We start from the raw sequence: 48,909 nt of genomic DNA on the forward strand, positions 1-48,909 counted from the left end.
ATAATTTTAGTAAAAAAAGCATGAAAACGGTTGAAATTAAATTTGGTTCAAAAGAATAAAGCTATACCTTTCGCACCGATTCCCAAATCGTATTCTAACCCAAATAATTACAACCTACACATGAAGAAAATTACTTTAGGATTTTTATTTATTTGTCTGTCTATGCTTGTTATAAGCTGCTCAAATGAAGAAAAACCATCGACTACTCCACAAGCTACAGATCCGAGACTGCCAAATCAGGAAAATTTTAAACCGGCAATACAATTGGTTCCCAAAGCCGTTACGGCAAAAAGTACCGGAAAATCAACTGAAACAAAACAGCAGCGCCTTGTTAAAGAATTGGTATTTGATGTGGTAACAGATGATAACGGAGCAGAAATACACGAAAATTTTACCGACAGACGTTATACCTATGACGCTAAAGGAAGGTTACATTCTGTAGACAAATATATTGACGGTCAATTGTTTAAAAACATAACAAAATTTGATTTTGACGACGCTCACAAAGTAACCAATACCTATTATGCTGACATTGTTGCCGAAATCAACAGTGGCGGTTATATCTCGAAAGTGACAGCACCGAGCGGAACTGTAACGGACATTTTTTATGACGAAATCGGGCGTGATGTAAAAGAAACTGAAAAAGGGACTTATACTCAAATTATTCAGGAACTTCAGCCGGATGGCAGTTATGAAGCCGTTTCGGTTACTAAGCCAAAAACCGCTACTTATTTATACAGTTATGTTGACAACAAAGTTTTTGTAAACATCGTAACGACACAGCAAAACTACGCCAAACGTGTTACAACCAATGGTGTTATTAGTTATACTTTTGCTGACAGGGTGGTCGAAACAACGTATGAACTTACGGTTGACTATACAAAAGCGGGAGTTTACTCGAGCGAGCCAATCTTTAGATGTTATATTTATAACTGGATGCACATTCTGGACTGGAAAATCAAAGCGGTTTCTGAAGGTACTACCATGTACGAACTTCATTATGAGTATGATTATAAATATGACACAAACGGTTATCTGACAGAATCTAATCTTAAAATAACCGATTTGAGTGCTCCTTCTGAACAAACACTGACAAGAACTTTATATACTTACGAATAAAGAAACTATATTTTTAATATAAAAAAGCGCGAACACTTTCTGTTTTTGCGCTTTTTTTATTGCAATTATTTTTAAAGTATTTTCATTTTGAAGCCTTTTCCTACCTTTGATAAAAAAATACAATTTACACGATCAATGATTACAAAAGCAACACTGGCAGATATTCCTGCTTTAAACCAATTAATAAATTCTGCTTACAGAGGAGAATCTTCTAAAAAAGGCTGGACTACAGAAGCCAATTTATTGGAAGGAAAAAGAACGAATGAAGAAGAATTGGCCGAAATTATAAATAATCCAAAAAATACAATTCTGAAATATACCGAAAATGACAACATAATCGGATCTGTTTTGCTGGTTGAAAAAGAAAATCAGTTGTACTTAGGCATGCTGACTGTTTCTCCCGAATTACAAAATAGCGGAATCGGTAAAAAAATGCTCGCCGAAGCAGAAAACCACGCCAGAGCTTTAGGATTGTCTTCGATTATAATGACGGTAATTTCTGTGCGTGAGGAACTGATCGCATGGTACAAACGTCACGGTTATGTCGATACGGGCGAAAGAGAGGCTTTTCCCGAGAGCGGAATTCATGTTACGATTTCCCCAAATCCGCTGGAGTTTATCTTTTTGGAAAAGAAGATTTAAGGTTTTTTTGTTTCAGGTTTAAAAGTTTCAAGTTTCAGGTTTCAGGTTTCAGGTTTTGCCGCAGAGATGAGATTTGCAGAGTTTTTACATGAATGAGTATGGTTTGTCATTCTGAGGAACGAAGAATCACACCAGTAACTCTACAAAGGTTATAATCTTTATGGAAATTCTTGTGTGATTCTTCGTTCCTCAGAATGACAACACAAAACCTTTGAACCTCTGCCCCTCTGAACCTTTGAACCTATAAACTAAAGAACCAACTCTTCAAACAATCTCTGAATTGTTTTTTCCAAATCCTCACATACGCCCGGGTGCGGCCTTGACGTTTGTATGGCAGAACTTCTGATTGCCGTTAACCAGCGAAAACGCTCCGGAATCTCAAATTCGGCAATTGGACCGCCGTCTTTGGTTCCTTTTGTGATTTTCTCCAGTGAGGTTAAATTGCACTCTAATTGTTCGATGTCAAAATCGGCAGAAAGAGCTTGTATTTTTTCTTTATTTAAATGAAAAAGAACCTTTATAAATTTTGCTTTTTTACAAAACAAAATCACTCCGATATTCAGGAATTCTTCGCGCTCTACTCTTGGTACCACACGAATCACGGCATACTCATATAAGTGATTATCTTGCATTTTGCGCCTGATTTACAAAGATTTCTGAATTATTTAATCTCGTCTGCAAAAACTGTAGGTATACATTTCGCAATGCTTCGGGTGTTTCTTCCGTGTCTTCCCACTGCAGCCACTCAAACGGAATCGTATTGACAATATCTTCAAGAATTTCCGGAGTCAAAATAGCTTTATATTCTGCATCAACTTCTTTTAAAAGTGAAGCCTGAGGCAACAAAACGTGATCTTTTATTAGTGCAAACGGGCTTTTGGCATGCTGCTCCCAATTGTTCCAGGAATGATGAAAATACAGACATGCACCATGATCAATAAGCCATAATTCCTTATGCCAAATCAACATATTGGTGTTTTTAAAAGTTCTGTCAACATTTGTAATATAAGCATCCAGCCAGACGATTTGTGAAGCTAATTTTGCATCAACTGTCGTTACCACAGGATCAAAAGTAATCGCGCCAGACAAAAAATGAAGTGCCAAATTTAGTCCCTGGCTTCCTTGCAGGAGATCCTGGATTTCTTCGTCGGCTTCGGTTCTTCCGAAAGCTTCGTCAAGATTGGCAAAAACTAATTCGGGCAACTGTAGTTTTAAAGCTTTTGCAATTTGTCCGCCTACCAATTCGGCAATCAAGGCTTTTACACCGTGTCCGGCACCTTTAAATTTTAATACATATTTAAAATCGTCATTGGCTTCTGCTAAAGCCGGCAGAGATCCGCCTTCACGCAAGGGCGTGATATATCGTGTAACGTTAACCGTTCTGAGATCGAAGTTGTTTTCCATATTACAAACTTACGAATATTTAGAAATTTTTGATTGCAGAGTTTAGATTGTAGATTTTAGATTGTAGATTTTAGATTGTAGATTTTAGATTGTAGATTTTAGATTGTAGATTGTAGATTGTAGATTTTAGATTTTAGATTGTAGATTGTAGATTTTAGATTGTAGATTGTAGATTTTTTAACTGCATGAAAAAACTTTGTGCCCTCTGCTGCTATTTTTCAAGGCTCAAAAACGCTTTTCCTAGATTCTTAATAATATCAGAAGCGATAAAGGATTGATATCCGGTTTTTGGAAGTGCAATATCTGCTGTCAAACCGTGAAGGTAAACCCCAAGTCTCACAGCCTGATCGGGCACATAGCCCTGTGCCAATAAACTCGTAATCATTCCGGTCAGTACGTCTCCGCTTCCGGCAGTCGCCAATGCCGCATTTCCGGTGGTATTCTGATAAATTTTACTTTGATTTACAATAAATGTCGGTGCGCCTTTCATCACAATAATAACTTTGTAATGTTCAGAAAAAGCAATTGTATTTTCAAACTTTTCAGTATCAGATTCCCAACTCCCGATTAATCTTTCGAGTTCTTTCGGATGTGGCGTCAGGATTGTATTTTCGGGCAGCAAGTCCAGCCATGATTTATTAAGGGATAATATATTCAGTGCATCAGCATCAAGAACTAACGGTTTATTTGCTGTTTTCAAAAAATTAAAAAGTGCTTTTTGACTTTCTTTGTCCTGCCCCATTCCCGGCCCAATTCCGATTGCCTCAGGCTCAACGGGCAAAACTATATTGGTAAGACAATTTTCATTTTCATCGGTAGCAGCCATAACTTCAGGAATACTGGTTTGTACAATTTGATAGCCACATTTGGGAACAAAAGCCGTTACAAGCCCGCACCCCGTTTTTAAACATGCTTTTGAAGCTAAAACCACAGCTCCAATTTTCCCATAACTTCCGCCAATAATAAGAGCATGCCCCTGAATTCCTTTATGTGCCAGAGGATTTACAGGTTTATAAAAAGTGAGGATTTCTTGTTTTGTTATTTGTAACGGAACTTTCATTGTAAGTATTTTGCGGTTTTAAAATTACAAAATTATCAAATGTCAGGAATTTTCTTATAAGTTAAATATTCGTTATTATTCATTTTATATGTTTTGCAATCAGGATTAAAAGAATCCCTTCTCTTTTTATTTTCTTTTAAAATCAAAAGATATAGCGAATAGCACGAAATAGCTGCCAATCATTACGAATTTTATAATTTATAGTAGTAATTTTCGATATTTTTTAAATAAATTTGCGACTCAATTTTTTAATTCAACACAATGAAAAATACTGCGCTTACGCACATACACGAAGGTTTAGGAGCAAAAATGCTTCCTTTTGCCGGCTACAATATGCCAATTACTTATGAAGGTGTTAATGCTGAACATGAAACGGTTCGTAACAGTGTTGGCGTTTTTGACGTTTCGCATATGGGCGAATTTTTACTTTCAGGACCAAATGCCCTGGCACTGATCCAAAAAGTTACTTCAAACGATGCTTCGACACTAACGATCGGAAGAGCGCAATATTCTTGTCTTCCAAACAATGAAGGCGGAATTGTAGATGATTTAATTGTGTACAAAATGAAAGAAGAGCAGTATTTACTTGTTGTAAATGCTTCTAATATTGAAAAAGACTGGAACTGGATTTCATCACACAATGATCTGGGTGTTGAAATGAAAAATATATCTGATGATTATTCTTTATTGGCCATTCAGGGACCAAAAGCTGTTGAAGCTATGCAGTCTTTGTCTTCTATTGATTTAGCTGCAATCGCTTATTATCATTTTGAAGTAGCCGATTTTGCCGGAATTGAGCACGTAATCATTTCTGCAACCGGTTATACTGGTTCTGGCGGATTTGAAATTTACTGTAAAAACAGCGAAGTAGAACAAATCTGGAATAAAGTTTTTGAGGCTGGTGCCGCTTTCGGAATCAAGCCTATTGGTCTTGCAGCTCGTGATACTTTACGCCTTGAAATGGGTTTCTGCCTATACGGAAACGATATTAATGATACAACTTCACCGCTTGAAGCAGGTTTAGGATGGATTACTAAATTCACAAAAGAATTCACTAATTCGGATAGTCTTAAAAAACAAAAAGAAGAAGGTGTTACAAAAAAATTAGTGGCGTTTGAAATGCAGGAACGCGCAGTTCCAAGACACGATTACGAAATTGTGGATGCAACTGGTGCTGTTATTGGAATTGTAACTTCCGGAACTATGTCGCCTTCTATGAACAAAGGAATCGGATTAGGTTATGTTACGGTAAACAATAGTGCTGTTGACAGCGATATCTATATTAGAATCAGAAAGAATGATGTTCCTGCAAAAGTGGTAAAACTGCCTTTTTACAAGAAATAATTATTTTTTAAAACCATATTTTAAATGCATTGCAATGAAAATTGTAATGCATTTTTTTTGCCCTGAACTCACATTTTAAATCTGAAATGAATTACAATTGGTGAATTTGTCAAAATTATGCTCAGATTGATAACAAATACACTTTGTGCGAATGGTCGATAAAATTATTTCTTCAACGATTTTTTAGCGAAAATACTGTCTTTTATCGAAAAATTACCGTAATTTTAGGGTAAACGATGATTTCAAATCTATGAAAAATATATTTTTAGTATTCATTTTAAGCACGAGTGTCCTTTTTGGTCAGGACAGTGACAAAACATGCGAAATACTAAACAAAATAAATGTGGTGATACAAACAGAACATGTTCGCCCAAAACCAATTGATGACAGTCTTTCTGTTTTTGTTTTTGATAATCTTATTAACGAGTTAGATCCTTCCAGAAATATATTTTTTTTAAGCGAATACAATGAAATGTATCAAAATTACCGCTTAAATTTAGACAACTTAATTCTTGAAAATGATTGTCGCTTTTTGGGAGATATTACCAATAAATACAGAAACGGTCTTTTGAGAACCAAAGCTGTTTTGGAGAAAATCCAAAATGAGCCTATGGATTATACGAAAAAAGATACCATACGATTTTACAAAAAATCGTTCCCTTTTTACCTCGTAAAAGAAAACCTGGAAAAGGTCTGGGCAAAAAAACTTCGTTATCAGATTTTAGATGATATTGCAGAAACCAGCGATAACCTGGATTCTATAAAAGCGAACTTCAAATCGATTGAAGCAGTGTCAAAAAATATGATTTTATCTAATGAAATCTGCAGAATAAACACATTACTCGAATCAAAAAGCACACAGGAAGAAAAACTATATAACTTCTTCTGCACTTATTTTGATCCGCATACGGCCTATTTTAGTAATGATTCCAAATCGAGTTTTGTTGCTTCCCTGTCCAAAGAGCATTTGTCATTGGGAATGACGGTTAACCTCAACGAAAAGAACGAAATCATAATTGATGAAATCGATCCGAATGGCCCTGCATTTAAAACCGGGCAAATCAAAAAAGGCGATCAGATTGTTTCGGTATCCAATCAAAAAGAAACTTTGCAGGTTTCCTGTGCTTCCTTAGAATCTATTTCGACCATGATTTTATCCGAATCAAATCGAAATATTGTCCTTACGTTAAAACGAAATTCAGGCAAAAATTTTGATGTCTATATTGAAAAACAGGTCATGAAGGATGAAGAAAATTCTGTTTTTAGTTTTATAGTGGGCAAAGATGATAAAATCGGGTATATTAAAATTCCAAGTTTTTATGCCGATTTAGACGGAAACAGCAGAAAAGGCTGTGCCGATGATGTGGCCCGTGAAGTGATAAAACTTGAAAAAGATAATATTAAAGGCCTTGTAATTGACCTGATTGACAATGGCGGCGGTTCTATGGAAGAAGCCATAAAACTGGCGGGAATGTTTGTTGATTATGGTCCGCTTTCTGTAGTGGTAGATAACAAAAAAAATCAATCTGTAATACAAGATCCGTACAGAGGATTAATTTACAAAGGTCCTATTGTAGTTTTGATAAATAGTAACACGGCTTCGGCGAGTGAGTTTTTCTCTTCTATTTTACAGGATTATAACCGCGCTTTGTTGTTGGGCAGTAATACGCTCGGAAAAGCAACAATGCAGACCATTCTTTCGCTTGACGAAGACAAAAACACTGATTTCCTGAAAATTACAATTAATAAATTCTACAGAATTACAGGCAAAAGCCATCAATATATTGGCGTTAAACCAGATGTAATTCTGCCTGAATTTTACGAAGACGTATATCAGAAAGAAAGTGATTTTCCGACAGCAATTAAAAATGACAGCATAGAAACTTTTTTAAAATACAAACCCTATGTAAAGAGAAATCTTATAGACAAAATTGCCACTAACAGTTCTCTGAGATTAGCCGATAATTTTTATTTTAATGATATAAAGAAAATCAACAAAAAAATTGATCTGATCGTGAATGTACCGAAATCAGAAATTCCGATGACTCTGGACGCAATTTTTGAGCAGAAAAACACAATTAACTCACTTTGGAAAGACATTCACACTTTTAACGACGACAACAATCCTCTGGATATTTCCAATTCTACTGTCAATCAATTTCTATTGGGCGCCTACCCTACTGAAAAAACGATAAACCAGTATCAGATCAATAATCTGAAAACAAATCCATACCTCAACGAAGCTGTAAATATCATTACTGAATTTAATAGCTCAAAATAAAATCTTGCTCTTTTTTGCTTCAGGTTGACGGTTCATACTGTACCTAAAAGCAGAAACCTGAAAGTCCGAACTTAAACATTAAAAAAAGAATAGTTTTGATTTTGGAAAAATAAGGAATAACCGTATTTTTGCATCACAAAATAAAAAATTAGTAATGGGAAGAGCGTTCGAATTTAGAAAAGGAAGAAAAATGAAACGTTGGTCTGCAATGGCCAAAACATTTACCCGAATTGGTAAAGATATCGTTATGGCTGTTAAAGAAGGTGGTCCTAACCCAGATGCCAATTCTAGATTAAGAGCTGTAATACAAAATGCAAAAGCGGCCAACATGCCTAAGGACAATGTGGAGCGCGCTATAAAAAATGCAAGTAATAAAGATACTGCCAATTATAAAGAAATTTTGTTTGAAGGATATGCTCCTCACGGAATTGCAATTTTGATTGAAACAGCATCTGACAACAATAACAGAACTGTAGCAAATATTCGTAGCTATTTTAATAAATGTAATGGTACAATGGGAACTCAGGGTTCTGTTGAGTTTATGTTTGACCATACATGTAACTTTAGAATTGCAAAAGGAAATCTTGATCCTGAAGAATTAGAATTAGAGTTAATTGATTTTGGTGCAGAAGAAGTTTTTGAAGATGAAGACGGAATATTAATCTATGCCCCTTTCGGAAGTTTTGGTGCTTTGCAAAAAGAATTAGAAAACAGAGGTCTTGAAATTTTATCTTCTGGTTTTGAGCGTATTCCTCAAATCACAAAAGAACTTACTGAAGCACAAATCGCTGATGTAGAGAAGTTAATAGAAAAAATAGAAGAAGATGATGACGTAATGAACGTTTATCACACAATGAAAGAAGAATAATTTTTTTCTTTATATAAAATCAAAGCCTTGAATATTCAGGGCTTTTTTATTTTTATAACCGGAAAATCATATTAACTACTATATTTGCAAAAAAAGATAAAAAAATGAATGCATCAAAATACACAAAAGTTGCTGTAATTGTACTAGTAGTTTTATTTCTCGTATTGAGCGTAATAAGTTGTACTACCCATACACATTCTCATACAAGAGCAACAACAACCAAAAAAGTTCCGCCAGGACAGGCAAAAAAGATGTCAGGAGACAAAAACGCAAAAGCTTACGCTCCGGGGCAGCAGAAAAGAAAGTAAAAAAGAAAGTCTTCTGGGAATCAGAAGACTTTCTTTTTTTATTTAAGTTAGTAATTAAATTACTTTTTTACAGGCGCTTTGTTTGTCACTTTTACCAAATAAGTTCCTTCGGGTAAATCTGCAATATTAGAAGCATTAATTCCAATTACTTTATTTCCCTGCGAAAAGACCTCAACCGTTTTTGATACCGTATAGGCATTATCTGCAGATTCTGTCGCAGCAGGTGCTGGACTTTTAGATTTTACAGCAGTACCGGCACCAGATCCCGATACAGCCTTTTTTATTGGCGCTGCAGTTTCGGCTACCTGAGATACAGCAGGTTTTGAACTGGTATAAGACTCCATAACCTGTTCGTCAGTCATAGCTACATTGTAAATTTTCAGGTCATCAATATCTGCATTTATGCCAATTGTAGTGTTCAATTCACCCAGTCTGAAAATATAACCTTTTGTAACACGTGAAATTCCATCTGCTGATTTTAATAATTCACCATTACGATAAACTTTTGAAACTTTGCCATCATAGGTAATGCTATATTGATACCATACCTCTTTAGCCAAAGGGGCCGAAGTGACAATATCATTGGCAGCTCCCCATCCGGTAAAATTAACTTCTGAGTTTCCGCCAGCCGCAGCTTGTTGTAACAAACCAAAATATTGACCATTTACAGGGCCGCCATAACCTAAAATATAATTTGGTGCAGTAATGGTATTAAATTTTACCCAAATAGAGACAGATCTCGGTTTATTATCTTGCGGAAGATCTCCAACTACAGCCTGCAAAGCTTTATTGACTAATCTTTGGGCTCCTTTTGCAACTCCCATTCTGTCATTAACAAAATTTGCTGTTCCCAAGAAGGAAACTGTATTATCCTTGCTGTTTAGATTTCCATTAAAATTAAATTCCTGAACAGGATTTTGGGCATTACTATTTAAAAAACTTACAAACATTATAGTGAGTAGTATTTTTTTCATTACGGTAGATTTTTGGACATTAAAACATGCGTCATTTTAACACATCTAATCTATACTATTATACACTTTATCTAAAATTTTACCGATGATTGACACAAATAATCGTTGAAAAAATTAAAAAAGACGATTTTACTTACTTTATTTAAAACATAAAGCTTAGCAATATTCTTAAAATAATGATTTTGCTGCAAAAAAAAATCAGCTTCATCTCATACTGATACATTATTATTATAATTTTAAGAAAATCTCTTTTGACAAGTTATGCTTTTAAAGTTATCTTCTACTTCTGAATAATAGCAATAAAAAAAGTTCCTGATATCGCTATCAGGAACTTTATATTTTAAAAAGTATTTTTACTACTTTACAAATTCAATTTTTTGAACTTCTTCTTCATTGATACTATCAAAGAATCCTTGTTCGTTCATCCAGTCATCACTAAATACCTTACTCATGTATCTTGAACCGTGATCCGGGAAAATGGCAATAATATTACTTTCTTTTGTAAACTCACCTTCTTCTGCGTATTGCTTGATTGCCTGCATTACTGCACCTGATGTATATCCGACAAATAATCCTTCTTTACGGGTGATCTCTCTTGCTGAGTGAGCACTTTCCTCGTCGGTTACTTTCATGAATTTATCAATAATATCAAAATCTGTTGCAGACGGGATAAGATTTTTTCCTAAACCTTCAATACGGTACGGATAAATTTCTTTATTATCGAACTCTCTTGTTTCGTGGTATTTTTTCAATACTGATCCAAAAGCATCAACACCTAGAATTCTAATATTTGGATTTTGTTCTTTTAAGAATTTTGCTGTCCCCGAGATAGTTCCTCCTGTACCGCTGCATGCAATTAAATGCGTGATTTTTCCTTTTGTCTGTTCCCAGATTTCCGGACCTGTAGTGTTGTAGTGGGCATCAATATTCAGCTGATTAAAATATTGATTGATGTAAACTGATCCTTTGGTTTCTTCGTGTAATCGTTTAGCGACATTATAGTAAGATCTTTCATCATCGGCAGAAACGTGAGCGGGGCAAACATATACTTTGGCTCCTAAACTTCTCAACATGTCAATTTTATCTTTCGATGATTTTGAGCTTACTGCCAAAATACAGTTGTAACCTTTTATAATGCTTACCATTGCCAGACTAAATCCTGTATTTCCCGATGTAGTTTCTATAATGGTATCTCCTGGAGAAAGAATTCCTTTTTTCTCGGCTTCTTCAATAATATATAACGCTATTCTATCTTTTGAGGAATGTCCCGGATTAAAAGCTTCTACCTTTGCGTAGAAATTTCCTTCTAACTCTTCGGTGATTTTATTTAGTTTAATAAGCGGGGTATTACCTATTAATTCTAAAACATTATTATAAGCGTTTATTTCTTCTTTCATAAAAAAATAGTTAATCAAAGGCATTTTTAAATAACCCTGATAGGTTGCAAATTTAACAAAAAATTTCTAATTAGCTTTTAATTTTCTCTAAATCTAATAAAAAACTAAATTCTTTTGCTAAGTCTTTTAGGGCTTCAAATCGTCCTGAAGCTCCGCCGTGTCCGGCATCCATGTTGGTATCAAGAAACAAAAATTTATCATTTGTTTTCATGTCCCTCAACTTTGCCACCCATTTGGCCGGCTCCCAATACTGCACTTGTGAATCGTGCAATCCTGTGGAAACGTACATATTAGGGTATTCTTGTGACTTAATGTTATCATACGGCGAATAGGATAACATGTAATCGTAATATTTTTTATTGTTTGGGTTTCCCCATTCATCATATTCACCCGTTGTTAACGGAATACTGTCATCAAGCATTGTTGTGATAACGTCGACAAAAGGAACCTGAGCAATAACTCCGTTATATAATTCAGGGGCCTCATTTATGATCACTCCCATTAATAATCCTCCTGCCGATCCTCCTTCTGCATATAAATGTTCAGAAGAAGTAAATTTTTCGTTAATTACAAATTTAGAGCAATCGATGAAATCTGTAAAGGTATTTTTCTTTTTTAACAGTTTTCCATCTTCATACCATTGTCTTCCTAAGTCCTCACCTCCTCTAATATGGGCAATTGCGTATATAAATCCTCTATCCAGCAAAGAAAGCCTTGTTGACGAAAAATAGGTATCCATTGTGATTCCGTACGAACCATAAGCGTAAAGCAATAGTGGATTTTTACCATTTTTCTTAAGTCCTTTTCTGTAAACCATAGAAATCGGAACCTTTACTCCGTCTCTTGCAGTTGCCCAGACACGTTCTTCTATATAGTTTTCTTTGTCAAATTTCCCTCCTAAAACCTCTTGTTCTTTTAAGATATCTTTGGTTTTAGTTTTCATATTAAAATCAATTACAGACGACGGAGTCGCAAGTGACTGATAGCTGTATCGCAAAATATCGGTATCAAAATCTATATTGGTTGTTGTGTAGGCGTTATAAGTTTCGCTTCCGAAAGGCAAATAATAATCTGCTTCGTCATTCCATGGCATAATACGGATATGATTTAATCCGTTTGAACGCTCTTCAACAACTAAATAGTTTTTAAAAATCTCAATATCTTCTAATAAAACATCTTCACGATGCGGAATAAGATCTACCCAATGCTTTTTTTCTGTCCTGTTTTCAGGTGTTTTCATCAGTTTGAAGTTGGTCGCCTTATCTTTATTTGTTAAAATATAAAATGAATCTTCAAAATGCGAAATACTGTATTCCAGTCCACGTACACGATTTTGGAAAACTTCAAATTCCCCATCCGGATTATCTGAGTTCAGAATCCTGTATTCTGTGGTTAAAGTGCTGCCTGATCCAATTACAATGTACTTTCTTGATTTTTCTTTGCTTACAGAAACACTAAAAGTATCATCCGTTTCATTAAAAACCAGTACATCATTTTTAGAATCAGTGTTTAGTTTATGTCTGAAAACCTTATCTGCTCTCAGTGTAACCTCATCTTGGCGTGTATAAAAAATAGTATTGTTATCATTAGCCCAAACAGATCCGCCTGTGGCATTTTCGATTTTATCGGCCAGAATCTCACCTGTTTCTAAATTTTTGATTTGAATGGTATAAATTCTCCTTCCGACAATATCAACACCGAAACTTGCAAACTTGTTATCCGGGCTTACACTTAAGCCTCCAAGTTTAAAATAAGCATGACCTTTTGCCAATTCATTACAATTGAACAGAATCTCTTCTTCTGCCGAAAGGCTTCCCTTTTTTCTGGAGAAAATTGGATAGTCCTGTCCGGTTTCAAATCGTGTAATATAATAATAACCATTATAGAAGTAAGGAACAGAAGAATCGTCTTCTTTGATTCTTCCTTTCATTTCTTCATACAAAGCATTCTGAAACTCTTTTGTATGTTCAGTCATGCTTTGGTAATATGAATTTTCCTGATTCAGATAATCAATGACTTCCGGATTTTCACGATCATTTAGCCAAAAATAATTATCAATTCGGGTTTCTTTATGTTTTTTTAATGTTTTTGGAATTATTTTGGCCTTTGGAGCCTTTATATTGTCTGGCATGGATTAAGCATTAATTTTATATATGAAGGGCAAAAGTACTATAAACACAATAGAACAGAATTAATATTTTCTTAAAATATTGCATTGATTTAATACAGCAATATACTAATTTTGTATGAAATAATTTAAAAATCAACAAAAATGGATTTAATGGGAATGATGGGTAAACTTAAAGAGACCCAACAAAAAATTGAAGATACAAAAAAGCGTCTTGATACTGTTTTAATTGACGAGCAAAGTGCTGATGGATTATTGAAAATAACATTGACTGCTAATAGAAAAGTACAATCAATCTCTATTGATGATTCTCTACTTGAAGATAAAGAACAATTGGAAGATTATTTAATTGTAACGCTTAATAAAGCTATTGAAAAAGCTACAAACGTAAACGAAAGAGAACTTGACGCCGTTGCCAAAATGGATATGCCAATGATTCCGGGAATGGATAATTTGTTTAAATAAGGGGCTAAGGCTTTAAGGAAATGAGGCTCTGAGGTTCTGAGGCTCTGAGGTTCTAAGGTTCTGAGGTTCTGAGGTTCTGAGGAAATGAATAAAAAAAAAAAGACGCACTTAATTGTGCGTCTTTTTTTTTATTCAAAGCAAAGAAAAAAACCTTTGTCACTTTGTATCTCAGAACCTTAGAACCTTTGTCCCTCTGAACCTTAGAGCCTCAGAACCTTTTTTTTTAAATCTTCGAAAGCATTTCAAGCACATAACTATGCATTACCTCTCTATAATCCAAGTGTGTTACAATTCGGAGCTTATTATGTCCCATTGAACTTATTGAAATGTTTTTTTGTTTTAGTTTTTCTATTAAAAGCTGATCGCTGTATCCTTCTGCCAGCGAAAAAATCAAAATATTGGTTTCTACAGGTTCTACAGCAGCTACCCAGGTTTTTTTACTTAAAACATTTGCAATTTCTTTTGCTCTTCTGTGATCTTCTGCCAGTCTTTCGATATTATGGGCTAATGCGTATAATCCTGCTGCGGCCAAATAGCCTACCTGACGCATTCCTCCTCCAAGTATTTTTCTGATTCTCAACGCTCTATGAATATCTGCTTTGGTTCCAAGTAACACGGAACCAATTGGAGCTCCCAATCCTTTGGACAAACAAACTGATATGGTATCGAAAATAGCTCCAAATTCCTTTGGATTTTGCCTTTTTGCAACCAATGCATTCCATATTCTGGCGCCATCCAAATGAAATTTCAAATTGTTAGCGTCACAGACTTTTTTTATTTCTCTTAAATCCTCTAGTTCATAACAGGCACCGCCGCCTTTGTTGGTTGTATTTTCTACACAAACCAGACTCGTTAAGGGACTATGGTAAAATTCAGGATCATTGATTGCTGCTGCAACCTGAGCAGCGTTTATCATTCCGCGGTGACCGTCTAACAAACAGCATGAAACTCCGCTGTTAAAAGAAACTCCGCCCCCTTCATAATGATAAACATGTGCATATTTGTCGGCAATTAGCTGTTCACCTGGTTGTGTATGTAATTTAATTGCTGTTTGGTTTGCCATAGTTCCGGAAGGAAAAAAAAGTCCGGCTTCCATTCCAAAAAATTCAGCTACTCTTGTTTCAAGCTCAATAACCGTAGGATCTTGTTTATATACGTCGTCACCTACCTGGGCATTAAACATATACTGTAACATTTCGTGTGTAGGTTTGGTAATGGTATCGCTAATTAAATTTATTTCCATATTATAAAAACTATGTCTTATTTTTGTACAACAAAATTACGTATTACTGACAGTTATTCGAGACAAGTTTTAATAAACTTTAACCTTATGAATATCCGGAACCAAAATAACGTAATATTTATAAAAAACATATAAAACTACTATTAATTTATGACAACTACCGAACAAATAAAAGGTATTGTGGAGCGCCTTGGTGCGTTGAGGAGGTATCTTTGACGTTGATGCCAAACTAATCGAAATTGCTAACGAGGAAGAAAAAACTTTTGCACCTGATTTTTGGAACAATGCCAAAGAAGCAGAGATTATTGTAAAAAACCTTCGAAACAAGAAAAAATGGATTGAAGATTACAATAAAGCAATCGAACTCACAGATGAACTCCAACTCGCTTATGATTTCTACAAAGAAGGTGAACTTTCTGCTGAAGAATTAGACGAACATTATAACACTACGCAATCGCATATTGAGAACATAGAGTTCAAAAACATGCTTTCTGATGAAGGAGACAGCCTGAGTGCAGTTGTACAGATTACTGCGGGAGCAGGCGGAACTGAAAGCTGTGACTGGGCCGGAATGTTAATGCGTATGTACATGATGTGGGGAGAAAGCTATGGTTATAAGATCAAAGAACTTAACTTTCAGGAAGGTGATGTAGCGGGAATAAAAACCGTAACTTTAGAATTTGAAGGAGATTATTCTTTTGGATATCTAAAGGGAGAAAACGGTGTTCACCGCCTTGTCAGAATCTCTCCTTTTGACAGTAATGCCAAACGTCATACTTCTTTTGTATCTGTGTATGTTTATCCGCTTGTTGATGATAGTATCGAAATTGACATTAACCCTGCCGATATCGAAATTACTACTTCTCGTTCGAGTGGTGCGGGAGGACAAAATGTGAATAAGGTTGAAACAAAAGTACAATTGGTACATAAACCAACCGGAATCCAGATTCAGTGTTCGGAAACACGTTCGCAACAAGACAACAGACAGCGTGCCATGCAGATGTTACGTTCTCAGTTGTACGAAATCGAATTGAAAAAACAACAGGCACAACGAGCTGATATTGAAGCCGGAAAAATGAAAATTGAATGGGGTTCCCAAATACGTAATTACGTAATGCAGCCTTATAAATTAGTAAAAGATGTTCGTACCGGCTACGAAACCAGCGATGTTGACGGCGTTATGAACGGAAATATTGATCCTTTCCTAAAAGCATTTTTAATGATGATGGGACAAAAAGAGGAAGAATAGTATTTTAGTTTTCAGGCAGCAAAACATAAGCCATGACTAAAAACCTGAAACCTTAAACCTGAACTAAAAAAAACAGTTATGATAAAATGGGCAGATGTAATTCGTTTTACAAATAAAGGAAATCCGACTCCTGACAAAAGAGTAGAGAAATCCGAAGAAGAATGGAAACAGCTTTTAACTCCTGAAGAATTTCAGGTAACGCGTTTAAAAGGAACTGAAAGATCTTTTAGTTCTGAATTATGCAGTTTGTTTGATCCCGGTATTTACGAATGTAAATGCTGCGGTACTATACTTTTTGATGCCAGCGAGAAATTTGAATCCGGAACAGGATGGCCTTCATTTACGCAGCCCTTAAAAGAAAATGCCGTTGGTTATCATGCCGATAAATCATACGGAATGATTCGTGTTGAAGTGGTTTGTAATACCTGCGACGCTCATTTAGGACATGTTTTTCCCGATGGGCCGGAACCAAGTGGATTACGCTATTGCATCAATGCTGTTTCACTTACCAAAATAAAAGAATAATACACTTTAGTAATTATTTTAAAGCGATTCATATTTATTTATGAATCGCTTTTTTTTGCTTTAAACTGATAATAAACACATTACAGACAAGAATAATTTTATTTTCTGAAAAATTATTTTTTAAAGTTTATCTTACTAATCTTTCTTTCAGGAAATGTTAATTGTGTGAAAGATTCAAAAATTTCAATTTTTACTCCTTTTTTTAGTTGTGTTAAAAAACAAATTATACAAAAACTTAAACCGGCTGGTTTGCTTTTTAATTAAAAAATTAGGGACGTTTTATAAAACTACTGGAAATACCGTGCTTATAACGACATATCTAATTTATTTTCAACATATTAAAACCAAAAATACTCAACAAATACTATAGTTTTAGTTTGACAAATAGTGAAATATAAGTTAAAGAGAAAGCTAAGGGATAGTCAGGAATTTAAAAAACAATTACTAATTCAATATTTTTAATGTTAAAAAATAATTGTAAAATCATTATTCTAAAAAAATATTTAAAAAACTTCAAAGCAAGATTAGGTAATTCAAATCTAATTCATTTTATTTGGCGAAAATTAACCCCCATATAAATTTAATTATTAGATGAAATCCTATTCAATTCAAGAAATTAACGAAGTTATAAATGGTGAAATTTACGGCAGTACTTCTCACAGTATAACAGCTACAGAACAATTAGAAAAAGCAACAACTTCTGAAATTTCTTTTATAGGAAATAAAAAATATGAAAAATTATGGGAAGCCTCAAAAGCTGCAGTAGCAGTTGTTAATGAAGACATTTCTATTGAGCCGGGCGACAACCGTGCTTTTATTAAGGTAAAAAATGCTGATTTGGCAATGTCACAGATTTTAGCACTTTTTGCTCCTCCTACTCCTGTATTTCATAATGAAATTCACAGAACAGCCGTTATAGATGATACGGCTATTATTGGAGAAGGAAGCAGGATTGGTGCAGGTTGTTATATTGGTCCAAAAGTAGAAATTGCTGCAAACGTTACTATTTATCCAAATGTTACCATTTTAGACGAATGTACTATCGGAAAAAATACCATAATCTGGTCTGGAGCCGTAGTACGTGAGCGTTGTCATATTGGCAGCGATTGCATCATTCACCCAAATGCAACAATTGGAGCTGATGGTTTTGGTTTCCGTCCTTGTAAAGAAAAAGGTTTGGTGAAAATTCCACAAATTGGGAATGTAGTTATTGGCAACGGAGTTGAAATTGGAGCAAATACTTGTGTAGACCGAGGTAAATTTAGTTCAACTGTTTTAGGAGACGGCTGTAAAATTGATAATCTGGTTCAGATTGGGCATAATAGTAAATTAGGTAAATTTTGTATTATGGCCGGAAACAGCGGTTTAGCTGGTTCTGTGACCTTAGGAAACGGAGTTATTATTGGAGGAAGTGCCTCAATAAAAGACCATACTACAATTGGAGACGGCGCTGTTGTCGGAGCCGGGTCCGGAGTTGTTGGTGACATCCCTGCAGGAAAAACAATGTTGGGTTATCCTGCGGTAGAAGCCCGAGATGCTCTAAAACAATGGGCAATACTAAAAAGATTAGTTTGCGATTCTAAAAAATAAGTTCAATTTTTAAAATATATCCAAAAACAGAAGTTCGCTTCTGTTTTTTTTTGCTTTTTAAACAAATTTTTAATTTCAAACAATTCAGTTTATCGCGTTTATTTCAATTGATTTTGTAAATTAGCACACAGTATTTTGTAAAAACATCAATTTCTTATGGATTTAAACTTCAATAAAAACGAAGATCACAATAAACTATTACTTTCTGAATTAAAACAAAGATTTGCTAAAATCAAATTAGGCGGAGGCGAAAAACGTATCGCCAAACTCCACGCCGAAGGCAAAATGACAGCCCGCGAACGTATTGATTATTTATTGGATGAAAATTCAAAAAGTATAGAAATTGGAGGATTCGTGGGAGATGGAATGTACGCAGAACACGGTGGCTGTCCTTCCGGAGGAGTTGTCGTTAAAATAGGATACATCAGAGGAAAACAATGTATTGTTGTTGCCAATGATGCTACTGTAAAAGCCGGGGCATGGTTTCCTATTACAGGAAAGAAAAACTTACGTGCACAGGAAATTGCTATGGAAAACAGATTGCCTATTATATATCTGGTAGACAGCGCAGGGGTTTATTTACCGCTTCAGGATGAAATTTTTCCGGACAAAGAACATTTTGGACGTATTTTTAGAAATAATGCCCAAATGAGCAGCATGGGGATTACTCAGATCGCTGCCGTAATGGGGAGTTGTGTTGCCGGTGGTGCTTATCTCCCAATTATGAGCGACGAAGCTCTGATTGTAGATAAAACCGGAAGTATATTTCTCGCCGGAAGTTATCTGGTAAAAGCCGCTATAGGTGAAACTATTGACAATGAAACTCTTGGAGGTGCAACAACACATTGCGAAATTTCGGGAGTAACGGATTATAAAGCAAAGAACGATGCAGATGCTTTAGACAAAATAAAAAATATTGTAGATAAAATTGGTGATTTTGATAAAGCCGGATACAGCAGAATCAAAGCTGAAAAACCTGCCCTTGATCCAAAAGATATTTACGGAATACTACCAAAAGCCAGAAATGAACAATATGATATGATGGAAATCATTAATCGTTTGGTCGATAATTCTGAATTTGAGGCTTATAAAGATGGCTACGGACAATCATTAATTACGGGATACGCCAGAATAGATGGCTGGGCAGTTGGTATTATAGCCAACCAAAGAAAAGTGGTAAAGACCAAAAAAGGGGAAATGCAGTTTGGAGGCGTTATATATTCTGACAGTGCTGACAAAGCAACGAGATTTATTGCCAATTGTAATCAAAAGAAAATCCCGTTAGTTTTTTTACAGGACGTTACCGGATTTATGGTCGGTTCAAAATCAGAACATGGCGGAATTATTAAGGACGGTGCCAAAATGGTAAATGCCGTGAGTAATTCGGTTGTACCAAAATTTACTGTAATCGTAGGAAACTCATATGGTGCCGGAAATTATGCAATGTGCGGAAAAGCGTATGATCCAAGGTTAATCTTTGCCTGGCCAAGTGCTGAACTAGCCGTTATGGGTGGTACTCAGGCAGCAAAAGTACTGGCTCAAATTGAGGCTTCTTCGCTTAAAGCGAAAGGAGAAATTGTAGATGAAGCCAAAGAAGCTGAATTGTTCAATAAAATCAAGGCACGTTACGACGAGCAGACTTCTCCCTATTATGCTGCCTCAAGGTTATGGACAGACGCTATTATTGATCCTGTAGAAACCCGTACCTGGATTTCAATGGGAATAGAAGCTGCTAACCATGCTCCAATCCTAAAGCCTTTTAATTTAGGAGTGATTCAGGTTTAGGTAATGAATTCTTAAAAATCAATTAAATAAAAACAAAAAACTTATTTTCAGGCACTTACAAATGATTATCTGATTAAAAATTAGTAACTTAGTATGTAATTTTTAATCACGTAAATATCATGGAAAATGTAAAAAGTTTAAATAAATGGGCAAATGCGCACACTTATTTACCAGTAGACTTGGTACGTATTGTATTAGGCGTTTTTTTATTTATGAAAGGTGTTTATTTTGTAACCAATGCGCAATATCTGCATGATTTAATTTCACCAATTGATCAATTTGGAGGCGGAATGTTTTTATTACATTACATTGCCCCGGCCCATATGATTGGTGGAATTATGATTTTCTTTGGATTACTTACCCGCTGGGCCATCGCAGCACAATTGCCAATATTATTTGGAGCTGTTCTGGTAAACTCAATGGGACATATGCATTCTGAAAGCTTAATCTTAGCAATTGTCGTTTTATTGGTTTGTGTTTTCTTTTTATTTTACGGAGGAGGAAAACATTCAGCTGATTACTATTTCAAAATGCAACAATAATATTGTTTTATCCTCAGGAGTATTAAAAAACTATTGAGGATAAAATAATAACGTCCTTTCAAAGCGTTAATTAATTCTATAAAATTTCTTTAATTGTGTTTTATGAATTAAATTCGCCACCATGAACCGGATTCGTAAAACCGTTATTTTTATTTCATTTTTGGTTATAGCTTTCTTCGCTGCTCAGGCGAACAGCACTTCTATTGAAAAAACCGAAAATACAAAAACGGATACCAATTTATCTGTAGAGATACCGGATTCATTATCTTTTATACAACCTCAGGCCAGCTATCACTTTGTTGGAAATATAAAAACGAACTATCCGGCTTTAGCCAAATGGTTTGATTCTATACTGATGATTATTCCGGCTCATGAAGCTGTAAAATCAGTCTCAAACTTCAACAATCAACATTTAGGTCAGAGCACAAGACTATCGCTCCTCCTGTACCCCTTCCATTATTTTTGGTAATTATTTTTTTGAAATTTAGTTAGAAGAAATTCTTCTTCTCAAGGAATTAAACCGTTTTCATCTGAAAACCGTTTGATATTTCATAAAATTAATTTTAAAATAAAATGGATACAAGTGTAACTATAATTGGTATTGTGATTGCGATCATAGTAGCCATCCCGGTATATTTTTCTGCAAGGACAAATGCAGTCAACAAATCAAGAATTCTGAACATTAAAAAGAGATTCAATCCTTCACATCCCGAAAATTTTGATTTAACCGAATCTCAAAGCAATAAAACACTCACAATTGATCAGAAAAATAAAAAATTTATTCTGATGAATTTTAATCCAAATCAACAGGAATCCATTTTTGTAGATTTAGATACGATACTATCCTGTAAACTAATCCCGACAACAGATTCACATTCTGACACTATTGTAAAGATTGATTTTGAATTTCAGGAAAAAGATACATCAAAAAAAATCATTATTCCTTTTTATGATTTTGATGATGACCGCATCAAACAAATAAGTGTCTATCAGGATCATATGTTTGCAAAAAAATGGCTTAAAATCCTTCAGGATTCTATTTCTCGTTAGTTATTTAATTCACAAAAAAGAGGCTCAGACTGAGCCTCTTTTTTTTATTTCATACATGACATTTGTCATTTTATCCCTGAAGGGCTTATTTTAATTTTGATGAAAACTAAATCCGTCTTTATGAAAATTTCGCTAACTCAGAAATATAATGTTCCTGGCCCAAGATACACCAGTTATCCAACAGTCCCTTATTGGAACGAAGCAGCTTTTACTACAGAAAAATGGGAATCCTCATTTCAAAAAGCATTTTCAGAAAGCAATTCTCAAAACGGTATCAGTTTATACATTCATTTGCCGTTTTGCGAAAGTATGTGCACTTTTTGTGGCTGCAACAAGCGTATTACAAAAAATCATTCCGTAGAAGAAACTTATATAAAAGCACTTCTGAAAGAATGGAGTTTGTATTGTAGATTACTCCCTGAAAAACCAAGTATAAAAGAAATACATCTGGGCGGCGGAACACCCACTTTTTTTTCTGTAAAGAATTTGGAACATCTAATAAATGGCATTTTTAGCTATGCTAATAAAGCCTGTGATTATGAATTTAGTTTTGAAGGCCATCCAAACAATACAACTTACGAACAGCTTAAAAAATTATATGACTTAGGCTTTCGTCGCGTAAGTTTTGGTGTTCAGGATTATTCAGAAAAAGTACAGAAAGCCATTAATAGAATTCAGCCTTTCCATAATGTTGCAAAAGTAACTTTTTGGGCAAAAGAAATCGGCTATACTTCTATCGGACACGATATTATCTTTGGATTGCCTTATCAGACTATTGAAGATGTTGTAGATACTATCGAAAAAACAAATTCTCTAAAACCAGACAGGCTTGCATTTTACAGCTATGCGCATGTTCCGTGGATAAAAGGAAACGGACAGCGCGGTTTTAATGAAGAGAACCTCCCTAAAGATGCCGAAAAAAGAAAGTTATACGAGATAGGAAAAAAATTGCTCTCTCAAAATGGCTATCACGAAATCGGAATGGATCATTTTGCTTTATCTTCAGACAGCTTATATAAATCTGCCTACAATAAAAAAATGCATCGAAATTTTATGGGTTACAGCTCTTCAAAAACACAACTAATGATTGGCTTAGGCGTTTCGTCTATTAGCGACAGTTGGTATGCTTTTGCTCAAAACACCAAAAACCTTGAAGATTATTATCAATTATTAGAATGGGATAAACTACCTGTTATAAAAGGTCATATTTTGGATGAAGAAGATCTTATCATTAGAAAACACATTCTTAACTTAACATGCCAGCTCGAAACTTCCTGGAATGACAGCACTCTTTATTTTAAAGAGATTGAAGATGTTTTAGAAAATTTAAAAGAAATAGAAAAAGACGGTTTAATTATAATAGAAAAAGATAATCTCAGAATAACTGAAGCAGGAAGACCTTTTGTCCGTAATATTTGTATGGCCTTCGATTTACATCTAAAAAGAAAATCACCGGAAACAAACTTGTTTTCGATGACTGTTTAATTTTAATGACAATTAGGAGCTGCCTGGACAAACAAACTCATGTTTGAAGGTGAAATGTAGGGAATGCCTAAACCTAGGCCTCTAAGAATAAACAAAACCCCAATAATCACTGCTGCATAAGGAATTGCTTTTTGGATTTTATTTCTAAAAGGCATTTTTATTAATGAATTTACGTAAACGACAATTGTCATTAATGGTAAAGTTCCTAATCCGAATAAAAACATATATACTATTCCAAGACCGGCACTCTGCATGGCGATTGCACCAAACAAAGCCATATATACCATTCCGCACGGTAAAAACCCGTTGAGCAGGCCAATCGTAAAAATAGATTTGTAGCTTTTATTTTTAAACTGATTTCCAAGACTCGATTTAACTTTAGAAATAATTTTATAAACCGGTTTTGAAAAATTATACTTTGCAAATGTTTTCTCCGGAACCACAGCAACAAATATCATTGCAACACCAATAAATATTGACATATTTTGCTGTATTCCAGCAAGAAAAAAACCTCTTCCTAACATTCCAAAAATCAATCCTATTGTGCCGTAGGCAGATAACCGGCCTAAATGATAGGTTACAATCTGCATTACCTTTTTTGCCGCATTATTTCGATCAACAGGAAGCATCATGGCAATTGGTCCGCACATGCCAATGCAATGCAGACTGCTGATAAGACCTAATATTAGAGCAGAGTACAACATCTTTCTTAATTTACATAAATCACTTCCTTAGTCAGGTATTTTTTTCCATTATACTGCCATTCCATATTTACATCCCAACGTCCTTTTACTAATTTATTTTCCGGGATAACCAAAGATGAGTTTGTTAAAGCGATTGCTGTATTAAAATCAAACTTTTTGTTTGATGGACGATAAAGTAGAATATTCCCTTTTACTTTGTCACTTTCAAAACCTGCCGGAAAAACTATTTTCACTCCCTGATTATCTGTATAAGTAATCGAAGGCCTTTGCTGCAGATCGTGTGCGTTTTGTATACGCGCCATTTCTTCCTGAAAATGCGAATCATGTTTATAATATTCTTCTACAACCAAATCGTTGTCATATTTACTATTTGACTGCACTTCAAAAACAAAATACAATATAAAGCTCATAAACAGAGCGAAAGCAATAACAATTCCTGTTCCCCAATTGATTTTCATAATCTTCTTTTTTAATTAAAACTTCGTGGTCCTAAAAAGTTTGTTGTAGTGGTTTCGAGAAGTTCTTTGCCATTATAAACACCAATTTTTACTTTGGTTTTATCACTTTCCAGCAAAGCCTCATCTATTTCTATAAATAATGTTCCCTGAGAAATTCCTTCTTTGGCAACTTTAAAATGTTCTTTACCAACATTTCGTATATCACCTTTCTGATTAATTAATTCAAAATGTATATCCTGATAATCTTTCATTGTCTTATTGACAATTTTATAAGTGTAAACATTACTTATTTTATCTCCCTTGTGCTGAAAAAGCTGTCCCGGTAAGCGTAGAACAAGAGCCTGGACATCAGATCTTAAAAATAACATCCCAACAAAAACACTTAATAAAATAAATAAAACGGCTGAATAGCCTTTCATTTTTGCAGTAAATTTAAAAGGCTCTTTTTTCTCGATTTCATCTTCAGAAGCATATCGGATAAGACCTTTTGGTAAGCCGACAGAATCCATTATATGATCGCATTCATCAATACAGGCAGTACAGTTTGTACATTCTAATTGGGTTCCGTTTCTAATGTCAATACCCATTGGACATACGTGAACACACTGATTACAATCGATACAGTCTCCTTTTCCGGTTAAGGACCTGTCTTCTTTTTTATTGAATTTTGCACGGCCGGCTTCTTTTTCGCCACGAACAAAATCGTAAGCAACATTTATGGATTTATTGTCCAGAAGAACACCTTGTAAGCGACCATATGGACAAGCTATAATGCAAACCTGCTCGCGGAACCATACAAAAATAAAATAAAAAACACCCGTAAAAATTAGTAACGAAATAAAATTACTGGCTTGAGAAATGGGTCCCTCCTCCACCATTAAAAACAATTTATCACTTCCGACTAAATAAGCTAAAAAGACATTAGCAATACCAAACGAAATCAGAAAAAATATGAACCATTTGAGCGTTCTTTTTCTTATTTTTTCTCCATTCCATTCCTGTTTAGACAAACGCAGCTGAGAACCGCGGTCACCGTCGATCCAATATTCGATACGGCGAAAAACCATTTCTAAAAAAATTGTCTGCGGACAAATCCACCCGCAAAAAATCCTTCCAAAAACAACTGTAAACAAAATGATAAAGACAACACCTACAAGCATTGATATCACAAAAAGATAAAAATCCTGAGGCCAGAAGGGAAAGCCAAAAATATTGAAACGACGTTCTATAATATTGAACATCATAAATTGATTTCCATTTATTTTTATAAATGGATTTACAACTAAAATAATCAGTAATATATAACTGACTATCTTCCTGTAGTTATAAAATTTACCAGACGGTTTTTTAGGAAAAATAAATTTTCTTTTACCCCCTTCATCAATTGTTCCGATGGTATCTCTAAATGCTTCGTCTGGTAAATTTGACATGATATGGTATTATTTGACTTGTAAAGTATCTGCGTTTTTTTTAGGTGCCGCATCGTTTTTTGGAGCGCTTTCGTCTACCCAAATCTCACCATCCGGTGCTTTTGGATCTTTTGGATTGCTTCCTTGTAAAGACAAGATATAACTTGCAACTTTTTGAATTTCTTTAGGTTTCAGTGTTCCTTTCCAGGAAATCATCCCTTTACCATCACGACCTCCATTAGTTATCGTATGGAATACGTTTTTAATTCCTCCGCCTAAAATCCAATGGTCATCTGTTAAGTTTGGTCCGATTTGTCCTCCGGCATCAGCACGATGACAGGCAGCACAATTTGTTGTAAAAATTTCTTTTCCAATTGCCAAATCAGCCTTATCTGTCAATAAAACAACTGTTTTTTCATCCATTAAATCTGGTGCCGTTTTTAAATATTCTGCCACATCTATTTTTGCCTGCGCCATTTCCTTTTTCAATTCAGTTTCCTGATTATCGCCACCAAACAATTCATAACGGGCAAGATATACCGCTCCGAAAATGATACAGATATAGAATAAATACACCCACCAAGGCGGTAAATTATTATCGAGTTCTTTGATTCCATCATAATCATGATCCATTAGCAAATCGCCTTCTTTTTCAATTGGCTGCGTTTTGGTCAATTTCTGCATTAGGTTTTTGTACCATGTGCGCTCATTAAAGCTTAAACTGTTTTCGTATTCTAACTTCGCTTTCTCTTCCGGCGACATTAATTGATACATAACACGGTTTACGGCATTTAACGTAATTTCTATTGCTATTAAAACGAATAAAAAGACAAGCAAAAAGACCGCTAACATCGGATATTTTACAAACGCAGGCCTGTCACCTGAATCAATAAAGTATTCCATTAAAGCAAAGACGATGAAGAAAATCACAGGGACTCTCACATATACTGGGAAAAACTTTTTCATTTTTAATTATCTTTTGAAGTTATCATAAGCCCTTCTTCTAAAGGAATTTCACTCATTTCTCTAATTTTATCTTTTTTATAAGAAAACACCCAGAAGCCTAAACCTACAAAGAAGAAAAAGAATATCAGGAGAGAAAGTATCGGGTAAATTTCTATACCCGATATTGTTTCCATATTGTGTTTAATTTGTTCGAACATAACGCTTGTTATTTAGTTTCTTTAACTTTAATATCTGTTCCCAGTCTTTGGATATAAGCAATCAGAGCTACAATTTCTCTTTCATTCATTGGGACAAATTTTTCGCCTTTTGCTGCTGCTTTTTTTCTGCTATCCTCATAACTTTTCACAAAATCAGGATCATTTTCTAAACTTTTTTCTATAGCAATTGCCTGAGTTTTTAATGTCTTTTGAGCATTTGCAACATCAGCGTCTGTATAAGGAACTCCAAGCGAAATCATTGCTTTCATTTTAGTTTCAATTAATGAAGTATCCAGTGGTTTATTATCAAAAAGCCATTTATAACCTGGCATAATTGATCCTGCTGAAGTACTCTGTGGATTCCAGAAGTGATTGAAGTGCCAGTTGTCGTTATACTTCCCTCCAACCCTTAACAAATCGGGACCTGTACGTTTTGATCCCCAAAGGAATGGATGATCGTAAACAAACTCTCCTGCTTTTGATTGTGGCCCGTAACGTTCTACTTCACTTCTAAACGGACGAACTGACTGTGAGTGACAGCCCACACAACCTTCACGGATATACAAATCACGCCCCTCAAGCTCCAAAGGTGTATATGGTTTTACACTGCTTATGGTTGGAATATTTGATTTTACCATGATCGTTGGAACTATCTGAATGATTCCTCCAATTAGAATTGCAATTGTAGCTAAAATGGTTAACTGAATAGGTTTTCTTTCTAACCAGGAATGGAATTTCTCACCTCTCACTCTGCTACTGCTGATTCTTTGTAAGGCAGGAGCCTGAGCCAATTCATCTTCAATAGTTTCTCCGGCTTTCACGGTCATAATGATATTGTAAACCAATGTCAGCATACCTATCAGATATAAAGAACCCCCAATAGCTCTCATCCAATACATTGGCATAATCTGCGTCACTGTTTCAAGGAAATTTCCATAGGTTAAAGTTCCGTCTGGATTAAATTGTTTCCACATTGAAGCCTGAAGAAAACCTGCTACGTATAATGGTAATGTATATAATATAATTCCTAAAGTACCGATCCAGAAATGGAAGTTGGCTAATTTTTTAGAAAACAAATTAGTTTTTGTCATTCTCGGGATCAGCCAGTAGATAATAGCAAATGACATAAATCCGTTCCATGCTAATGCTCCTACGTGTACGTGTGCTACGATCCAGTCTGTATAGTGCGCGATAGCATTTACATTTTTCAGAGATAACATCGGTCCTTCAAAAGTTGCCATTCCGTATCCGGTAATCGCTACTACAAAGAATTTTAATACTGGTTCTTCACGAACTTTATCCCATGCACCTCTTAAAGTTAAAAGACCATTGATCATACCTCCCCAAGACGGAGCAATAAGCATTACAGAAAACACTACTCCAAGATTCTGTGCCCAGTTTGGCAAAGCTGAATACAATAAATGGTGAGGTCCTGCCCAGATATAAATAAAGATTAAGGACCAAAAGTGTATAATAGACAGACGGTAAGAATAAACCGGTCTGTTGGCAATTTTCGGAACAAAATAATACATTAGCCCTAAGAATGGAGTTGTCAGGAAAAATGCAACTGCATTATGTCCGTACCACCATTGTACCAAAGCATCCTGAACTCCTGCATAAACTGAATAACTCTTTAATCCGGAAACAGGAATTTCTATATTATTAAAAATATGAAGTACTGCAACAGTCACAAAAGTTGCCAGGTAAAACCAGATTGCTACGTACAAATGACGTTCTCTGCGGCGTAACATTGTACCTATCATATTAATCCCCATAACGACCCAGATCAATGCAATTGCAATATCTATCGGCCATTCCAGTTCGGCATATTCTTTTGATGATGTATAACCCAAAGGTAAGGTAATCGCGGCAGCCACAATAATAAGCTGCCATCCCCAAAAATGAAGATTACTTAAGAAATCGCTAAACATCCTCGCTTTTAGCAATCGCTGTAGTGAGTAATACATACCCGCAAAAAAGGCATTACCTACAAAGGCAAAAATTACCGCATTGGTATGCAGAGGCCTTAATCGTCCATAACTCAGCCACGAAATCCCATCTGTCATGTTGGGAAAAAGGTACATGACCGCTAAAGTCAGTCCCACTAACATACCTACAACCCCAAACAGGATAGTGGCGTAAATGAACTTTTTTACAATTTTGTTGTCGTAATAAAACTGTTCCATTTCCATAATTATACTTGTTTATTCTTTTGTTTTTGATTTGTTCTTTTGGGGAGTAAATTTAGTTTCATCGTCAAAAAGCATTCTGACTGAAGGCGTATAATCGTCATCATACTGTCCGGATTTGACAGCGATTATAAAAGCAATAAAGAAGCCTATTGCCACGAAAATACTTACTGTGATTAATAGATAAATAACACTCATACCATCTAATTTATATTAACAAAATTATTAGGTTACGGGCGGATAAAATATGATAATTATCATAATGAAGAGGAATGTTAAATTTAAGAAAATATTCAATAAATCACAAGTTTTAAGAAGCTAAATTTCTACTACTGAAGTAGTTAGACATAAGCGTCACAAAACTTACAATGGTGATTGTACTTAAAGGCATAATAATAGCTGCCACCAGAGGAAGAAGATTTCCGGTAACTGCAAATGCAAGTCCGATAACGTTGTACAGCAATGACAAAGCAAAACTCATCTTAATAATAAAAATCGCTTTATGAGATAACTTTAAAAAGTAATTCAGACGCGAAAATTCACTGGCGTCCAAAATTGCATCGCAGGCAGGAGAAAAAACATTGACATTTTCTGAAATAGAAATACCAACATTACTTTGTGCCAACGCTCCGGCATCATTTAATCCGTCACCGACCATCATAACGTTCTGTCCGTTTTGCTGCAGCTTTTTTATAAAATCCAGTTTTTGTTCTGGTTTCTGATTGAATATCAATTCGGTATCTTTAGGTAAAAGAGCTTCTAAGTTTGCTTTCTCGCCATCGTTATCACCGGAAAGAACCTTTAACTGATAGTCTTTGCTCAGGTTTGCAAATAGTTTTTCCAAACCTTCTCTATACTGATTTTCGAATACATATTTTCCATAATAAACAGAATCTATTTTTATATGGAGCGATGTTCTTTCTATTTCTGATGTATCTGGTGCCGGGCTTTCAACAAACTTTCCCGAACCAATTTTAATTTCTTTATTTTCAGCTATAGCCAAAATTCCTTTTCCGGTTATTTCCTGAAAATTATCGATTCTGATTTTCTTTGATTCCGGAAGAAAATCATATAACATACGGCTTAACGGGTGATTTGAAGCTCTGAGCGTGTTTTTAATCAATATAAAATCTTCATCAGAAATCACATTTCCTTCATATGTAATGTTTGATTTTTTATTGGTCGTAATTGTTCCTGTCTTATCAAAAACTATAGTATCGACTTTTGCCAGTTGTTCTATTACAAGGGCATTTTTGAGATATAATTTCTGCTTGCCCAAAATCCTCAGAATATTACCAAAAGTAAACGGCGCTGTAAGGGCAAGTGCACAAGGACAAGCTACAATTAATACCGCAGTAAAAACGTTAAAAGCAATATTGGCATCAATAAAAATCCAATACCCAAAACCTGCAAAAGCTATCAGAAGCAAAATAGGTGTAAAATATCTGCTTATTGCATCGGTAATAGTTTTATGTTTTTGATCTACATTTTTCTGAAAAATCTCATTACTCCATAATTGCGTCAGATAACTTTGAGAAACAGAATGCAAAACCTCCATTTCTATTACTTTTCCTATTTGTTTTCCGCCTGCAAATATTTTATCTCCGGATTTTTTGGTAATCGGAACTGCTTCTCCGGTTACAAAACTATAGTCTATTTCGGCACTTTCACTAATTAAAATTCCATCTACGGGAATTAATTCCTGATTTCTTATTAGCAATCTGTTGCCTTTTTCGACGTCATAAATCGGTAGGTTTTCTTCTGAGAAATCTGGATTAATCCTCGTAACCGCAATTGGAAAGTACGATTTAAAATCGCGTTCAAAACTTAAAAAACTGTATGTTTTGATCTGAAACATTTTTCCGAGTAACATAAAAAACACCAGACTTGCCAGGCTATCAAAGAAACCTGAGCCATAATTCATTACAATATCATAAGTACTTCTAATAAACATTACGATAATCCCTAATGCTATCGGAATATCAATATTCAGCATTCCTGACTTTATACTTTTATAAGCCGAAACATAATAACCGCTCGCAGAATACAGAAAACTTGGCAGTGCGAGAACAAAAATCAGGCCTCTGAAAAAAGGTTTGTAATTATCAAGCCAGAATTCTTTAATCTCAAAATATTCCGGAAAAGACAATAGCATTATATTACCAAAACAAAAAAAAGCGACTCCTAATTTATACGTGAGGCTTCTGTCTATGTTATTTTTGCCTGTTTCGTAATTTTCTAAACTGATATAAGGTTCGTAACCAATCGAACTCAGTGTATAAACAATAGTTTTGAGCGATACGAGAGTTGAATTGTATGTTATACGGACTTTTTTCTCGGGAAAATTAACCTGTGAAACATTTATTCCTGATTGAATCCGGTTAAGGTTTTCGAGAATCCAAATACAGGAACTACAATGAATATGTGGAATATTTAATGATACAATAGCAGTATCTCCTTCCTGAAATTCTAATATTTTTGAGAGTATGGCTTCGTTTTCTAAAAAATCATATTTCCCTTTAATGTCTTGGGGAGTTGCACCGGGAGATTTTTCAAAATCGTAATATGAGGTTAAATCGTGACTGCTGAAAATTCCATAAACTGTTTTACATCCGACACAACAAAACAGTTTATCATCAAAATGTATTTCTTCATTTTCATCAATGGCCAGACCGCAATGAAAGCAATTTTGCGCACTCATAATTTGTTTTTTTAATGATGCAAAGATCAAAACAAGAACCGATTATAAAGATGACAATTATCATGTTATAATGAAATTGAACTATCACAAAAGAAAATAAAGCAGCGAAATGATAACGAGCTCTTTTTTCTTATAAAATTAATGAATAATACTGCTTATAACTCCAAAATATGATTAATTTTGCATCTAAATTACTATTGTCATGAATAAATGTGATCAATGCATTGTAAGACAGCTTAGCTCATTAAAAGCCCTTAATAAAGAAGAAGTTATAAAGTTAGCTAATAGCAAAACTACTTATCAGATAAAAAAAGGAGAAGCGATTTTTGAAGAAGGAGAAGTAACTAATGGCGTTTTTTGTATTAAAGACGGGATTGGAAAACTTTCTAAGTTAAGTGCCAACGGAAAAGACCAGATTGTAAAACTGGTTAAGTCGGGAGAACTTTTAGGACAGCGTTCTATGATTAGTAACGAGCCTGCAAATTTATCTGCAAAAGCCGTTGCGGACATGGAAGTTTGTTTTATTCCTAAAACAGAAATCATACATTTTTTCAACAATAATAATCAGTTTTCATTAAACATGATGCAGGCTGTCTGCGAGGATTTAAAAGAATCTGAAAATGACAAAATTGCCTTAGTCCAAAAAACTGTAAAACAGCGTTTAGCAGAAACTTTATTGCAGCTTCATGAAGATTTTGGCGAAAATAACGACAAAACCTTAAAAGTACAACTGACCAGAGAAGAATTGGCAGGTATAATAGGCACTGCAACAGAAAGCTGCATTCGGTTATTATCTGATTTTAACAAACTGGAACTTATTGAATTGACCGGAAAAAAGATTATTCTTAAGAATATACGGGCATTAAAAAAATTAGCAGAGCAATTATAATTTCTTCGCTTCATTCCAAAATACATCCATTTCTGCTAAAGTCATATCCATTAGCGGTTTTCCTAATTCGCCGGCTTTATTTTCTAAATACTGAAAACGTTTAATAAATTTTTTATTAGTTCGCTCCAAAGCATCTTCCGGGTTTACATTTAAAAAACGGGCATAATTTATCATCGAAAATAAAACATCGCCAAACTCCGCTTCTATTTTATCCTGATCACCAGATTTTATTTCTTCCTGAAGTTCTTCAAGCTCTTCCTGTACTTTATCCCAAACCTGGTGCGGTTCTTCCCAATCAAAACCAACACCTTTTACTTTATCCTGGATTCTGCTTGCTTTTACAAGAGCCGGTAAACTTCTTGGAACTCCTTCCAAAACAGATTTTTTTCCTTCTTTAAGCTTTAGCTTTTCCCAGTTTTGCTTTACTTCTTCTTCATCTTTCACGACAGTGTCGCTATAAATGTGCGGATGACGATGAATAAGTTTTTCGCAAATTTCATTACACACATCTGCTATATCAAAATCGTTGGTTTCGCTTCCAATTTTGGCATAAAAAACGATATGCAGCAGCAGATCACCAAGTTCTTTTTTAACTTCATTCAGGTCATTATCTAAAATTGCATCTCCTAATTCGTAAGTCTCTTCAATTGTCAGGTGTCGTAATGTTTGTAAAGTCTGCTTTTTGTCCCACGGGCATTGCTCACGCAACTCATCCATGATAATTAATAATCTTTCAAAAGCCTTAAGCTGAAGTTCTTTGCTCATTTGTGAAGTATTTATTGGTTTAATGACCGGATAATGTAAAAGTAAAAAATCCTGTCAAGAAAACATCTTAACAGGATTATTATATTTTGAATGTAAGTCTTTACTATTCTTCTTTTTTAGCAGCAGCTTTTTTTGCCGGGGCTTTTTTAGCAGCCGGAGCTTTTTTAGGTTTTTCTTCAACAGCAGTTTCTTCTTTAGCTTCTGCAGCAGCCGGAGCCAAATCAGTAACCAAACCTTTAGACTGAAGTGTATTGTACCAGTTTAATACTTTCTTAATATCAGAAGGATAAACTCTTTCTTCATCATAATCAGGTAAAATTTCTTTGAAGTAAGCTGCTAATTTTGCATTATCTTCTTTGTGAGAAATCGCCTGACCTTTATTTTCTTTTGTAGCAATACGTTGAAAAACTTCAGTTAATGGTTTTTCACCGTCATGTGTGTAAATTGAAATTTCAGACAATAAACTTACATTGCTTTTTAATCTTACAGTGATTTTTTTTCCGTCAATTAATGATTCAGCTACAAATCCTGTACGAGTTTGTACTTTTAAAGCATATAAACCTGGTTTTCCTGAAACAGCTAATATTTTTTCTAAATTCATGTTTATTATAATTTGTATTAAGAATTTCGTTTATTTTTTTGTCTTTATTAAGAAGCGATTATCTCCCTTTTTTAGCTGCAAAAAATTTGATTTTGTAATCCTGAAAAGTTTTGCCTTCTGTAATGTTCTTTAATTTTTTCTGAATCAAACGTTTTTTCAATGAAGATATTTTATCTGTAAATAAAACTCCTTCAATATGATCATATTCGTGTTGGATAACTCTTGCAACCAAACCGTCAAAAACTTCTGTCTTTACAACAAAATCTTCTTCACAATATTCAATTGTAACAGTTGGTTTTCTGTAAACATCTTCGCGAACATCAGGAATACTTAAACAGCCTTCATTAAAACTCCACTCTTCACCTTCTTCTTTAATAATTTTAGGATTGATAAAAGTTTTCTTAAAACCTTTTAATTTTTTTTGTTCATCTGATGATAAATCTTCATCATCACTAAAAGGAGTTGTGTCAATTACAAACAAACGAATTGCCATCCCTACCTGTGGTGCAGCAAGCCCAACGCCATACGCATTGTACATGGTTTCATACATGTTTGCTATTATCTCTTTTAAGTTTGGATAATCTGGCGTAATTGCCTCTCCCACTTTTCTTAAAACCGGATCACCGTATCCTACAATTGGTAAAATCATTTGTATTTATTTATGCATTATCTACTGAAAATCCTGAATTTTATATCATAATTCAGCTGGCAAAAATAGTAAAAAATAGTCAATGAATAATTCTAAACAACATATTATCTCTCAATTTCATAACTTACAAAAAACTCATCTATAATTGTGCCAAAATAATTCGTACAATTCTTACCTTTGCTAGTAAACTTCCCTATATGTTTGATCGAATAACTAAATTTACCAATAGTACCTCTTTTCTGAATGCGTCAAAAGTAACGATTGCTTCTGTTGTGCCGGTTTTAATTTTAAATTTTTTCGGATATTTTGAGATCGGTTTTACTATAGCTTTAGGAGCTTTTTATACGTATCCAAGTGATATACCCAGTACTTTGGGGCATAAGGTAAAAGGGCTTATTGTTGCTTCATTTATTGTTTCGGGTGTTAATTTACTAGTTAACCTGGCATATCCTTATCCGTTTCTGTTTTATCCTTTTTTGGGCTTCCTGCTGTTTTTATGTTCGATGATTTCTGTTTACGGACAGCGTGCCACATTGGTTTCATTTTCTGCATTGCTCTCTATTTCACTATCTTTTGGACATTTCCATGAAGGTGTGGATGCTGTCGAATATTCTGCTTTTATTTTTATTGGAGGAATTTTATATCTGATCGTTTCGCTTGTATTTCATTTTGTACAACCCTATAAATATGTAGAATTACAAATTGCCGACGGTATAAAATTAACCGCAAAATATTTAAAATTAAGAGGCGATTTATGGAGTCCTGAAGCTAACCGTGAAAAAATCATTGAAAAACAATTAGCATTACAGGTCGAATTGAACTTAATCAATGAAGACTTGAGAAAGGTGCTGATCGGGAACCAAAATACTTCTGCCGCCACAAGTCAGAACCGAAAAATGCTCCTTGTTTTTATTACTCTGATTGAAATTCAGGAATTAGCATTGTACACTTCTTTTGACCACAATAAGCTGCTTGAAAAGTTTGACAAACATCCTGAAGTTTTACGAACCTATCAGAATGTAGCCTATAAACTGGCTTCCACTTTAAAAAAACTTTCTAAAAATGTAAACCATATTGCTGCCTATGTAGACAAAAATGATTTGAAAAATGAAATTGATGCTCTGGAATTTGCCATTTTTGATTATGAAAAAAGCTTAGGAAAAGAAGAGGCTGCAGAAGGTGTATTGATGTTGACCAACATGCTGAAATATGCAAAAAATCAGGTTGGGAAAATTAAAATTATCCAAAGGGCTTTTTCTCTTGCCATGCAATCTTACAAACTGAAAGACAAAGATAAAGAGCTCGAAAAATTCCTGACTCCGCAATATTATCCTTTACGCACCCTGATTGAAAATATGAGTTTTTCATCTTCTATTTTCAGGCATTCACTCCGGCTTACGATTACCATTCTTATTGGTTTAGTTATTGGAGATCTCCTGACTTTCCAAAATGGGTATTGGATTTTACTGACTATCGTTGTAATCATGCGACCGGGATACGGATTAACAAAAGAACGCTCTTATAATAGAATGTTCGGAACTGTGTTAGGAGGGTTATTGGCATTTGGAATCGTTTCGGTAATTCAGAATCACATTGCGTTAAGTATATTTTCTATTGTCTGCATGCTGCTTGGGCTCTCTTTTACACAAATTAATTATAAAATAAGTGCCACTTTTGTTACGATGTATGTGGTTTTTATTTATGGAATTTTAACTCCAAATGTTGTAGAAGTTATCCAGTTTAGAATACTGGATTCCCTTACCGGAGCCACGTTGGCCTTTATTGCCAATCAGTTTTTATGGCCGGCATGGGAGTTTATCAATACACCGATACATATTGAGAATTCAATTCGGGCCAATAGAAGTTATCTTAAAGAGATTGCTGATTTTTATAATAAAAAGGGAGAAGTCCCAACTTCTTACAAGCTATCAAGAAAGAATGCTTTTGTAGAAATTGGTAATTTAATGACTTCCTTCCAGCGCATGATGCAGGAACCGAAATCAAAGCAAAAAACGCTACCGCTTGTCAATAAATTAGTAGTCTTAAATCACTCTTTACTTTCTGCATTAGCTTCATTATCCACCTATATACAGTCACATCAGACAACATCTGCCTCAGAATCATTTAATTATATTATAAAAACTATATTATTAAATTTAGATCATTCCATTTCAATTTTAAGAAATGAAGCTATTCTAACGGATACATTTTTTGATAAAGAAGATGTAACGCTACAATTTGAAGAACTTAAGCGGGTAAATTTCACCCGACTGGCTACAGATGATGATCTTGACAAGGAAACCCGTCAGGCAAAGATGCAGGAAGCCCAAATGGTTATTGAGCAATTAATCTGGATGAGTAATATGTCTGAAAAAATATTAAAAATCACAAAAGAACTAAAAGCAACAAATCCAGATTAATTCATCTGGATTTGTTATTTATTTGTATAAAAACTGAGTTTAATTATTCAGTTTTAAAACTTCAGAAGTATGCTTTCTCATTTCAGCCAAAAGCTCTGGTTTGTCATTTAAAGTTTTACCGTAAGAAGGAATCATATTTTTCATTTTCTCTTCCCATTCCGGTGTTTTAATCTGATTTGTAAAACATCTGCTTATTAAATCAATCATAATCGAAACCGCAGTAGATGCACCCGGGGAAGCTCCTAATAAAACAGCTAACGTTCCGTCATGTGTATTAATAACTTCAGTTCCGAATTCCAAAACCCCTCCTCCGTTCTCATCTTTTTTGATAACCTGAACACGCTGCCCTGCTCTTTCTAATTTCCAGTCTTTAGAACGTGCTGTTGGCAGATATTCACGAAGTGCATTCATTCTGTCTTTTGGAGACTGACGAACCTGCTCTATTAAGTATTTGGTTAATGGAATATTATGATATCCCGCTGATAACATCGGAATTAAATTATTTGCTTTTATAGACAATGGCAGATCCAGATAAGAACCATTTTTAAGAAATCTCGTTGAAAATCCTGCAAAAGGCCCAAAAAGAAGTGCTTTTTCACCATCAATTACACGAGTATCAATATGTGGAACAGACATTGGTGGTGCTCCTACGCTCGCTTTTCCGTAAACTTTTGCCTGATGTTTGGCAATTATCTCAGGATTGGTACATTTTAGCCATTGACCACTTACAGGAAAACCTCCGTAACCATTTCCTTCCGGAACATTTGCTTTTTCTAATAAGGGTAATGAACCACCTCCGGCACCAATGAAAACAAATTTTGTATATGATTTTCGGGTCTGACCTGTAGACAAATCCGTAATTTTAATTCTCCAGGATTTATCCTCACGTTGTCTCAGTTTTTTAACCTCGTGGTTAAAGTATAAAGAAACACCATCAAGTTTTTCTAAATAACTGAACATACTTCTGGTTAATGCACCGAAATTCACATCGGTACCAATAGCCATATGCGTTGCAGCTAAACTTTCCGTATTTTCCCTGCCTTCCATTACAAGCGGCATCCATTCTTTTAATTTTTCAAAATTGCTACTAAAAGTCATTTGAGCAAAAATCGGATTGCTTTGCAAAGCTTCAAAACGTTTTTTAAGGTATTCAACGTTTTTATCTCCCCACACAAAACTCATATGAGGGACACTTTTTATAAAATTCTCGGGAGACGGTACTTTATTTTGTTGTACTAAGTAAGACCAAAACTGGCGCGAAACCTCAAATGATTCTGCTATACTTATTGCTTTTTTAGGATCAATACTTCCGTCTGCCTTTTCTGGTGTGTAGTTCAATTCACAAAAAGCAGAGTGTCCTGTTCCGGCATTATTCCAAGCATCAGAGCTTTCTGCAGCGGCAACATCTAATCTTTCGTAAATCTCAATTTTGATATCGGGTTGTAACTCTTTCAAAATTATTCCAAGAGTGGCACTCATAATTCCAGCTCCAATGAGTACTACTTCACTATTTGAACGTATGGTTTCGTCAGGCATAACAGTATTTTATTTTAAAGTGCAAAGGTACTTTTTTAATTGCAAAAAAAAACTAATAATAACATGATAAAAGTTAGGATTTTTTAAAAAACTTCAAATTTTAAACAAATTTAATCATGGAAATTAAAATCGTTTTGAGGAAAGATAATCCTGAAGCATAATTGTGGCAGAAATTTCATCAATCAAACCTTTGTTCTGACGTTGTTTTTTACTTAATCCGCTATCAATCATAGTCTGAAATGCCATCTTGGATGTAAAACGTTCGTCTACCCGAACGACTTTCATATCGGGAAAAATATTTAAAAAATGGGTCACAAAACCTTTAATTACCGAAGCACTTTCAGATGGCTGTCCGTTCATTTGTTTCGGCTCTCCAACTAGTACCAATTCGACTTTCTCTTTTGAGAAATAATCTTTTAAAAAGTCTATTAAAGTATTTGTCGGAATAGTTGTAAGACCCGAAGCAATGATCTGCATTTCGTCGGTAACAGCAATTCCGGTACGCTTTTGTCCGTAGTCAATTGAAAGTATTCTTGGCATTTTATAATTTTTATCAAAGATAAACAGGAAATGCATAACCTGAAAAGAATTATTTCAATTATAAAAAAATCCGCCTTGATTTCTCAAAACGGACTTGTCCAACATTTAAAACCTAATTAAAAAATGGGCATTATTTATTAAATAAACGACTAAAAAAACCTCTTTCATCCTCTTCTTCCTCTTCAGAATGAGAAAATTTTGATTGTGCTTTTTCGTGTTCAAGAATTAGTTCCTTTATGTACTCAACATAACTTCTCTTTTTTTCTTCTAAGAACCCAATAAGATATTTTTCGCTAAACTCTACTCCGCTGGCGCCTTCAATCTGCAGTAACTTTTTATACAGAGGCTCAATATGCATGGCAACAACTTCCTGCGGAACCGATTGTCTTCTTCCAAAATAATTTACAATAACGCCATTTTCATCTTTAGCAATTTCAAAATCAGTAATTACCCAATAGTACCTTCCTGATTTGGCCAGGTTTTTTACAACCGCATGAAAATTTTTACCTGCTTTAAGATTTTCCCAAAGGACTTTAAAAATCACTTTTGGCATATCAGGATGTCTAATAATATTATGTGGTTGTCCCATAAGTTCATAATCTTCATATCCGCACACATCAATAAAAATTTCATTAGCGTACTCGATTATTCCAAATGCGTTGGTTTTACTCATAATAACCTGAGTTTTATCCCATGATACTTCTTTATCAATAATTGTGCGGCCCTGAAATTGATTTTCCTGATTCATTTTAATTTATTTTGGATTAGCAATAATAATTCCTGTCGTGGAGAAATTGTGCGGCAAAACTAATCTGAATAAAAAACAGAGAATCTGATTTTTGTCATATTCTATTATAAAAAAAACTTTTAATGGATAGTTATTTGAAAAATATTCCACATTGAAAGAAATTAATTTCTCAAATTAAAAACAAAAAGTTACAACTGTAACATTTTCAAAATGGTTTTGCTTTTTTGCTTTTATTCAAATACTATATCTTTGCAAAAAATTAAACTTATGAATTCTTTACAGACGATAATCGAACAAGCTTGGGAAAACAGAGCTTTATTACAAGAAACTACTACAACTAACGCTATTAGAGAAGTTATAGAATTGTTAGATGCAGGAAAATTAAGAGTTGCCGAGCCGGTTGGAGACAAATGGCAGGTTAACGAATGGGTAAAAAAGGCTGTTGTTATGTATTTCCCAATTCAAAAAATGGAAACATTAGAATCAGGCATTTTCGAATACCATGATAAAATGTTACTAAAAAAAGGTTATGCTGAAAAAGGGATTCGTGTGGTGCCGAATGCCGTAGCACGTTACGGAGCATATATTTCGAGCGGTGTTATTTTGATGCCAAGTTATGTAAACATCGGAGCTTATGTTGACGAAGGAACTATGGTTGATACATGGGCAACAGTAGGCAGCTGTGCACAAATTGGTAAAAATGTTCACTTAAGTGGCGGTGTTGGTATTGGCGGAGTGCTTGAACCATTACAGGCTGCTCCGGTAATTATAGAAGATGGTGCTTTTATTGGCTCAAGATGTATTGTTGTAGAAGGTGTTCATGTTGGTAAAGAAGCCGTTCTTGGTGCAAATGTTTGTCTTACAGCTTCAACAAAAATTATTGATGTGACGGGTGATGAACCTGTTGAAATGAAAGGTTTTGTTCCTGCACGTTCTGTTGTTATTCCGGGAAGTTATACTAAAAAATTTGCTGCCGGAGAATTTCAGGTTCCATGTGCGCTGATTATCGGTACACGTAAACCATCTACAGATTTAAAAACTTCACTAAATAATGCTCTGCGTGAGTATGATGTGGCAGTTTAATCTACTGTTAAGCTAATGTTAGAAATTTAATACTATTTTTAGGTTTTTGTCGTGAGGATTTATACTTTTGCGCAAAAAAATAATTCTCACAAGAAAACCTAAAAATTTGTAAATGAACAATATAAATCAAAATGTAATCCTATTTTTAAAAAGATTTATTTTAATATTAGTAACCTACCAATTGAGCAGAATTCTATTTTTCTTTATGAATTTAGAATTATTTGAAGGCTTTACCTTTAAGATTTTCATAGGTGGTGTACTCTTTGACTTAGCCGTTATTTCTTATATAAATTTTATTTTTCTTTTTTTTCATGTAGTTCCCGGCAATTTCAAATACAAAACTGTCTACCAAACTATATTAAAGATTTCCTTTTATACAGTAAATCTTATATTTTTATCAACCAACTTTGTTGATATTATCTACTATCGCTTTACCGGCAGAAGAAGTACTTTTGCATTAATTACTGCAAGAGGTATGGAAAACGATACCATACGATTAATCCCTTCTTTTTTACAGGATTTTTGGTATGTTGGTGTCTTATTTATAATTATCAGCATTGTTCTTTGGAAATTGATCCCGGATCCTAAGGATACAATTGTCATTCAAAGACTAACTAAAAAAGACTATTTAAAAAAATATACTTATGTAGTTGTTTTACTTGTTGCAATATTACTTGTAGGCCGTGGCGGATTCAGAAAAAAACCAATCAGAATTGTAGACGCTGTTGAATATGGTGAAGTAAACAATGCAGGATTGGTATTAAATACTCCTTTTTCTATTTTAAAGACTTTATTTAAAAAAGAGGATATTGACAACACTCATTACTACGATAGTAAAGAATTAAGCAAGACTTACAACCCTGTAATTTCAATAAAATCAGATGAGGCTCCTCTCAGAAAAAATGTTGTGATTATAATTTTGGAAAGTTTTGGAAATGAAAATATCGGACGAGGCCAGACTCCTTTTTTAGACTCCCTAATTACAAAATCTTGTTATTTTAAGAATGGATTTGCAAATGGTAAAGTCTCAATTGATGCTGTTCCTTCGATAATTTCAAGCATTCCGAGCCTTATGAATAATTCATTCATTTCGTCAAGTTATGCTTTAAACAAGGTACATAGCCTTCCAAAAATATTCAAAGACCAAGGATACAGCACTTCTTTTTTTCACGGAGCTTTTAATGGAAGCCAAAACTTTGATGAATATGCAAAAGTAGCCGGGTTTGATCAGTATTTTGGAAAAAATGAATATGTTGGAAAAGATTCCTTTGATGGAAAATGGGGAATTTTTGATGAAGAATTTTTACAGTTCTATGCTCATAAACTGAGCACTTTCAAAAAACCATTTTTTAGCTCTGTATTTACAATTTCTTCGCATGTTCCGTATGTTATACCAGAAAGATACAAGAATAAATTTCCAAAAGGAACAACTGATATACATGAAAGTGTAGCTTATGCTGATTATTCTCTTAGAAAGTTCTTTGAAACTGCCAAAAAACAGGACTGGTACAAAAATACCTTATTTGTTCTTTCGGCAGATCATACTTCATCTGGCGGAGATAACGAGACAGATCAGACAAACATTGGAAAGTTTAAAATTCCGATTTTGTTTTTTGATCCTTCTAATCCTGAATTAGCTGGCGTAAACGAAAAAAACTTCCAACAGATTGATATCATGCCAAGTATTCTGGATTATTTGCATATTAAAACAGATATGGTAAGTTTTGGTAAAAGCTACAAATCAAAAGAAAATTTTGTCGTGTACTATCTTCAGGGAACTTATCATTACATTCAGGACGATTATTATGTTGCCTTTACAGACAATAAGGTAATTGGTCTGTATAATTGGAAAAAAGATGTTTTATTGAAAAACAACTTAATGCAAGTCGATAAACCACGTGTTCAAAAAGCAGAAAAATTTATAAAAACTTATATTCAGTCCTTTAATGAAAGAGTAATGAATAATCAATTGGTTATCTAAAAATAAAAAAAACTTAACAGAAGTTTTAAATGAAATTCCAAATTCCGGTCAATAAAATGATTGGAATTTGGAATTTTTTGCTTCAATTTGTAACCGCTTAAAAGTTGATAATTCCTATATGAAAATACTTGTAATTCAGCAAAAAATGATTGGTGACGTTTTAGTCAGCAGTATCATATGCAATAATCTGCGCATTGCCTATCCGGACGCTCAGATTGATTATTTGGTTTATGCCTCGACAACACCTGTTTTAGAAGGAAACCCAAGTATTGATAATATTATTTTGTTTGAAGAAAAACACCGAAAGAGTAAAAAAGAATTACTCAAACTTGGTTTTCAGATCCGAAATGAAAAATATGATTTATTAATTGACGCTTATTCTAAGTTAGAAAGCTGGATTTTGGTTTTGTTAAGCAATGCCAAACGAAAAATATCTTATAAAAAACCAGGAAGAAATTTTCTTTACACAGACAACGTGCCTTTTGAGCCGTTTCCGAAAACAAATTTAGGTTTAGCAATAGAAAGACGCCTTTCCTTGTTAGAGCCTTTAAATTTACCTGTAAAAACAGATCCTATACCAAGATTATTTGTTTCTGATAAAGAAAACAAAGAGGCAATTGCGCTTTTTGAAAAGCATAAAGTTCAGAAGAACAGAAAAACGGTTATGATCAGCCTTTTAGGAAGTGAAAAAATCAAAACTTACCCTCTAGATTTTATGGCTAAAGTTGTTGATTATATTGCAGATCATGAAGATGTTAATATCCTTTTTAATTATTTCCCAAAACAGCTTCAGGAGGCAAAAATTGTTTTTGACGCATGTAAACCATCTACCCGCGAAAAAATTTATTTTGATCTATTAGGTGATGATTTACGATCGTTTATTGCTATCATGAACCAATGTAATCTTATCATAGGAAACGACGGCGGGGCTATTAATATGGCCAAGGCATTAGAAAAACCTTCATTTATTATCTTTTCTCCCTGGATTGAAAAGAAAATCTGGGCTACTTTTGAAGACGGAGTCCATCATCTTTCAGTGCATTTACAGGATTATCGCACCGATTTATTTGAGGATAAAACTGAAAAAATGCTTAAAAAAGAATCTTTATCTTTATATCAGGAATTCAGACCTGAATTTTTTAAGGATAAAATCGAATTATTTTTAAATCAAAATCTCACCTCCGCCACAAAATGATTTTGACAGAAAAAATGCTCTTATCAGCATTACTCATAACCTATAACGAGGAATCGAATATAACAGATGTGCTCAATAATCTGGCTTTCGCCGATGAAATAATCATAGTAGATTCTTTTAGTACTGACAGGACATTAGAATTAGCCAGTGAGTTTAAAAATATTAAAATTACGCAGCGTGTTTTTGATAATTTTGCTTCACAGCGCAATTTTGCACTTAGTTTAGCTACACATCCGTGGATTCTTTTTGTCGATGCTGACGAAAGGTTAACACCCGAATTACAAAATGAAATTAGTATTGTAATCAATCAGGAAAAAAGTGCATCAGCTTATTTTGTTCATCGTGATTTCATGTTCGAAAACAAGAAATTAAAATATAGCGGCTGGCAAACTGATAAAATAATTCGTCTTTTCAAAAAAGAAAAAGCAAGTTATAATCCTGAAAAAATTGTTCACGAAAAATTAATTGTTGAAGGAAAAACCAAAAAACTAAAAAACAAACTTATCCATCATTCTTATTCTAACTATAACGATTATAAGCAGAAAATGATTTTTTATTGCCATTTAAAGGCGCAGGAATAATTCGTAAAAAAAACAAAGCCAAATTTCTTTCACTTTTATATCCGGCCGGCTTATAAATTCTTAAACCAATATATAGTCCGTTTTGGATTGTTGGATGGCAAAAAAGGAATTATAATTTGTTATCTCAATGCACTGAGTGTTGCGGTACGCTTTAAGGAGCTTAAAAAAATCTGGGAAAAGCCTACGACTTCCAGAATTTAAGTTTCTTTTTAAGTCTCTTCTTTTTTGCGAATTCTTCCTGAAAATGAGTCGTGGCTGCCCACATTTGTTCAAAAATTTCAGTTTCTGTTTTATCCTTATAAAATTTTGAATATTCATTGCTCATCACAGCAATCATTTCTTTTTTAGGAGTCAAACGTCTGAAATTATTCATGCGCTGTTCAAAGCTCATCTTTTCGTGAAAATTCATTCTGTTCAGGTCGACTAAGAAAAAATCATATGTATTGTCTGCAATTTTTTTGATCAGCGTATTCCCCGGAGAATGATCTAAAAATTCTACTCCTTTTTCATGCAATTCAAAAGTGAATTTTACAAACTGCCTTAGTATTGTATCATGATCTGGATAATCAGGGATTTCTACAAGTTCCCTGTATGTTAATTCAGTAACTAAATGTTCACTTACATAGTAACTGTCTTTTAACCCAATAAGATTAAAATTCTCAAAAAAGGCTATCGGTGTCGGAGTACCAATTCCTTTTTCCAATAAAATCATCGCAAACTCAAAAGAGCGTTTTGCTTTTGATTTTCGAAAATATCTGTAAGCGATTTTATTAATAATGTTTGGAATTTTGAATGACTTGATATTGATCTTTTTATCATTAAAATCAAAAAGTTTAATTTTATTTCTGTCACCATTCCCAAAAAGAGTCCCTGATGTATTAAATGACTTAATATTTTCAAGTACCAACGAGGTACTATTTTCAAAAATTGGATTTATCTTAAAATTCATTCAGTGGTTCTTTATACACGAACAAAAATACACATAGAATTTTAGACATCAAATTATTATTGTATTTTTACTCAAATTTAATTTCATGTCACAACCAAATTGCACACTAGTAGCGTCTACTTATAATTGGCCGGAAGCATTAGAACTATTATTATTAAGTGTATCAAACCAATCTGTCTTACCGAACGAAGTTATCATTGCAGATGATGGATCAGGAGAAGATACTAAAAATTTAATAGAAAATTTTAAAAAAACTTTTCCAGTTCCTTTAGTTCATATCTGGCAGGAAGATCTAAAAAACAGAAAGTCAAGAATCATGAACAAAGCCATCGCTGCTGCTAAATATGACTATATAGTTGAAATTGATGGTGATATCATATTAAACAAAAATTTTATTGAAGACCATCTTGCCTATGCTCAAAAAGGGCATTATTTATTTGGGTCACGTGTAAATATCCAGGAAAAATTATTGCCTGAATTATTTTCAAAAAAAAATATTGATTTCAATTTCTTTTCAAAAGGAATTAAGAAAAGGAGCAGAACAATACGAATCCCTTTTTTAATGAATTTTGCAAAAAGTGTCGACAAATGTTCCAAAAAACTTAGAGGCTGCAATATGTCTTTTTGGAAGGAAGACTTCATTAAGATTAATGGCTATAATGAAAGTATAGTTGGTTGGGGAATGGAGGATTCTGAAATGATACAACGATTACATAATATTGGAATTAAAGGCAAAAGACTAAAATATACCGGAATTGTTTATCATATTTATCATAAAGAGCAATCTAGAAATAATGTTCCTGTAAATAGCGAAATTGAAAATCAGACTATTAAAAACAAACTAACTTCTGTTGAAAAAGGAGTTGATCAATTTTTATAGTCTTGTTTTATTAAAACCACATTTTGATGCAATTTTTAAGTCAGAATTTGCATCAAAATGTATAAAAGTTTACCAAAGTCAAAACTTTAATCAAACTCCTCTGATTGTTGTTTTGAATACACTTCAAACACATTCCTGGCATTTTCCTTAGCTGTAAACTTTTCAAAAAATAAGTTATAAGATCTTTCGGCAAATTCTTTTCTTTTAGCCTCATCTTCAAGTATTTTCTTTAAATTTAATGCCAGATCTTTATAATCTGATACTTCTGACAAAAAGCCGTTATAATCATGAGTAATAGCTTCAGGAATTCCTCCTGCCTTAGTGCTCACTACGGGAATCTTTTTAAGAAATGCTTCATATATCGTCAAGGGCAGACCTTCTCTCTCAGAACTCATAACATATACATCAAACTGAGTTAAAAAATCTAATGCATGTGATTGAAAACCAGCCAGAGTAACATATTCTTTTAGATTGAATTGATTTATTAAATCCTGAATAACAGGAGTACATTTAGTAGAAAATTCTCCAATTTGCACAAGATGTATATTTTTAAAACCAATATTATTAACTAAATAATCAATGGTTTTTATAAGTGTTGGCAAATCTTTTGCCTTCACATGATTTGCAATATTCCCTATGATCAGTCTCTCGTCAGGTATATTGAAAATCTCTTTTAAATTCTCAAATCGAACAACTGTAGTTCTGTCCAGGTTTATTCCATCATAAACTACCTCTAATTTTGTTTTGTTTTTTTGTAAAATTATTTCTGCAAAAGATTTTTTTACTGCTTCTGAAACACAAATAATTTTTCCAATATTTTTATAATTATATTTGAATTTACTTAAAATAGTACTGCTGGTACCCATCCCTTTTTTAGAGAATATGGCTTTGACTTCCAGATTAAACAACAAATCTGATATTGTAAAAACTGTTAAAGAATCACTGGTATGTAAATGAATTAAATTTGGCTGATTTATTTTGACAATTTCTTTTAAATACCTGTAATTTGAAAAGATATTGAGTTTGTCTTTTGCTGCTTCTATGAAAGTGATATTTTTAGAAGCGCATTCTTTTTCGAGAAGTGAATTTTTTACTCCAAAAACTATGTTTTCTACTCCGAGCTTAGTTAATTCAGGTATTATATCAATTAATTGCTGTTCATTTCCCCCCCAACTTTTTGCTCCTGAAACATGTAGTATCTTCATTCTGTTTTTTGTTAATCTGCAAATTTAATCGTAAAAAACAATATCAACCTTAACAAAGAAATAATGAATGAATACCGGATAAACATAAATCATTCTTTATGGACTATAAATATTCAGCGAATTAAATTAAATATTTAATTCAATGAAGCTGCTTAAATTATAAAATAGTAGAATTTCACAACTAAACACAGTTTTTTCTTAGAGAAAGCTAAATGTGGATATTTGATTTGGAAATTTAGGATTGATTTGACTAATTTTTTTTTTGATAAATATAATGAAAACCTTTAACAACCAAAAAAAATACACAAAAAAACTGCAACCTTCGATTTGAAAATTGCAGTTTCCTATTTTTTTTATCTTATTTAAATAAAAATTTGAACCATTGACCAAAATTCTTTTTCCAAATAAAAAAACTCGAAGGCACAATATGTGATTTATTTAAATTCTTTTCGATTTCAGTGAATGTTGAACCATTAACGAATGCGAGTTTCTTCCATCTTTCAGGTTCCATATAAAAGAAGTTTCTCATACTTTTATAGTTGCTTTCATTAACCTTTTCCCATTTACTTAAAAATTCTTCTTTATTAATATCAGCATCGTGACCCCAGTTACTGAATTTCATTTCCAGTTCTTCTTTTGTTCTGGAGAGGCATTCATGTATAACGGAACCTTTGTAGTAAATTATTCTTTTTCTGGTTTGCCTTCCAACTTTATAATTTGGAAAATTAGTAGCCAATACAATTTTTGAAGGCTTTTCAACATACAGTATCCCATCATCTAATCTTTTATAAAGATTTATTAAAA

General features: G+C 33.9%; 45 protein-coding genes and 1 pseudogene. 22 read left to right on the top strand and 24 right to left on the bottom strand.

Annotated elements, in window-relative coordinates; translation table 11 throughout:
• The first annotated feature begins 120 nt into the window (after positions 1 to 120).
• Positions 121 to 1,119, top strand: a complete 999-nt coding sequence (locus tag DCO46_RS11555; RefSeq protein WP_124019560.1) for a hypothetical protein — start codon at positions 121 to 123, stop codon at positions 1,117 to 1,119.
• 135 nt (positions 1,120 to 1,254) lie between these two features.
• Complete coding sequence (locus DCO46_RS11560) at positions 1,255 to 1,761, top strand: GNAT family N-acetyltransferase (protein ID WP_116752688.1); 507 nt, start codon at positions 1,255 to 1,257, stop codon at positions 1,759 to 1,761.
• A 248-nt stretch (positions 1,762 to 2,009) separates the two neighbouring features.
• Here DCO46_RS11560 and DCO46_RS11565 read toward each other — a convergent pair whose 3' ends face one another.
• The 3 genes from DCO46_RS11565 to DCO46_RS11575 form a co-directional block, all read right to left on the bottom strand.
• The gene (locus DCO46_RS11565) at positions 2,010 to 2,393 is read right to left on the bottom strand and encodes a DUF3037 domain-containing protein (RefSeq protein ID WP_116752689.1); all 384 of its coding nucleotides are present in this window, start codon (positions 2,391 to 2,393) and stop codon (positions 2,010 to 2,012) included.
• Positions 2,383 to 3,165, bottom strand: a complete 783-nt coding sequence (locus DCO46_RS11570; protein ID WP_116752690.1) for a HipA family kinase — start codon at positions 3,163 to 3,165, stop codon at positions 2,383 to 2,385. Before DCO46_RS11570 ends, DCO46_RS11565 begins: the two co-directional genes overlap by 11 nt.
• 211 nt (positions 3,166 to 3,376) lie before the next feature.
• Complete coding sequence (locus tag DCO46_RS11575) at positions 3,377 to 4,225, bottom strand: NAD(P)H-hydrate dehydratase (protein WP_116752691.1); 849 nt, start codon at positions 4,223 to 4,225, stop codon at positions 3,377 to 3,379.
• A gap of 261 nt (positions 4,226 to 4,486) precedes the next feature.
• Here DCO46_RS11575 and gcvT point away from each other — a divergent pair, with 261 nt between their 5' ends.
• The 4 genes from gcvT to DCO46_RS11595 all read left to right on the top strand — a co-directional run bounded on the left by gcvT (position 4,487) and on the right by DCO46_RS11595 (position 9,026).
• Positions 4,487 to 5,569: a glycine cleavage system aminomethyltransferase GcvT gene (gene gcvT, locus DCO46_RS11580; RefSeq protein ID WP_116752692.1), complete on the top strand. Its 1,083-nt coding sequence runs from the start codon at positions 4,487 to 4,489 to the stop codon at positions 5,567 to 5,569.
• A gap of 250 nt (positions 5,570 to 5,819) precedes the next feature.
• Positions 5,820 to 7,850 carry a S41 family peptidase gene (locus DCO46_RS11585; RefSeq protein ID WP_116752693.1) on the top strand — a complete coding sequence of 677 codons (2,031 nt, stop codon included), beginning with the start codon at positions 5,820 to 5,822 and terminating at the stop codon, positions 7,848 to 7,850.
• 154 nt (positions 7,851 to 8,004) lie between these two features.
• Entirely contained in the window at positions 8,005 to 8,718 is a 714-nt protein-coding gene (locus tag DCO46_RS11590; protein ID WP_007811539.1) for a YebC/PmpR family DNA-binding transcriptional regulator, read from the top strand.
• A gap of 104 nt (positions 8,719 to 8,822) precedes the next feature.
• The gene (locus DCO46_RS11595) at positions 8,823 to 9,026 is read left to right on the top strand and encodes a hypothetical protein (protein WP_116752694.1); all 204 of its coding nucleotides are present in this window, start codon (positions 8,823 to 8,825) and stop codon (positions 9,024 to 9,026) included.
• 59 nt (positions 9,027 to 9,085) lie between these two features.
• Here the strand turns inward: DCO46_RS11595 and DCO46_RS11600 are convergent, their stop codons facing one another.
• The 3 genes from DCO46_RS11600 to DCO46_RS11610 all read right to left on the bottom strand — a co-directional run bounded on the left by DCO46_RS11600 (position 9,086) and on the right by DCO46_RS11610 (position 13,528).
• Positions 9,086 to 10,000, bottom strand: coding sequence for a LamG domain-containing protein (locus DCO46_RS11600; protein WP_116752695.1), 915 nt, complete (start codon positions 9,998 to 10,000; stop codon positions 9,086 to 9,088).
• 356 nt (positions 10,001 to 10,356) lie between these two features.
• The gene (locus DCO46_RS11605; RefSeq protein WP_116752727.1) at positions 10,357 to 11,397 is read right to left on the bottom strand and encodes a PLP-dependent cysteine synthase family protein; all 1,041 of its coding nucleotides are present in this window, start codon (positions 11,395 to 11,397) and stop codon (positions 10,357 to 10,359) included.
• A gap of 70 nt (positions 11,398 to 11,467) precedes the next feature.
• Entirely contained in the window at positions 11,468 to 13,528 is a 2,061-nt protein-coding gene (locus tag DCO46_RS11610; protein WP_116752696.1) for a S9 family peptidase, read from the bottom strand.
• Between the two features lie 141 nt (positions 13,529 to 13,669).
• Between DCO46_RS11610 and DCO46_RS11615 the strand changes: the two genes are divergently transcribed.
• On the top strand, positions 13,670 to 13,990 hold the full coding sequence (locus DCO46_RS11615; protein WP_116752697.1) for a YbaB/EbfC family nucleoid-associated protein: 321 nt from the start codon (positions 13,670 to 13,672) through the stop codon (positions 13,988 to 13,990).
• 223 nt (positions 13,991 to 14,213) lie between these two features.
• Here DCO46_RS11615 and DCO46_RS11620 read toward each other — a convergent pair whose 3' ends face one another.
• Entirely contained in the window at positions 14,214 to 15,233 is a 1,020-nt protein-coding gene (locus DCO46_RS11620; protein ID WP_116752698.1) for a threonine aldolase family protein, read from the bottom strand.
• Positions 15,234 to 15,383: 150 nt separating this feature from the next.
• Here DCO46_RS11620 and prfB point away from each other — a divergent pair.
• From prfB to hemN, 8 genes are all read left to right on the top strand, one after another.
• A protein-coding gene (prfB, locus tag DCO46_RS11625; RefSeq protein ID WP_116752699.1) for a peptide chain release factor 2 occupies positions 15,384 to 16,482 on the top strand; the annotation gives its coding sequence in 2 pieces (ribosomal slippage) (positions 15,384 to 15,446 and positions 15,448 to 16,482; 1,098 coding nt in all).
• 78 nt (positions 16,483 to 16,560) lie between these two features.
• Positions 16,561 to 17,007: a peptide-methionine (R)-S-oxide reductase MsrB gene (gene msrB, locus DCO46_RS11630; protein WP_116752700.1), complete on the top strand. Its 447-nt coding sequence runs from the start codon at positions 16,561 to 16,563 to the stop codon at positions 17,005 to 17,007.
• 591 nt (positions 17,008 to 17,598) lie between these two features.
• Positions 17,599 to 18,597 carry a UDP-3-O-(3-hydroxymyristoyl)glucosamine N-acyltransferase gene (lpxD, locus tag DCO46_RS11635; RefSeq protein ID WP_116752701.1) on the top strand — a complete coding sequence of 333 codons (999 nt, stop codon included), beginning with the start codon at positions 17,599 to 17,601 and terminating at the stop codon, positions 18,595 to 18,597.
• A 156-nt stretch (positions 18,598 to 18,753) separates the two neighbouring features.
• Positions 18,754 to 20,382, top strand: coding sequence for an acyl-CoA carboxylase subunit beta (locus DCO46_RS11640; protein ID WP_116752702.1), 1,629 nt, complete (start codon positions 18,754 to 18,756; stop codon positions 20,380 to 20,382).
• Between the two features lie 119 nt (positions 20,383 to 20,501).
• Complete coding sequence (locus DCO46_RS11645; RefSeq protein ID WP_116752703.1) at positions 20,502 to 20,924, top strand: DoxX family protein; 423 nt, start codon at positions 20,502 to 20,504, stop codon at positions 20,922 to 20,924.
• Positions 20,925 to 21,045: 121 nt separating this feature from the next.
• A complete protein-coding gene (locus DCO46_RS11650) occupies positions 21,046 to 21,393 on the top strand; it encodes a hypothetical protein (protein WP_116752704.1) in 348 nt (115 codons plus the stop codon).
• A gap of 104 nt (positions 21,394 to 21,497) precedes the next feature.
• Positions 21,498 to 21,974: a hypothetical protein gene (locus tag DCO46_RS11655; RefSeq protein WP_116752705.1), complete on the top strand. Its 477-nt coding sequence runs from the start codon at positions 21,498 to 21,500 to the stop codon at positions 21,972 to 21,974.
• A 120-nt stretch (positions 21,975 to 22,094) separates the two neighbouring features.
• Positions 22,095 to 23,459, top strand: coding sequence for an oxygen-independent coproporphyrinogen III oxidase (gene hemN / locus DCO46_RS11660; protein ID WP_116752706.1), 1,365 nt, complete (start codon positions 22,095 to 22,097; stop codon positions 23,457 to 23,459).
• Positions 23,460 to 23,461: 2 nt separating this feature from the next.
• Here the strand turns inward: hemN and DCO46_RS11665 are convergent, their stop codons facing one another.
• The 8 genes from DCO46_RS11665 to DCO46_RS11700 all read right to left on the bottom strand — a co-directional run bounded on the left by DCO46_RS11665 (position 23,462) and on the right by DCO46_RS11700 (position 32,083).
• Positions 23,462 to 24,163, bottom strand: a complete 702-nt coding sequence (locus DCO46_RS11665; RefSeq protein ID WP_116752707.1) for a sulfite exporter TauE/SafE family protein — start codon at positions 24,161 to 24,163, stop codon at positions 23,462 to 23,464.
• Between the two features lie 5 nt (positions 24,164 to 24,168).
• Positions 24,169 to 24,621, bottom strand: coding sequence for a FixH family protein (locus DCO46_RS11670; RefSeq protein WP_116752708.1), 453 nt, complete (start codon positions 24,619 to 24,621; stop codon positions 24,169 to 24,171).
• Positions 24,622 to 24,632: 11 nt separating this feature from the next.
• The gene (ccoG, locus tag DCO46_RS11675; protein ID WP_116752709.1) at positions 24,633 to 26,051 is read right to left on the bottom strand and encodes a cytochrome c oxidase accessory protein CcoG; all 1,419 of its coding nucleotides are present in this window, start codon (positions 26,049 to 26,051) and stop codon (positions 24,633 to 24,635) included.
• Between the two features lie 9 nt (positions 26,052 to 26,060).
• Positions 26,061 to 26,996, bottom strand: a complete 936-nt coding sequence (locus tag DCO46_RS11680) for a cbb3-type cytochrome c oxidase N-terminal domain-containing protein (protein WP_116752710.1) — start codon at positions 26,994 to 26,996, stop codon at positions 26,061 to 26,063.
• Between the two features lie 2 nt (positions 26,997 to 26,998).
• Entirely contained in the window at positions 26,999 to 27,193 is a 195-nt protein-coding gene (locus DCO46_RS11685) for a CcoQ/FixQ family Cbb3-type cytochrome c oxidase assembly chaperone (protein ID WP_116752711.1), read from the bottom strand.
• An 8-nt stretch (positions 27,194 to 27,201) separates the two neighbouring features.
• The gene (gene ccoN / locus DCO46_RS11690; RefSeq protein ID WP_116752712.1) at positions 27,202 to 29,385 is read right to left on the bottom strand and encodes a cytochrome-c oxidase, cbb3-type subunit I; all 2,184 of its coding nucleotides are present in this window, start codon (positions 29,383 to 29,385) and stop codon (positions 27,202 to 27,204) included.
• Between the two features lie 12 nt (positions 29,386 to 29,397).
• Positions 29,398 to 29,580 carry a cbb3-type cytochrome oxidase assembly protein CcoS gene (gene ccoS / locus DCO46_RS11695; protein ID WP_116752713.1) on the bottom strand — a complete coding sequence of 61 codons (183 nt, stop codon included), beginning with the start codon at positions 29,578 to 29,580 and terminating at the stop codon, positions 29,398 to 29,400.
• A 112-nt stretch (positions 29,581 to 29,692) separates the two neighbouring features.
• Positions 29,693 to 32,083, bottom strand: coding sequence for a heavy metal translocating P-type ATPase (locus DCO46_RS11700; RefSeq protein WP_116752714.1), 2,391 nt, complete (start codon positions 32,081 to 32,083; stop codon positions 29,693 to 29,695).
• Positions 32,084 to 32,285: 202 nt separating this feature from the next.
• Here DCO46_RS11700 and DCO46_RS11705 point away from each other — a divergent pair, with 202 nt between their 5' ends.
• Positions 32,286 to 32,972, top strand: coding sequence for a Crp/Fnr family transcriptional regulator (locus tag DCO46_RS11705; protein WP_116752715.1), 687 nt, complete (start codon positions 32,286 to 32,288; stop codon positions 32,970 to 32,972).
• Here the strand turns inward: DCO46_RS11705 and mazG are convergent.
• The 3 genes from mazG to def form a co-directional block, all read right to left on the bottom strand.
• Positions 32,967 to 33,737, bottom strand: coding sequence for a nucleoside triphosphate pyrophosphohydrolase (mazG, locus tag DCO46_RS11710; RefSeq protein WP_116752716.1), 771 nt, complete (start codon positions 33,735 to 33,737; stop codon positions 32,967 to 32,969). The two genes, DCO46_RS11705 and mazG, sit on opposite strands and share 6 nt — an antisense overlap.
• Positions 33,738 to 33,840: 103 nt before the next feature.
• Complete coding sequence (locus tag DCO46_RS11715; RefSeq protein ID WP_116752717.1) at positions 33,841 to 34,338, bottom strand: DUF5606 domain-containing protein; 498 nt, start codon at positions 34,336 to 34,338, stop codon at positions 33,841 to 33,843.
• A 58-nt stretch (positions 34,339 to 34,396) separates the two neighbouring features.
• On the bottom strand, positions 34,397 to 34,987 hold the full coding sequence (def, locus tag DCO46_RS11720) for a peptide deformylase (RefSeq protein WP_116752718.1): 591 nt from the start codon (positions 34,985 to 34,987) through the stop codon (positions 34,397 to 34,399).
• 197 nt (positions 34,988 to 35,184) lie between these two features.
• Here def and DCO46_RS11725 point away from each other — a divergent pair, with 197 nt between their 5' ends.
• Complete coding sequence (locus tag DCO46_RS11725; RefSeq protein WP_116752719.1) at positions 35,185 to 37,407, top strand: FUSC family protein; 2,223 nt, start codon at positions 35,185 to 35,187, stop codon at positions 37,405 to 37,407.
• Positions 37,408 to 37,446: 39 nt separating this feature from the next.
• Here the strand turns inward: DCO46_RS11725 and DCO46_RS11730 are convergent, their stop codons facing one another.
• From DCO46_RS11730 to DCO46_RS11740, 3 genes are all read right to left on the bottom strand, one after another.
• Positions 37,447 to 38,943 (bottom strand): malate:quinone oxidoreductase, encoded by a 1,497-nt coding sequence (locus DCO46_RS11730; protein ID WP_116752720.1) that lies wholly within the window; start codon positions 38,941 to 38,943, stop codon positions 37,447 to 37,449.
• A 123-nt stretch (positions 38,944 to 39,066) separates the two neighbouring features.
• A complete protein-coding gene (gene ruvX, locus DCO46_RS11735) occupies positions 39,067 to 39,483 on the bottom strand; it encodes a Holliday junction resolvase RuvX (RefSeq protein WP_116752728.1) in 417 nt (138 codons plus the stop codon).
• A gap of 130 nt (positions 39,484 to 39,613) precedes the next feature.
• A complete protein-coding gene (locus DCO46_RS11740; protein ID WP_116752721.1) occupies positions 39,614 to 40,231 on the bottom strand; it encodes a PAS domain-containing protein in 618 nt (205 codons plus the stop codon).
• Positions 40,232 to 40,498: 267 nt separating this feature from the next.
• Here DCO46_RS11740 and DCO46_RS11745 point away from each other — a divergent pair, with 267 nt between their 5' ends.
• From DCO46_RS11745 to DCO46_RS11760, 4 genes are all read left to right on the top strand, one after another.
• A complete protein-coding gene (locus DCO46_RS11745; protein ID WP_116752729.1) occupies positions 40,499 to 41,314 on the top strand; it encodes a 2,3,4,5-tetrahydropyridine-2,6-dicarboxylate N-succinyltransferase in 816 nt (271 codons plus the stop codon).
• Positions 41,315 to 41,426: 112 nt separating this feature from the next.
• Positions 41,427 to 43,295, top strand: a complete 1,869-nt coding sequence (locus DCO46_RS11750; RefSeq protein WP_116752722.1) for an LTA synthase family protein — start codon at positions 41,427 to 41,429, stop codon at positions 43,293 to 43,295.
• 118 nt (positions 43,296 to 43,413) lie between these two features.
• Positions 43,414 to 44,490 (top strand): glycosyltransferase family 9 protein, encoded by a 1,077-nt coding sequence (locus DCO46_RS11755; protein ID WP_116752723.1) that lies wholly within the window; start codon positions 43,414 to 43,416, stop codon positions 44,488 to 44,490.
• Complete coding sequence (locus tag DCO46_RS11760) at positions 44,487 to 45,071, top strand: glycosyltransferase family 2 protein (RefSeq protein ID WP_317048051.1); 585 nt, start codon at positions 44,487 to 44,489, stop codon at positions 45,069 to 45,071. Before DCO46_RS11755 ends, DCO46_RS11760 begins: the two co-directional genes overlap by 4 nt.
• A gap of 181 nt (positions 45,072 to 45,252) precedes the next feature.
• On the opposite strand, the gene DCO46_RS11765 is transcribed toward DCO46_RS11760, so the two are convergent.
• Entirely contained in the window at positions 45,253 to 46,020 is a 768-nt protein-coding gene (locus DCO46_RS11765) for a Kdo domain containing protein (RefSeq protein ID WP_116752724.1), read from the bottom strand.
• 85 nt (positions 46,021 to 46,105) lie between these two features.
• On the opposite strand from DCO46_RS11765, the gene DCO46_RS11770 reads away from it, so the two are divergent.
• Positions 46,106 to 46,900: a glycosyltransferase family 2 protein gene (locus tag DCO46_RS11770; protein WP_116752725.1), complete on the top strand. Its 795-nt coding sequence runs from the start codon at positions 46,106 to 46,108 to the stop codon at positions 46,898 to 46,900.
• Between the two features lie 86 nt (positions 46,901 to 46,986).
• Here the strand turns inward: DCO46_RS11770 and DCO46_RS11775 are convergent, their stop codons facing one another.
• Together DCO46_RS11775 and DCO46_RS22680 are read right to left on the bottom strand one after the other, a co-directional pair.
• On the bottom strand, positions 46,987 to 48,105 hold the full coding sequence (locus DCO46_RS11775; RefSeq protein WP_116752726.1) for a glycosyltransferase: 1,119 nt from the start codon (positions 48,103 to 48,105) through the stop codon (positions 46,987 to 46,989).
• Between the two features lie 358 nt (positions 48,106 to 48,463).
• Positions 48,464 to 48,909 (bottom strand): annotated as a pseudogene (locus DCO46_RS22680) (hypothetical protein); the annotation flags it as partial.

Origin of the sequence: Flavobacterium sp. HTF, assembly GCF_003105115.1 — a bacterium.
Classification (GTDB): Bacteria; Bacteroidota; Bacteroidia; order Flavobacteriales; family Flavobacteriaceae; genus Flavobacterium.

Excerpts from the sequence above, each read along its gene's own strand:
- DCO46_RS11555 (WP_124019560.1), top strand. The coding sequence starts at position 121 with ATGAAGAAAATTACTTTAGGATTTTTATTTATTTGTCTGTCTATGCTT.
- DCO46_RS11560 (WP_116752688.1), top strand. The coding sequence starts at position 1,255 with ATGATTACAAAAGCAACACTGGCAGATATTCCTGCTTTAAACCAATTA.
- DCO46_RS11565 (WP_116752689.1), bottom strand. The coding sequence starts at position 2,393 with ATGCAAGATAATCACTTATATGAGTATGCCGTGATTCGTGTGGTACCA.
- DCO46_RS11570 (WP_116752690.1), bottom strand. The coding sequence starts at position 3,165 with ATGGAAAACAACTTCGATCTCAGAACGGTTAACGTTACACGATATATC.
- DCO46_RS11575 (WP_116752691.1), bottom strand. The coding sequence starts at position 4,225 with ATGAAAGTTCCGTTACAAATAACAAAACAAGAAATCCTCACTTTTTAT.
- gcvT (WP_116752692.1), top strand. The coding sequence starts at position 4,487 with ATGAAAAATACTGCGCTTACGCACATACACGAAGGTTTAGGAGCAAAA.
- DCO46_RS11585 (WP_116752693.1), top strand. The coding sequence starts at position 5,820 with ATGAAAAATATATTTTTAGTATTCATTTTAAGCACGAGTGTCCTTTTT.
- DCO46_RS11590 (WP_007811539.1), top strand. The coding sequence starts at position 8,005 with ATGGGAAGAGCGTTCGAATTTAGAAAAGGAAGAAAAATGAAACGTTGG.
- DCO46_RS11595 (WP_116752694.1), top strand. The coding sequence starts at position 8,823 with ATGAATGCATCAAAATACACAAAAGTTGCTGTAATTGTACTAGTAGTT.
- DCO46_RS11600 (WP_116752695.1), bottom strand. The coding sequence starts at position 10,000 with ATGAAAAAAATACTACTCACTATAATGTTTGTAAGTTTTTTAAATAGT.
- DCO46_RS11605 (WP_116752727.1), bottom strand. The coding sequence starts at position 11,397 with ATGAAAGAAGAAATAAACGCTTATAATAATGTTTTAGAATTAATAGGT.
- DCO46_RS11610 (WP_116752696.1), bottom strand. The coding sequence starts at position 13,528 with ATGCCAGACAATATAAAGGCTCCAAAGGCCAAAATAATTCCAAAAACA.
- DCO46_RS11615 (WP_116752697.1), top strand. The coding sequence starts at position 13,670 with ATGGATTTAATGGGAATGATGGGTAAACTTAAAGAGACCCAACAAAAA.
- DCO46_RS11620 (WP_116752698.1), bottom strand. The coding sequence starts at position 15,233 with ATGGAAATAAATTTAATTAGCGATACCATTACCAAACCTACACACGAA.
- msrB (WP_116752700.1), top strand. The coding sequence starts at position 16,561 with ATGATAAAATGGGCAGATGTAATTCGTTTTACAAATAAAGGAAATCCG.
- lpxD (WP_116752701.1), top strand. The coding sequence starts at position 17,599 with ATGAAATCCTATTCAATTCAAGAAATTAACGAAGTTATAAATGGTGAA.
- DCO46_RS11640 (WP_116752702.1), top strand. The coding sequence starts at position 18,754 with ATGGATTTAAACTTCAATAAAAACGAAGATCACAATAAACTATTACTT.
- DCO46_RS11645 (WP_116752703.1), top strand. The coding sequence starts at position 20,502 with ATGGAAAATGTAAAAAGTTTAAATAAATGGGCAAATGCGCACACTTAT.
- DCO46_RS11650 (WP_116752704.1), top strand. The coding sequence starts at position 21,046 with ATGAACCGGATTCGTAAAACCGTTATTTTTATTTCATTTTTGGTTATA.
- DCO46_RS11655 (WP_116752705.1), top strand. The coding sequence starts at position 21,498 with ATGGATACAAGTGTAACTATAATTGGTATTGTGATTGCGATCATAGTA.
- hemN (WP_116752706.1), top strand. The coding sequence starts at position 22,095 with ATGAAAATTTCGCTAACTCAGAAATATAATGTTCCTGGCCCAAGATAC.
- DCO46_RS11665 (WP_116752707.1), bottom strand. The coding sequence starts at position 24,163 with ATGTTGTACTCTGCTCTAATATTAGGTCTTATCAGCAGTCTGCATTGC.
- DCO46_RS11670 (WP_116752708.1), bottom strand. The coding sequence starts at position 24,621 with ATGAAAATCAATTGGGGAACAGGAATTGTTATTGCTTTCGCTCTGTTT.
- ccoG (WP_116752709.1), bottom strand. The coding sequence starts at position 26,051 with ATGTCAAATTTACCAGACGAAGCATTTAGAGATACCATCGGAACAATT.
- DCO46_RS11680 (WP_116752710.1), bottom strand. The coding sequence starts at position 26,996 with ATGAAAAAGTTTTTCCCAGTATATGTGAGAGTCCCTGTGATTTTCTTC.
- DCO46_RS11685 (WP_116752711.1), bottom strand. The coding sequence starts at position 27,193 with ATGTTCGAACAAATTAAACACAATATGGAAACAATATCGGGTATAGAA.
- ccoN (WP_116752712.1), bottom strand. The coding sequence starts at position 29,385 with ATGGAAATGGAACAGTTTTATTACGACAACAAAATTGTAAAAAAGTTC.
- ccoS (WP_116752713.1), bottom strand. The coding sequence starts at position 29,580 with ATGAGTGTTATTTATCTATTAATCACAGTAAGTATTTTCGTGGCAATA.
- DCO46_RS11700 (WP_116752714.1), bottom strand. The coding sequence starts at position 32,083 with ATGAGTGCGCAAAATTGCTTTCATTGCGGTCTGGCCATTGATGAAAAT.
- DCO46_RS11705 (WP_116752715.1), top strand. The coding sequence starts at position 32,286 with ATGAATAAATGTGATCAATGCATTGTAAGACAGCTTAGCTCATTAAAA.
- mazG (WP_116752716.1), bottom strand. The coding sequence starts at position 33,737 with ATGAGCAAAGAACTTCAGCTTAAGGCTTTTGAAAGATTATTAATTATC.
- DCO46_RS11715 (WP_116752717.1), bottom strand. The coding sequence starts at position 34,338 with ATGAATTTAGAAAAAATATTAGCTGTTTCAGGAAAACCAGGTTTATAT.
- def (WP_116752718.1), bottom strand. The coding sequence starts at position 34,987 with ATGATTTTACCAATTGTAGGATACGGTGATCCGGTTTTAAGAAAAGTG.
- DCO46_RS11725 (WP_116752719.1), top strand. The coding sequence starts at position 35,185 with ATGTTTGATCGAATAACTAAATTTACCAATAGTACCTCTTTTCTGAAT.
- DCO46_RS11730 (WP_116752720.1), bottom strand. The coding sequence starts at position 38,943 with ATGCCTGACGAAACCATACGTTCAAATAGTGAAGTAGTACTCATTGGA.
- ruvX (WP_116752728.1), bottom strand. The coding sequence starts at position 39,483 with ATGCCAAGAATACTTTCAATTGACTACGGACAAAAGCGTACCGGAATT.
- DCO46_RS11740 (WP_116752721.1), bottom strand. The coding sequence starts at position 40,231 with ATGAATCAGGAAAATCAATTTCAGGGCCGCACAATTATTGATAAAGAA.
- DCO46_RS11745 (WP_116752729.1), top strand. The coding sequence starts at position 40,499 with ATGAATTCTTTACAGACGATAATCGAACAAGCTTGGGAAAACAGAGCT.
- DCO46_RS11750 (WP_116752722.1), top strand. The coding sequence starts at position 41,427 with ATGAACAATATAAATCAAAATGTAATCCTATTTTTAAAAAGATTTATT.
- DCO46_RS11755 (WP_116752723.1), top strand. The coding sequence starts at position 43,414 with ATGAAAATACTTGTAATTCAGCAAAAAATGATTGGTGACGTTTTAGTC.
- DCO46_RS11760 (WP_317048051.1), top strand. The coding sequence starts at position 44,487 with ATGATTTTGACAGAAAAAATGCTCTTATCAGCATTACTCATAACCTAT.
- DCO46_RS11765 (WP_116752724.1), bottom strand. The coding sequence starts at position 46,020 with ATGAATTTTAAGATAAATCCAATTTTTGAAAATAGTACCTCGTTGGTA.
- DCO46_RS11770 (WP_116752725.1), top strand. The coding sequence starts at position 46,106 with ATGTCACAACCAAATTGCACACTAGTAGCGTCTACTTATAATTGGCCG.
- DCO46_RS11775 (WP_116752726.1), bottom strand. The coding sequence starts at position 48,105 with ATGAAGATACTACATGTTTCAGGAGCAAAAAGTTGGGGGGGAAATGAA.